This window comes from Acinetobacter sp. ANC 4973 (genome assembly GCF_002135275.1).
Lineage (GTDB): Bacteria > Pseudomonadota > Gammaproteobacteria > Pseudomonadales > Moraxellaceae > Acinetobacter > Acinetobacter kyonggiensis.
Window position 1 is genome coordinate 1 of record NZ_NEGM01000006.1, and the last position, 57,671, is coordinate 57,671.

At 37.4% G+C, this 57,671-nt stretch carries 51 protein-coding genes (1 of these 51 running past the window's edge); 24 read left to right on the forward strand and 27 right to left on the reverse strand.

Translation table 11 applies throughout. The features are described from left to right. Window positions 1-139: 139 nt before the first annotated feature. A complete protein-coding gene (locus B9T30_RS09230; protein ID WP_319830014.1) occupies window positions 140-1,006 on the reverse strand; it encodes a P-loop NTPase fold protein in 867 nt (288 codons plus the stop codon). Window positions 1,007-1,460: 454 nt separating this feature from the next. On the opposite strand from B9T30_RS09230, the gene B9T30_RS09235 reads away from it, so the two are divergent. Next, on the forward strand, window positions 1,461-1,904 hold the full coding sequence (locus B9T30_RS09235) for a universal stress protein (protein ID WP_074944131.1): 444 nt from the start codon (window positions 1,461-1,463) through the stop codon (window positions 1,902-1,904). A 73-nt stretch (window positions 1,905-1,977) separates the two neighbouring features. On the opposite strand, the gene B9T30_RS09240 is transcribed toward B9T30_RS09235, so the two are convergent. Then, the gene (locus B9T30_RS09240; protein WP_086184727.1) at window positions 1,978-2,313 is read right to left on the reverse strand and encodes an MGMT family protein; all 336 of its coding nucleotides are present in this window, start codon (window positions 2,311-2,313) and stop codon (window positions 1,978-1,980) included. A gap of 281 nt (window positions 2,314-2,594) precedes the next feature. On the opposite strand from B9T30_RS09240, the gene B9T30_RS09245 reads away from it, so the two are divergent. Beyond that, window positions 2,595-3,152, forward strand: a complete 558-nt coding sequence (locus B9T30_RS09245) for a hypothetical protein (protein ID WP_086184728.1) — start codon at window positions 2,595-2,597, stop codon at window positions 3,150-3,152. A gap of 41 nt (window positions 3,153-3,193) precedes the next feature. Here the strand turns inward: B9T30_RS09245 and B9T30_RS09250 are convergent, their stop codons facing one another. Both B9T30_RS09250 and B9T30_RS09255 read right to left on the reverse strand, forming a co-directional pair. After that, on the reverse strand, window positions 3,194-4,099 hold the full coding sequence (locus B9T30_RS09250) for a neutral zinc metallopeptidase (protein ID WP_086184729.1): 906 nt from the start codon (window positions 4,097-4,099) through the stop codon (window positions 3,194-3,196). Window positions 4,100-4,149: 50 nt separating this feature from the next. Then, entirely contained in the window at window positions 4,150-5,076 is a 927-nt protein-coding gene (locus B9T30_RS09255; protein WP_086184730.1) for a DUF808 domain-containing protein, read from the reverse strand. Between the two features lie 194 nt (window positions 5,077-5,270). Here B9T30_RS09255 and trpS point away from each other — a divergent pair, with 194 nt between their 5' ends. From trpS to B9T30_RS09270, 3 genes are all read left to right on the forward strand, one after another. Beyond that, window positions 5,271-6,284 carry a tryptophan--tRNA ligase gene (trpS, locus tag B9T30_RS09260; protein ID WP_074944120.1) on the forward strand — a complete coding sequence of 338 codons (1,014 nt, stop codon included), beginning with the start codon at window positions 5,271-5,273 and terminating at the stop codon, window positions 6,282-6,284. Window positions 6,285-6,720: 436 nt separating this feature from the next. Then, a complete protein-coding gene (locus B9T30_RS09265) occupies window positions 6,721-8,250 on the forward strand; it encodes a hypothetical protein (protein WP_086184731.1) in 1,530 nt (509 codons plus the stop codon). A 68-nt stretch (window positions 8,251-8,318) separates the two neighbouring features. Continuing rightward, on the forward strand, window positions 8,319-9,422 hold the full coding sequence (locus B9T30_RS09270) for a hypothetical protein (RefSeq protein WP_086184875.1): 1,104 nt from the start codon (window positions 8,319-8,321) through the stop codon (window positions 9,420-9,422). A 298-nt stretch (window positions 9,423-9,720) separates the two neighbouring features. Here the strand turns inward: B9T30_RS09270 and lysS are convergent, their stop codons facing one another. Beyond that, a complete protein-coding gene (lysS, locus tag B9T30_RS09275) occupies window positions 9,721-11,247 on the reverse strand; it encodes a lysine--tRNA ligase (protein ID WP_086184732.1) in 1,527 nt (508 codons plus the stop codon). A 247-nt stretch (window positions 11,248-11,494) separates the two neighbouring features. After that, window positions 11,495-11,812, reverse strand: a complete 318-nt coding sequence (locus tag B9T30_RS09280; RefSeq protein ID WP_413772566.1) for an SRPBCC domain-containing protein — start codon at window positions 11,810-11,812, stop codon at window positions 11,495-11,497. A gap of 300 nt (window positions 11,813-12,112) precedes the next feature. Here B9T30_RS09280 and B9T30_RS09285 point away from each other — a divergent pair, with 300 nt between their 5' ends. Then, complete coding sequence (locus tag B9T30_RS09285; protein ID WP_086184733.1) at window positions 12,113-12,616, forward strand: YqiA/YcfP family alpha/beta fold hydrolase; 504 nt, start codon at window positions 12,113-12,115, stop codon at window positions 12,614-12,616. 43 nt (window positions 12,617-12,659) lie between these two features. On the opposite strand, the gene B9T30_RS09290 is transcribed toward B9T30_RS09285, so the two are convergent. Beyond that, window positions 12,660-13,202, reverse strand: coding sequence for an adenine phosphoribosyltransferase (locus tag B9T30_RS09290; protein WP_086184734.1), 543 nt, complete (start codon window positions 13,200-13,202; stop codon window positions 12,660-12,662). Between the two features lie 532 nt (window positions 13,203-13,734). Here B9T30_RS09290 and rubA point away from each other — a divergent pair. From rubA to B9T30_RS09315, 5 genes are all read left to right on the forward strand, one after another. After that, the gene (gene rubA / locus B9T30_RS09295; protein ID WP_004648213.1) at window positions 13,735-13,899 is read left to right on the forward strand and encodes a rubredoxin RubA; all 165 of its coding nucleotides are present in this window, start codon (window positions 13,735-13,737) and stop codon (window positions 13,897-13,899) included. A 68-nt stretch (window positions 13,900-13,967) separates the two neighbouring features. Beyond that, the gene (locus B9T30_RS09300; RefSeq protein WP_086184735.1) at window positions 13,968-15,146 is read left to right on the forward strand and encodes an NAD(P)/FAD-dependent oxidoreductase; all 1,179 of its coding nucleotides are present in this window, start codon (window positions 13,968-13,970) and stop codon (window positions 15,144-15,146) included. A 58-nt stretch (window positions 15,147-15,204) separates the two neighbouring features. After that, window positions 15,205-16,149 (forward strand): esterase EstB, encoded by a 945-nt coding sequence (estB, locus tag B9T30_RS09305; RefSeq protein WP_086184736.1) that lies wholly within the window; start codon window positions 15,205-15,207, stop codon window positions 16,147-16,149. A gap of 6 nt (window positions 16,150-16,155) precedes the next feature. After that, a complete protein-coding gene (gene oxyR, locus B9T30_RS09310; RefSeq protein WP_086184737.1) occupies window positions 16,156-17,061 on the forward strand; it encodes a LysR family transcriptional regulator OxyR in 906 nt (301 codons plus the stop codon). Between the two features lie 516 nt (window positions 17,062-17,577). After that, window positions 17,578-18,201, forward strand: a complete 624-nt coding sequence (locus tag B9T30_RS09315) for a response regulator transcription factor (RefSeq protein WP_086184738.1) — start codon at window positions 17,578-17,580, stop codon at window positions 18,199-18,201. A 96-nt stretch (window positions 18,202-18,297) separates the two neighbouring features. Here the strand turns inward: B9T30_RS09315 and ppk1 are convergent, their stop codons facing one another. After that, entirely contained in the window at window positions 18,298-20,379 is a 2,082-nt protein-coding gene (ppk1, locus tag B9T30_RS09320; protein ID WP_086184739.1) for a polyphosphate kinase 1, read from the reverse strand. 518 nt (window positions 20,380-20,897) lie between these two features. Beyond that, window positions 20,898-21,572 (reverse strand): monofunctional biosynthetic peptidoglycan transglycosylase, encoded by a 675-nt coding sequence (mtgA, locus tag B9T30_RS09325; RefSeq protein ID WP_086184740.1) that lies wholly within the window; start codon window positions 21,570-21,572, stop codon window positions 20,898-20,900. A 79-nt stretch (window positions 21,573-21,651) separates the two neighbouring features. Here mtgA and B9T30_RS09330 point away from each other — a divergent pair, with 79 nt between their 5' ends. Then, entirely contained in the window at window positions 21,652-22,464 is an 813-nt protein-coding gene (locus tag B9T30_RS09330; RefSeq protein WP_086184741.1) for a rhomboid family intramembrane serine protease, read from the forward strand. Between the two features lie 24 nt (window positions 22,465-22,488). Here the strand turns inward: B9T30_RS09330 and B9T30_RS09335 are convergent, their stop codons facing one another. Both B9T30_RS09335 and B9T30_RS09340 read right to left on the reverse strand, forming a co-directional pair. Beyond that, window positions 22,489-24,948 carry an ABC transporter permease gene (locus tag B9T30_RS09335; RefSeq protein ID WP_086184742.1) on the reverse strand — a complete coding sequence of 820 codons (2,460 nt, stop codon included), beginning with the start codon at window positions 24,946-24,948 and terminating at the stop codon, window positions 22,489-22,491. 1 nt (window position 24,949) lies between these two features. Beyond that, complete coding sequence (locus B9T30_RS09340) at window positions 24,950-25,678, reverse strand: ABC transporter ATP-binding protein (RefSeq protein WP_086184743.1); 729 nt, start codon at window positions 25,676-25,678, stop codon at window positions 24,950-24,952. 56 nt (window positions 25,679-25,734) lie between these two features. On the opposite strand from B9T30_RS09340, the gene B9T30_RS09345 reads away from it, so the two are divergent. Further along, window positions 25,735-26,319, forward strand: a complete 585-nt coding sequence (locus B9T30_RS09345; protein ID WP_413772568.1) for an arylesterase — start codon at window positions 25,735-25,737, stop codon at window positions 26,317-26,319. A 353-nt stretch (window positions 26,320-26,672) separates the two neighbouring features. Here the strand turns inward: B9T30_RS09345 and B9T30_RS09350 are convergent, their stop codons facing one another. Continuing rightward, the gene (locus tag B9T30_RS09350; RefSeq protein ID WP_086184745.1) at window positions 26,673-27,287 is read right to left on the reverse strand and encodes a carbonic anhydrase; all 615 of its coding nucleotides are present in this window, start codon (window positions 27,285-27,287) and stop codon (window positions 26,673-26,675) included. Window positions 27,288-27,603: 316 nt separating this feature from the next. Between B9T30_RS09350 and B9T30_RS09355 the strand changes: the two genes are divergently transcribed. After that, a complete protein-coding gene (locus tag B9T30_RS09355) occupies window positions 27,604-28,632 on the forward strand; it encodes an alpha/beta fold hydrolase (protein WP_086184746.1) in 1,029 nt (342 codons plus the stop codon). 14 nt (window positions 28,633-28,646) lie between these two features. Next, window positions 28,647-29,654: a hypothetical protein gene (locus tag B9T30_RS09360; RefSeq protein WP_086184747.1), complete on the forward strand. Its 1,008-nt coding sequence runs from the start codon at window positions 28,647-28,649 to the stop codon at window positions 29,652-29,654. Window positions 29,655-30,135: 481 nt separating this feature from the next. Here the strand turns inward: B9T30_RS09360 and B9T30_RS09365 are convergent, their stop codons facing one another. Both B9T30_RS09365 and nfuA read right to left on the reverse strand, forming a co-directional pair. Continuing rightward, a complete protein-coding gene (locus B9T30_RS09365) occupies window positions 30,136-32,322 on the reverse strand; it encodes a FepA family TonB-dependent siderophore receptor (protein WP_086184748.1) in 2,187 nt (728 codons plus the stop codon). A 281-nt stretch (window positions 32,323-32,603) separates the two neighbouring features. Next, window positions 32,604-33,242, reverse strand: a complete 639-nt coding sequence (gene nfuA, locus B9T30_RS09370) for a Fe-S biogenesis protein NfuA (protein ID WP_086184749.1) — start codon at window positions 33,240-33,242, stop codon at window positions 32,604-32,606. A gap of 158 nt (window positions 33,243-33,400) precedes the next feature. On the opposite strand from nfuA, the gene B9T30_RS09375 reads away from it, so the two are divergent. Then, a complete protein-coding gene (locus B9T30_RS09375) occupies window positions 33,401-34,018 on the forward strand; it encodes a rhomboid family intramembrane serine protease (RefSeq protein WP_004648195.1) in 618 nt (205 codons plus the stop codon). A 330-nt stretch (window positions 34,019-34,348) separates the two neighbouring features. Further along, window positions 34,349-35,899 (forward strand): hypothetical protein, encoded by a 1,551-nt coding sequence (locus B9T30_RS09380; protein ID WP_086184750.1) that lies wholly within the window; start codon window positions 34,349-34,351, stop codon window positions 35,897-35,899. Between the two features lie 172 nt (window positions 35,900-36,071). On the opposite strand, the gene B9T30_RS09385 is transcribed toward B9T30_RS09380, so the two are convergent. Next, window positions 36,072-37,691, reverse strand: a complete 1,620-nt coding sequence (locus B9T30_RS09385; protein WP_086184751.1) for an inorganic phosphate transporter — start codon at window positions 37,689-37,691, stop codon at window positions 36,072-36,074. A gap of 435 nt (window positions 37,692-38,126) precedes the next feature. On the opposite strand from B9T30_RS09385, the gene metH reads away from it, so the two are divergent. After that, window positions 38,127-41,819 (forward strand): methionine synthase, encoded by a 3,693-nt coding sequence (metH, locus tag B9T30_RS09390; protein ID WP_086184752.1) that lies wholly within the window; start codon window positions 38,127-38,129, stop codon window positions 41,817-41,819. Between the two features lie 140 nt (window positions 41,820-41,959). Here the strand turns inward: metH and B9T30_RS16555 are convergent, their stop codons facing one another. Further along, on the reverse strand, window positions 41,960-42,247 hold the full coding sequence (locus B9T30_RS16555) for a transposase family protein (protein ID WP_227518965.1): 288 nt from the start codon (window positions 42,245-42,247) through the stop codon (window positions 41,960-41,962). A gap of 72 nt (window positions 42,248-42,319) precedes the next feature. Further along, window positions 42,320-42,526 carry a transposase gene (locus B9T30_RS16345; protein WP_143223203.1) on the reverse strand — a complete coding sequence of 69 codons (207 nt, stop codon included), beginning with the start codon at window positions 42,524-42,526 and terminating at the stop codon, window positions 42,320-42,322. Between the two features lie 364 nt (window positions 42,527-42,890). Here B9T30_RS16345 and B9T30_RS09405 point away from each other — a divergent pair, with 364 nt between their 5' ends. After that, window positions 42,891-43,244, forward strand: coding sequence for a lysozyme inhibitor LprI family protein (locus B9T30_RS09405; protein ID WP_086184753.1), 354 nt, complete (start codon window positions 42,891-42,893; stop codon window positions 43,242-43,244). A gap of 100 nt (window positions 43,245-43,344) precedes the next feature. On the opposite strand, the gene def is transcribed toward B9T30_RS09405, so the two are convergent. Further along, window positions 43,345-43,824 (reverse strand): peptide deformylase, encoded by a 480-nt coding sequence (gene def, locus B9T30_RS09410; protein ID WP_086184754.1) that lies wholly within the window; start codon window positions 43,822-43,824, stop codon window positions 43,345-43,347. A 218-nt stretch (window positions 43,825-44,042) separates the two neighbouring features. Here def and B9T30_RS09415 point away from each other — a divergent pair, with 218 nt between their 5' ends. Next, the gene (locus B9T30_RS09415) at window positions 44,043-44,246 is read left to right on the forward strand and encodes an amino acid transport protein (protein WP_086184755.1); all 204 of its coding nucleotides are present in this window, start codon (window positions 44,043-44,045) and stop codon (window positions 44,244-44,246) included. Between the two features lie 189 nt (window positions 44,247-44,435). Here the strand turns inward: B9T30_RS09415 and B9T30_RS09420 are convergent, their stop codons facing one another. The 4 genes from B9T30_RS09420 to pnuC form a co-directional block, all read right to left on the reverse strand. Further along, window positions 44,436-46,523 carry a DEAD/DEAH box helicase gene (locus B9T30_RS09420; protein WP_086184756.1) on the reverse strand — a complete coding sequence of 696 codons (2,088 nt, stop codon included), beginning with the start codon at window positions 46,521-46,523 and terminating at the stop codon, window positions 44,436-44,438. Window positions 46,524-46,769: 246 nt separating this feature from the next. Continuing rightward, window positions 46,770-47,267: a DUF2505 family protein gene (locus B9T30_RS09425; RefSeq protein ID WP_086184757.1), complete on the reverse strand. Its 498-nt coding sequence runs from the start codon at window positions 47,265-47,267 to the stop codon at window positions 46,770-46,772. Window positions 47,268-47,395: 128 nt separating this feature from the next. After that, window positions 47,396-47,671 (reverse strand): hypothetical protein, encoded by a 276-nt coding sequence (locus tag B9T30_RS09430; protein WP_086184758.1) that lies wholly within the window; start codon window positions 47,669-47,671, stop codon window positions 47,396-47,398. Between the two features lie 31 nt (window positions 47,672-47,702). Beyond that, window positions 47,703-48,287: a nicotinamide riboside transporter PnuC gene (gene pnuC / locus B9T30_RS09435; RefSeq protein WP_086184759.1), complete on the reverse strand. Its 585-nt coding sequence runs from the start codon at window positions 48,285-48,287 to the stop codon at window positions 47,703-47,705. A gap of 224 nt (window positions 48,288-48,511) precedes the next feature. On the opposite strand from pnuC, the gene B9T30_RS09440 reads away from it, so the two are divergent. From B9T30_RS09440 to B9T30_RS09450, 3 genes are read left to right on the forward strand one after another with little or no spacing between them, the layout of a single operon-like run. Next, a complete protein-coding gene (locus tag B9T30_RS09440; protein WP_086184760.1) occupies window positions 48,512-49,297 on the forward strand; it encodes a crotonase/enoyl-CoA hydratase family protein in 786 nt (261 codons plus the stop codon). Window positions 49,298-49,332: 35 nt separating this feature from the next. Further along, window positions 49,333-50,235, forward strand: a complete 903-nt coding sequence (locus tag B9T30_RS09445) for an alpha/beta fold hydrolase (RefSeq protein WP_086184761.1) — start codon at window positions 49,333-49,335, stop codon at window positions 50,233-50,235. Window positions 50,236-50,248: 13 nt separating this feature from the next. Beyond that, window positions 50,249-50,812, forward strand: coding sequence for a TetR/AcrR family transcriptional regulator (locus B9T30_RS09450; RefSeq protein ID WP_086184762.1), 564 nt, complete (start codon window positions 50,249-50,251; stop codon window positions 50,810-50,812). 59 nt (window positions 50,813-50,871) lie between these two features. Here B9T30_RS09450 and B9T30_RS09455 read toward each other — a convergent pair whose 3' ends face one another. Continuing rightward, a complete protein-coding gene (locus tag B9T30_RS09455; RefSeq protein ID WP_086184763.1) occupies window positions 50,872-51,357 on the reverse strand; it encodes a hypothetical protein in 486 nt (161 codons plus the stop codon). A 337-nt stretch (window positions 51,358-51,694) separates the two neighbouring features. Here B9T30_RS09455 and B9T30_RS09460 point away from each other — a divergent pair, with 337 nt between their 5' ends. After that, the gene (locus B9T30_RS09460) at window positions 51,695-52,648 is read left to right on the forward strand and encodes a DMT family transporter (protein WP_086184764.1); all 954 of its coding nucleotides are present in this window, start codon (window positions 51,695-51,697) and stop codon (window positions 52,646-52,648) included. A 103-nt stretch (window positions 52,649-52,751) separates the two neighbouring features. Here the strand turns inward: B9T30_RS09460 and pgaB are convergent, their stop codons facing one another. The 4 genes from pgaB to B9T30_RS09480 all read right to left on the reverse strand — a co-directional run. Next, a complete protein-coding gene (gene pgaB / locus B9T30_RS09465; RefSeq protein ID WP_086184765.1) occupies window positions 52,752-54,743 on the reverse strand; it encodes a poly-beta-1,6-N-acetyl-D-glucosamine N-deacetylase PgaB in 1,992 nt (663 codons plus the stop codon). 254 nt (window positions 54,744-54,997) lie between these two features. Then, window positions 54,998-56,824, reverse strand: coding sequence for a diguanylate cyclase (locus B9T30_RS09470; RefSeq protein ID WP_171264150.1), 1,827 nt, complete (start codon window positions 56,822-56,824; stop codon window positions 54,998-55,000). 207 nt (window positions 56,825-57,031) lie between these two features. After that, window positions 57,032-57,370, reverse strand: a complete 339-nt coding sequence (locus B9T30_RS09475) for an FKBP-type peptidyl-prolyl cis-trans isomerase (protein ID WP_074944032.1) — start codon at window positions 57,368-57,370, stop codon at window positions 57,032-57,034. Window positions 57,371-57,463: 93 nt separating this feature from the next. Then, window positions 57,464-57,671, reverse strand: partial view of an MgtC/SapB family protein gene (locus tag B9T30_RS09480; protein WP_086184767.1) — the 3' end only. The gene runs 416 nt beyond the window's last position; only the last 208 of its 624 coding nucleotides appear in the window; the start codon falls outside the window, past its right edge — the gene reads right to left on this strand; its stop codon occupies window positions 57,464-57,466.

Sequence of the window (57,671 nt, forward strand, 5' to 3'; positions counted from 1 at the left end):
AAATCGCTTAGGACGTTTTACACGAAAAACTTTGAGCTTTTCAAAGAAGAAAGAGAATCACGAGGCTGTCTTACATCTATTTTTGTTGAAATATAATCAGGATATGAAAAATAGGTGGATAACACGTTAAATTTAAACACTACCGATTAATTTTTCTTTTCAACTCCCTTGCAGTTATATTCTTTTCAAAATTCAAAAGAAAAACAAAGGCTATATCAAATGAATTCTCACCGATATCATTTAAAAACTTATTAATTAATTGTAAATTTCCTTGAGACTTAGTCATAATACCAATCCTATCTCTCAAGGGAATTTCAAAATCCACAAACTTATCCAAATACTCTTCACCTAAAGCCTCATCATATCCATAATTATGACAAACGACTTTTGAAAATTGCTCTTTATGCATGACCAAAACAAATACAATTTTAGGAATATCAAAAAAGTGCTTAATCCGTTCAATTAAACGAATCGCAAAGTCAGGGCGACAACGGTCTAGTTCATCAATAATAAAAACCAAAGGTTTATCAAATTCTTTTGCTAATTGAGTTAACTCTTGTTTGAATGCCAATAAAGTATTTTTATCAGCTTCATGTGATTCAATCTTAGCTTCAATACTTTCTTTAATTTTATCGCCAATTTCATCAGTTGCAGATTCAATCACTTTTTCACCAGATTCGTATACCTGTTGAGCTAAAGTACCCAAAACCCCACCACTAATTAAGTTCAGACCCAGTGTAAGTAAAACTTTAGGTAAAGTTGGCAATAACGCTTGGTATGCAGCCGCTGCCTTTTCTTTAAAAGTATTGATATGATCTGAATTAGCATCATCATCTTTTGACAAACAAGCGGTAATCTCAGAAGAAATCACCAAAAAAGGATCATCTAAATAATCATTCGCAAAGGCATCCAAATAAATCACGTTATGCTTTTCATCTTCTAAATGCTTTTGCCAATGCCTTACAAACCACGTTTTCCCCTCACCCCAACGTGCATCCAAAGCCAATACAGCACCACAATTTAAACGATCCACATAGTTGGTGAGTTGAATGCCTAAACGCTTACGCTCCCAAAGGTCGCCTTACCAAGCTTCTTCAATATTTTTAAAATTATCCCGTTGCCAATTTAATTGATTTTGTTCAGTCATTTCTATTTCATTATTAGTAAGTTACTACACTTATGATATGCCATTTTTCAAAGGCATATTTCACATCCTTTCAAATAAAAAATCTGCTTACAATTTCATCAGACTTTAGTTTTAAAGCCTCTATATTCCAAAGCAATACATGTTAGATTAAATTAGAAATAGTACTTTACGGTGACGAATTATCCCCATGAAATTACTAGGTTTTATTTTAGAAAAAATGTAGTTAGTATCAAAATGTAAGCTGCTTTAACAAACAACAATTTATAGTTCTATAACACATCTGTTTTAGTAACGATTATAAGGAGAAATTCACATGGCTTATCATAATATTTTAGTGCCAGTTGACGGTTCAGAAACATCACATGCAGCCGTTGAAAAAGCAGTTGAATTTGCTAAAGCATTTGGCAGTAAAATTACAGTGGTTCAGGCTTTAGTACTCGACCCATATATTGCAGCGGAATATATTTCTGCGAGTCAAACAAATGATTTAATAGAACGTGCTCGTACATCAATTGAGGAATCACTTGCTGCCGCTAAAGCAAAATTTAATGAACAAGGCATTGAAGTAGAAACCAAACTGCTTGAAGGACAAGTGATTCATCGTGAAATTATCCGCGCAGCAGAAGAACTGCATGCCGACCTGATTATCATTGGCTCACATGGTCGTACAGGTTTTAAAAAGCTATTCCTTGGCAGCGTTGCACAAAGCTTACTAGGCGAATCTCATGTTCCTGTCCTGATTGTTCGTCAACCATAATCCTTGTCTTTTTCCCATCTTTCTCTAAAGATGGGAAAACCCCTACCTTCATTCAATTTCAGTTATTTTCTGATCAATCATTCATCCATTGATATTGTTTTAAATTAATCTTATCTGCAATAACCATTACGCCCTCGTCTAATAATTTTAAGCGTTGAATATTGCCCCCGCAATGATCCAATTTACTTAGGCTAATTTTCCCTTGTGAATTAATGACTCGATGCCAAGGAATTTCAGCCGCTTGATCCAGATGTTTTAAAACATAACCAACTAAACGTGCATGTTTAGGCAAGCCTGCCAGCTTTGCAATTTGTCCATATGAAGCCACTTTTCCATAAGGAATTAAAGCAACCACCTGTAATATTTGCCGTGCTAATTCATCACTGGAAGTACTGGCATGTTGTGGCATATATGGTCCTTAAATCATCTCATTCGACCTTTAGAACAAATGATTTTACTTACTCGCACTTCTAGTCTAGAACAACATTCAATATAAAAACAACCTGAGTACAATTCATGAAAAAAACTTTAAAAAAAATTATAGCCAATGATCATTTTTAAGCTGCTAAATTATTTTTGCCTATCGTTAAGTTTTTTACATATTTTCAGTAATGAATTAACATAGAGCACCATCAAAGTGCTGAATGTATCAACGCTTTCTTCTGGCTCTCTATTAAGTTGAATTTATTCATGCATCAAACAATTAAAACGCTATTTCGACTTTTTTTTGCAGTTGTAATTTTTCTCATTACAATCGCTTTATTTTTCAGTATCTATTCAAAAAGCAAAGAAATTTTAAATGCAGATCAAGCTTTCCAGCAAGCACAACAGATTTCGCTCAAATCAACCACTCAAGAACAACTGGTTTTAGTTTCGAATAATAAACGACCCGATGAAGCGATTTATATTCTGATTGCGCATAATGGCTATGTTGCAAAAATAAACTGCGAACATTATTTACAAGATATTTGTACGGATGCCTATAATCAGTCGCATACTCGACAAATCAAACAGATTAATTTATTAAAAGTTGGTCAACAGTATTATATTAAAGACATTAATTATCAAGATAGTCTGACACAAAAACAGCAACAGTGGTCTTATTCTAAACAACAAATTCAGCAATTTTATCAAGCCGATATTTCAAGTTTAAAATATATTGTTTTTAGCATCAGCCTCTTTGCCTTAGCTGCACTTTACGTCTCTATTCGAATTATCCGTAACTTTAAAAAATTCTTAAATCGCTAAAAATTTAGAATAAAAGAGGACTCTTAATCCTCTTTTATTTTTTAAATCGCTTGATTAAAAGTGTCACAATCGTTGATCTTTCCTGATTTCAAACCAGTTTGAAACCATTTCATACGTTGTTCACTACTACCATGAGTAAAACTATCAGGCACAACCTGCCCTGTAGCGCGTTTTTGCAAGTAATCATCGCCAATTTTATGTGCTGCATCCATCGCTTCTTCAATATCACCTTGCTCTAAAAATTGGGTACGTTGTTGATTATGATGTGCCCAAATTCCTGCAAAGCAGTCTGCTTGCAATTCCTGACGCACAGAAAGTTGATTACCTTGTACCTCACTGGATTGAGCACGTGCTTTTTGCACTTGATCGGAAATACCCAACAAGGTTTGTAGATGGTGCCCGACTTCATGTGCGACCACATAGGCTTGGGCAAAATCTCCCGCTTGGTCTTGGCGAGATAACTCGGTCGAATTTTGCTCCCCCGAAATACCCATTTGCTGACGCATATCTTTAAAGAAAGTCGTATCAATATAGACTTTGCGATCGGCAGGACAATAAAACGGCCCCATTGCAGATTGCGCTGTACCACAGCCTGAATTCACCACACCATTAAACATCACCAATTTAGGTGCAACATACTGACTATTTAATTGCTGTTGAAAGACTTGCGTCCACGTATCTTCGGTATCCGCTAAGACTGTCCCAATAAAATCCATGGCTTCTTGCTGTTCTGCTGTGGGATGATCCAAGCCTTTCGTTTCAGCGGGTTGCGCTTGTGATGTGACTTGCTTCGTGGCTTGATAGGCTTGTTGCGGGTCAACCCCAAAAAACTTCCACGCCACAAAGGCAACCACAAGACCTAAAATACTAATACCACCCGCCTTAACACCGCCACCACCACGACGGTCTTCAACATTGCTACTTACACGACGTCCTTTCCAGCGCATAGTGATATTCCTTTAGCTTGTATTTATTTGATTTTACCGCGCATTGATGCTCATGCTTGTTTGGATTTAGGCCAAAACTTTTGAATGAAATTCACTATTACGAGAACCAATAATCCCGCAACAAAACCAATGGCAAAATTAATTAAGGTGGGGGTAATTGCACCCACAATATTGCCAACTGTAGGAATATGTTCAATATAATCGACTGAATCTTCGCTCCAATGATGAATCAAAGGCACAGCATGATTAATAATTCCGCCACCGACCAAGAACATTGCAATGGTTCCCACAAAGGTCAAGGTTTTCATTAATTTTGGTGCAAATGCCAACAATCCACGCCCAATACTTTGCTTAAGACTCGATGCTTGCTCGGTTAAATATAAACCTAAATCATCAATTTTCACAATCATGGCAACAAAACCGTAAACACCCACAGTCATTAAAATAGCAATCACTGAAAGCACGAGGACTTTAGTACCAAATGCAGCTGTGGCAACCGTACCCAATGAAATCACCACAATTTCAGCAGATAAAATAAAGTCCGTTCGAATAGCTCCTTTAACTTTATCTTTTTCAAAAGTGACTAAATCTGTTTCTATTTCGATCAATTCTGCTTGCGCAGCTTCTTCTGTTTGGGCTTTTTTATGATGCAAACTATGCAGAACTTTTTCTACGCCTTCATAGCACAAAAATAAACCACCAATCATCAATAAAGGATTAATCAGCCACGGTGCAACGACACTAATCAGTAAAGCTAAAGGTACAAGAATTAACTTATTAATGAATGAACCTTTAGCAACGCTCCAAACCACAGGCAATTCGCGTTCAGAACGAACACCACTGACTTGTTGTGCATTCAGCGCCAAATCATCACCCAATACCCCAGCCGTTTTTTTTGCCGCCATTTTACTCATTACAGCAACGTCATCTAATACGGTGGCAATATCGTCTAATAATATTAATAAGCTACTCGCCATTCTTTTTATCCTTGAGGTATCTAGAGGGTATTTTAAATACAAATATAAGAAAACTGTATCAACTTCATTAAATTCTTTTTATTTTTTCAATGTTCTGTTTTTATAGTGCCTGACATTAAAAAACATTATGCCGTACAATATAGCAATTCATCAGCAGATACATGTTGTGTTAACAACTTTGGAATAGAGAGATAATGAGTAATCAAGACAATCGTCCTGTTATTTTGACTGGCGACCGCCCAACTGGACAACTTCATTTAGGTCATTTTGTAGGTTCTTTACGTTCGCGTGTAGGATTACAAGATTCTCATCATCAACATCTCCTCCTTGCTGATGCTCAAGCCTTAACAGATAATGCAGATAACTTTGAAAAAGTACGCCGCAATATTATTGAAGTGGCAACAGATTATCTTGCTGTCGGCATTGATCCAACCAAAACAACCATTTGTGTTCAGTCATGCTTACCAGCATTAAATGAATTGACCATGTTGTACCTCAATTTTGTGACTGTGTCGCGTTTAGAACGCAACCCAACCATTAAAGCAGAGATTCAACTCCGTGGTTTTGAACGTGATATTCCTGCTGGCTTCTTATGCTACCCAGTTGCACAAGCAGCAGATATTACTGCTTTTAAAGCATCCGTCGTTCCTGTTGGTGATGACCAAATTCCAATGATTGAACAGACCAATGAAATTATACGTCGTTTAAATCGTCAAATTGGTCATGATGTGCTACCCGAATGTAAAGCTCTGCTTTCAAACATGAGTCGTTTACCCGGTTTTGATGGCAAAGCCAAAATGTCTAAATCATTAGGCAATACCATTGTGCTAGATGCTTCTGACAAAGACATTAAAAAAGCAGTCAATGCCATGTATACCGACCCGAATCATTTAAGAATTGAAGATCCAGGTCAAGTCGAAGGCAATATTGTATTTACTTATTTAGATGCTTTTGACCCAAACAAAGAAGAAGTTGAAGAGTTAAAAGCACATTATCGTCGTGGTGGTTTAGGCGACGGCACTGTGAAAAAACGTCTTGAAGGTGTGCTGAAAGAACTGATTACACCGATTCGTGAACGTCGTCTCGAACTGGCTAAAGATCCTGATTACATCATGGATATTTTAAAAACTGGCACAGATAAATGTCGCGATATTACCCAGCAGACACTTGATGAAATTAAATCGGGTTTAGGCATGTTTCACTTCTAAACACGTTTAAGCACAAAAAAGTCTTTCTTTATCGAGAAAGGCTTTTTTATGCCCAGAAAACGAGAAACAAATCACACTCACCAATAGTTATTAACTTTAATTAACACAACTTAACTGAAAGCATCATGAAATGACTGATCATTCATTTTATGATGTTTTTAGTGTTTAAAGCTCTATCGAGTTTTAACATTCTCCTTAACCGAAACTGTGAAAACAGCTTCGTTGTTATACGCAATGATCACCCCAATCGTTGCGTATTTTTTTGTTTACACAATTATAATAATTACCATGTACAAACGACTTTAAAACTAAACATTTTTATTTAATGTTTAGAAATTTTTTGTATATAAAATAAACTTTATTTTGTTCTTCTTTTTAAATTCTTAATTTGTTATAAATAACGAGAACTGATTATAATTCATACGGGGTTTAAAATATGTTACTTAACAAATATATAAAATATACTTTTCTTGCAACAACGATAACAACATTACTTACTGCATGTGCCGGTAGCGATGGTAGCAATAATAATTCAACAACACCCTTTGCATCAAAATCAATTTCGGGGACTGCGGTCGATTTCTATTTAGCCAATGCTACTGTAAAATTTGATGACTGTAATGGCTTAACAACCACAACAGATGCACAAGGTAAGTTCTCTTTTAAGACCACTGCCAACTGTAATAACTCAGCAATTACCATTACTGGGGGTACAGATATAGGAACAGGACTTCCATTTACTGGCACACTCAAAATCAAAAAAACAGATTTACAAAATATTTCAAATAATGATTTCGTTGCGAGTCCACTTACATCACTTGAATATTATCTTGGCTCTGGCGACCTTCAGGTCGTTTTAAATAATCTCGGTCTGACCACGGTAACAGCAGCAAATATTAAGTCATACAACCCTGTCAAGGATGGTAGCGCAAAAGAAATGGCGGTCATTTTCACGCTACAACAACTTGCAACTCAAATTGAAGATAACTTCCAAGCCATCAACAAAAGTGATGGCTCTGTCGCATTGACACAAGAACAGGCTACACAAATTGCTTTTTCGACTATCGCAAGTGCGTTAAAGACTCAAGGGAAAAACCTATTTGATGGTAGTGGTAACCTTCAAGCAACTGCTTTAGATGAGATTCTTACTGCTGCTGTAACCACAGCTGGGACGACCATCAATGATCCTAGCACACCAATAGACCCTAATATTAAAGGTAATATCAACGGTAATATTACCACCGTATCAACAGAGATCAATAAGATTGCACAGTCAGGTGGAGATGGTGCGACTTTACAAGCAGCTTTAAACGTAGCGTTACAAGACCCTAACAGTCCAGCACAGGCAATTAAAGACAGCTTAAAAACGCCAATTTATGCTGATTTTACTTTAGCAGGTTATTCATTGGCAGAACTTAAAGCATCTACTACTGCACCATTAGCGTTAAGTCATGCAAACCTAGCTACGGCCTTGACTGTCAACTTTAAACTCAATAATACCAAGTCTGAATTAACCGATACGATTAAATTAGGTTTTAAACTCGATGGTAGCCGTGGCGCAGCAAAAGAAAATTTGGATGTCATCATTCATAATATTCAAGTGACCTTTAAAACAGATGGCACAATATTAAGTGCTAAAATTCCGTCGAATACCAAGGTTAATATTGCTTCATCTCTTAAAGATGTAACTCAATTAGAGTTTATTACCCAGAATGATATCATTATTAATGTCAGCAACGGTTCAATTCCGCTAGCAAGTGTTGTAAGTAGCAGTGCAAAACTACAGGAGTATTATAACCAATATATTGGCAAGCTTGCAGTGAATGATTTAGTAAAAGCATCAGCTTATGTATTACCTATAACCTATACAGTAGATCCAGCTCTTGGACTACAAAATGATACGATCAATGTGAATGGAATTCAATTCCAAGGATCAAGCTTAGTCGCTCACTTTAAACTGAATTAATCCATTCAATGCCAGCCTTCAAGCTGGCATTTTTATCTTCAGCATTTAAATATTTGTCTTTGGATTATATGAAATATCATAATTTAATTATATATATGGCATGTATATGCCCAACTGGTTTATATGCTGCACCTGAAGATCTTTTTTTACAGGCACAGAGCTTAGCAAAAGAAACCAAATCATCTTTAAAATTTACAACAGAACTAAATGCAGTGAATGACCGCATCGACTTTCTGGATATAAGACAAAGTGAAGGCGTACAGAATAGCAACGCTGGCGACTACATGGGTGCACATTTTGCTATGGAATACCAGTTTCATCCACAGTGGATTGTTGATGGATCATATTGGTACAGAGAAATTGATTATGCTCAAGACACCAATACCATTCACTCTGGCTCACTGGGGATCCGCTATTTCCCTGAGTTAAATTTAAACAAAAAAGATCGTTTTTTCATTGCTGCAACGCTATGGGGAAATCAGGCCAATGAGCTAAATAAATCTACAGCAACCATCGTTAATCAACAAAGGCTTGAACAACTTCAGGTCAATCAACCGCAAGACTTACAATTTCAACTGAATGGTGTATTTTCTCGAAAACTTGATCCCATGAATCAAATTAATTTATTTGCTGGAGTCGGTTATAGCCAAGTCAAAGTAGATAGCTTAGATATTCAAGCCAAATATAACGGTTGTTTGATGGATATCAATATTAATTCCAGTAATCAATATTCAGGAAAATTAAACAAACCCTGTTCTATCGATAATCTATTGATCAACCAACTGAATATTTCAGGTAATGCCAGTGATTATGGCATTGAGATTCAAAATGACCTGAACTATAACGCTTATTTTACCAGCTTAGGCGGTTCATGGAACTGGAGATATCGTCAATTTGAAAGTCAGATTGCCTACCAGTATCAGCATTTATGGCGAGACAACATTGATGATCGCGTTCGTAATTTTGGTAATACGCCAGTTAACAATAATCATAGTCTTGGTCTTAAACTCAGCTACGATGTTACCCCAAAAATATCGACCTTTATGAAAGGGGAATTTTACCAACACAATTTCATCGGCAATATTCCATTCTTGTATAATGGGGTGACTGCATCGCGTCTGGATCGTCGATATGGGCTTGCGACTTTGGGGCTAACCTTTCAAGGTTTTTAACAATAGCAAAGATTAAGAATTATTTAAGATAAGATTGAGTCATACACCATTACATCAATGGTGAAAATATAGCAAAAACAAATAATTATATTTTTAATGTACTGACTACTCTACTCTTTGGAGCTTAATCTAACAAAGATATTGAAGAATATTTAAACAGAAAATAAGATTACTGTTAGCTCAAGATATTTTTCTTATACAAGCATTGAACACTATTTGTAACTCTTAAGCTGCTTTAAATAGTCGAGGAAAATACCAGTCAAGTTCAAGTGACTGGTATTCACTCTCATTTTAAGACTTAGTTTTTATGACGCATGTGAGGGAATAAAATCACATCACGGATACTTGCTGCATCAGCAAATAACATCACCAAACGGTCAATACCAATACCCTGACCCGCTGTTGGAGGAAGACCATATTCAAGTGCTTCAATGAAGTCAGCATCGTAATGCATAGCTTCATCATCACCTGCGTCTTTCTCTTCAACTTGCGCTTGGAAACGTTCCGCTTGGTCAATTGGGTCATTTAATTCTGAGAAACCATTCGCCAATTCACGACCACCAATAAAGAACTCAAAACGATCTGTAATGTGTGCATTATGATCATTACGACGCGCCAATGGTGAAGTTTCCGCTGGATATTCGGTAATGAATGTTGGTTGGCGAAGTTTAGTTTCCACCGTTTCTTCAAATACGATGGTTTGTAATCGACCTAGACCAAAACTCGGTTTTACTTTTTCTTTCAATTCTTCTTGAATAAATTTAGCCAAAAATTCACGGTCAGCCACATTTTCTGGCGTGAGATTTGAATTATGTTCAAGAATGGCATCAAACATCGAAATTTTCTTAAATGGACCTTTGAAGCTAAACACTTCACCTTGATAAGGCACATCGGTAGAACCCAAGATATCGAGCGCTAATTTTTCCAACATATTTTCAGTCAAAGCCATCAAATCTTTGTAATCTGCATATGCTTGGTAGAATTCGATCATGGTGAATTCTGGGTTATGGCGAGTCGAAACACCTTCATTACGGAAGTTACGGTTAATTTCGAATACGCGTTCAAAACCACCAACCACTAAGCGTTTTAAGTAAAGCTCAGGAGCAATACGTAAATACAATGGCATATCAAGTGCATTGTGGTGTGTTTCAAATGGACGCGCAGATGCACCACCTGGAATCACATGCATCATTGGCGTTTCAACTTCCATGAAACGTTGTTCAGTTAAAAATGCACGCATACCCGCAACGACTTTGGCACGGATTTCAAAAGTTTTACGTGTTTCGTCGTTCACCATCAAATCAAGATAACGTTTACGATACTTCATTTCGGTATCGTTTAAACCATGGAATTTATCTGGAAGTGGACGCAGTGATTTGGTTAAAAGTTCAAAGTGTTCAATATGAACATAAAGATCGCCTTTACCAGAACGACCGATATAACCTTCAACAGCAATAATATCACCAAGGTCTAAACCTTTAATGGTTGCAAGTACTTCTGGATCTAATTCTTTACGCGCAACATAAAGTTGAATACGACCAGTCATGTCTTGAATCACGATGAATGAACCACGGTTCAACATCACACGACCTGCAACTTTTACATAAACTTTTTCACCAGCTTCAATTTCTTCTTTAGACTGATCTGCGAATTGATCTTGTAAATCTTGAGCATAGTGTTCACGTTTAAAGGTGTTCGGCCAAGGGCTAGTGCCCTTTTCCTTAGCATGTTGTTCAATATGCTTTAACTTGGCATGACGCTGTGCAATTAAATCGTTTTCGGAAATTTGTTGTTCAGAAGTCGATTGAGCGTTAGGTTGCGTCATCTCTGCCTCGTATATGTGTAAAAAACGGAAGTTGCATAGCATAGCAGATTCAGTAAAAGTTTCGTATGACTTATTGCCAAACAAAAGTATTGATTTACTCAAAACAACTTCCTTTAATTCATCTTTTTAACCTTCAGCCAATTGTTTGACCTACTCAAAACCCTTTTTAAATGCAACATCCATCATTTCTAAATATTCTTGGGCGGTTTCTAACTCGACTTTCAATTTTGTTGTTCCATTTAAATCTTCAAGCCAATACTTTTCCAATGCTCCCCCTCCATTTCTTAACTTCGTCACTGTCTAAATCTTCAATACCACCTTGAACTAGACCTAAATGTTTAAAAACCACCAGTTTAAATTTTTCTAGTTGACTCATTGTAGAAACCATACCCGCACCACTGGCATAGAGAAAAACAGTTTTGCCATGGACTGTCCAATCTGAATGCATCGTTGAACCCAGTGAAAAATATTGTGTCCATTGCATATACGTTTCAGGGTTCCATAATACCTGCCAAACTTTTTGTGGCGTTGCAGCAATCAAAATTTCATATTTTAGAATTTCCATAGCCGTGACACATCAAAATGATCGTATACATTTAAAATTATCCATGTTTATTTTTACCATATATTTATATTTTGTTATTTAAAAAATCATTAGCTAAAAAACACAAATAAATACATGTTTTTATTCAAATATCTATTTTTAAAATTATTTTATTTCACATCTTATAATTGGTTTCTTAGACCAAAAGCTAACTTCTTTGTTCACCAGAGTCCCTTACAATGTTTTAAGCAAAATAGTTGAAAAGGAAACTATTCAACTCTTTCTATCTTTGTAAATAAAGACAGAGTGAACGATAAAATAATGAGTACATATACTTCAAAAATCTTATTTTTACATGGACTAGATTCTTCTCGTGAATCGACCAAATTCCATGCCATTGATGCCAACCATAAGTATTGCATTGATATCGATTATCGCAATCTTACTTTTCAGACTGTCGCCAATTTTTATCACGACATTATTACTAAAATTAAACCTGAAATATTAGTGGGACACAGCTTAGGTGCTTATTGGGCACTCAAAATGTCAGCCTTGCATAAAATTCCAGCAATTATTGCCAATCCAAGTCTCAACCCAAATTTTCGGGAAGACTATCCACCTATTACTGAAGATGATCTGGAACATGAAATTGCTCAAATTGCTTATTTAGAGCTAGGGGATGAAGTACTAGATATGCATGCAGTGAAAGAACAACTTGAACCATATATGCTTGTTCAAGCTGTTGAAGGTGGACATCACCGTTTAGCCAGCCCTGAAAACTTGAATGACTTAATTCAACATTTGCAAATACATTTTTTGAAGTAAAAAAGCCTTGGATTAACCAAGGCTTTTTATCATTTATGATTGTTTATGCAACAGCTTTTTCTGGCTGAGTTTTATCATCCAATACTGACCAAACCGTTAAACCCAAATCAGTATGTAGGTCAGGTAAATCTAGGAAAATACTAGCACCCAAAAGTTCATGGTTGCATTTATCCACCAATTGTTTCACTGCTTTTAAAGTACCGCCTGTTGCCAAAACATCATCCACAATAATAATTTTTTGCGGCTCAATTTCAGCAGACATTTCTAAACGATCCATACCATATTCTAAGCTGTAGCCGACTCCAACTACGGGTGGCGGTAACTTACCCGCTTTACGAACCAGTAATAGACCTTTGCCTAAACGCTGTGCCAACAAGCTTGCAAGAACAAAACCACGTGCTTCAACAGCAACAAAACTATCGACTTCTTGCAACTTTTCAGCAGGAATACTTGCGATTAACGCATCTGTTAATAGCTCAATATTGCCCATAAATAATGGTGTTAAATCAAAGAAACAAATCCCAGGTTTAGGGAAATTTTGGACAGTACGAATTTTAGACCACAAAGTTGTAGACAGATTGCTCATGGGGAGAAAATTAATTAAAAAGAGAATATGTCAATTTTAGCGCTTTATACACTAAATGACCAGTAAACAACCATCAGCAAAATACAATCAAACACCAAACCAAAATACAAGTATATGATTTTATTATGTTAATTTTTAAATAAATAATAGATATAAATTTACCCAATGATAAAATAACAAATCGGATACTCTTTTTCTCCTCGACCTTAGTCTAGAGACTGACTTTTAAACTTAAAAAAGTGATCTAAACCTTTTATATAGACCTTTCATTCATCACCATTTAAAGGTTTATATTTAGTTCATATTGTTAAACAAAAATGATATTTCAGCCTTTTTATGACAAGTTTTGTCCTCATCTGCAATTCTGGTTTCAAATTCACTCACTAAACTCAGATATTTGCTTTACATTAACGCTAGAACTGCGTAAAAATTTGCTTGAATATGTACATTGAAAGTCATATCACTAGAGTCAAGCTGTATATGGATTTTTACTGACTTCACTTTTTAAAAAGTCAGTGCTTTGGAGAGTCAAATGAAAAAGTATCAATGCATCGTTTGTGGATGGATTTATAACGAAGCTGAAGGTTGGCCACAAGATGGTATTGTCGCAGGCACGAAATGGGAAGATATCCCAGATGATTGGACATGTCCGGATTGTGGTGTATCAAAAGTTGATTTTGAAATGATTGAAATCTAATCATTGATACAAAAGACCATAGCGCATGGTCTTTTTTACATCTTTTAGAAAACCGTTTGGAGAAAACTATGCACCCTATCGTCATCATTGGTTCAGGTATGGCCGGTTATACCGCAGCACGTGAGTTTCGTAAGCTAAATCCCGAGCATGAACTGGTCATGATTTGTGCAGATGATGCGGTAAACTATGCTAAACCCACGCTGTCAAATGCTTTGGTTGGTAACAAAGCACCAGAACAAATTGCTTTGGGTGATGCCATTAAAATGAGTGCTCAATTACAGATGCGTATTGAAGCACATACTTGGGTCAAAGAAATTCAGTCCGAACAACATCAACTCATTTTAGAAAAAGAGGGGCAACAAAGTACTCAGCCCTACTCAAAATTGGTTCTCGCTGTTGGCGCAAATCCAGTTCGCTTAGCCATTGCAGGCGATGGTAGTGATGACATTCATGTGGTTAACAATTTGAATGACTACAAAAGCTTCCGTAAAAATCTGGCTATACGTCAAGACAAACGTGTCGTGATTCTTGGCGCAGGTCTGATTGGCTGTGAATTTGCCAATGACTTACAAAACACTGAACATCAAGTCACTGTAATTGATTTAGCAGCTCGACCTTTAGGACGTCTCATTCCTGAATATGTTGCATCTTCGTTCCAAGAAAAATTAGAAGAGATTGGCATTCACTTTGTATTGGCTACAACAGTTGAAAAAGTCACCAAAGTTGAAAATGGCGACTATCAAATTACCCTAGCCAATGGTCAGTCTGTGATTGCAGACATTGTGCTTTCTGCAATTGGCTTACAACCCAACGTAGAGTTAGCAAAAGCGACAAAGATTACATGTAGCCGTGGAATCTTGACCAATGGCCTTTTAGAAACCAATCAAGCCGATATTTATGCGATTGGTGACTGTGCAGAAGTCAATGGTCTATTGCTACCTTACGTGATGCCAATCATGCAACAAGCCCGCGCTTTAGCAAAAACCTTAAATGGTGACAACACTCATGTTCACTATCCTGCAATGCCTGTTGCCGTTAAAACGCCTACTGCACCACTGACTGTACTTCCAGCACCAATTGACGTCGATGTTACGTGGGAGACAGAAGAACTAGAAGATGGCATGATTGCAAAAGCTTTCGATAGTCAAAATACCTTACGTGGTTTTGTACTCTTGGGCGCAACTGCGGCAAAACAACGTTTAAGCCTAACTAAATTAGTACCTGACTTGATTCCTGTAGCAGTTTAAGGTTTTAATATAAAGGATGTTTTTTCAAAAAAAAATGTCCTTTTTTAGGAAAATAACAATGAATAGCGCACTCACATTCACGGGCTCTCCATATACTTCGTTTATGCATGAAACCAAAGTCACTTTAAGCAATGGTATTGAGCTGCATGTCGAAATAGGTGGAAAGCCTGAACATCCTGCAATCATGCTGATTATGGGTTTAGGTGCGCAATTGTTATTCTGGCCTGATTTTTTCTGTAAATCACTTATAGACCAAGGTTATCGAGTCATTCGTTTTGACAACCGAGATATTGGGTTGTCTTCAAAAATTCGTCATTCAGGTCCACGACTCAATACATTAAAACTTATGGGTCGCTTTGCTTTAGGTTTAGAAAACCAAGGCGCACCCTATAATTTATATGATATGGCAGAAGATGCTGCATTGTTAATTGATCATTTAGAACTTGATAACGTCTCGGTGCTCGGAGCTTCAATGGGGGGAATGATTGCGCAAATTCTGGCAGCAAAACACCCTCAAAAAGTAAGCAATCTGGGGCTAATGTTTACCAGTAACAATCAACCCTTACTACCACCACCCTTTCCGAAACAACTTTTTAGTCTGATTGGTAAACCTGAATCTACCGACGAAGATGGTATTGTGAATCATAGTGTGAAAGTATTTAATATTATTGGTTCACCCGGATATATCAATCAAATTGAGATTATTCAGACCGCACGCAAGTTATATCAACGAAGTTATTATCCAGCGGGTGTACTTCAACAATTTTTAGCAATATTATGTACTGGTTCTTTGCTACAATTAAGTAAGCAAATTCAGCAACCGACCCTCGTGGTACATGGCTCTCGGGATCGTTTAATTCCACCGAGTCATGGCAAAGCCGTTGCAAAGGCAATTACAGATGCTAAGTTTGAATTAATTGATGGAATGGGGCATGATATGCCTCCGCATTTTATTCCATATCTTAGCGGATTATTTGCTGATCACTTTAAATCAAAACATTAGGACACTATGGCTGCATTACCATCTTTAAGACAGCTGTCATATCTCGTTACACTGTCTGAAACGCTGCATTTTACTGAAGCTGCGCGTCGTTCATTTGTGACCCAATCGACTTTGTCAGGCGGGATCATGGAGTTAGAGCGCTTGTTAGGTGGAGTACTCGTTGAACGCGACCGCCAAAATGTACGTTTAACTCCACTAGGCGAGCAGGTTGTTGCCCGAGCCCGTGTTCTATTGGCAGATGCACAAGACTTGATGCGTTTAAGTCGTGAGATGAGCGAGCCTTTAACTGGTGATTTACATTTGGGGATCATCCCAACCATTGCACCTTTTATTTTATCGAAACTTTTAGACGAAGTTCATAAACAACTTCCTAAAATTCAATTGCATTTGCACGAAGCACAAAGTGAAAAAATCGTCGAAAAACTAGAACATGGCAATCTCGACATGATTGTTTTGGCTCTACCTTTTGATACGCGTGGCTTGAAAGTTGCTGAAATCGCAAAAGAAAACCTTTATTTGGTCTGTAATAAATCAGACCAAAATGCGAATAATGCAAACTCTTTAGATGACTTAGATCTATCGCGTTTAGTCTTGCTTGAAGAAGGTCATTGTCTACGTAATCATGCTTTGAGTGCTTGTCCAATTGGCGAACGTAAAAATGATCATCGCTTAAAAGCAAGTTCATTGCCAACATTAGTCGAAATGGTTTCTTCAGATTTAGGTTTTACCTTACTTCCTGAAATTGCAATTCATACCAATATGATTAAAGCAAATCCAGATTTAGTGGTCAAAGTGATTGAGGCAGCACCAAGTCGTACCCTTGCATTGGTTACGCGTAAAAGCACCCCATTGCAAAGTGAATTTGATGTGCTGTTGCAAATTTTTCAAAAAATCACCAAAAATCTTCACTAAACAACCATCTATATATGAAAAGGAGCAATCGCTCCTTTTTTTATGTTTAATTTTTTATACTCCATGTTCACCTAACGCAAATCAATCCACGGGATGCAAACTCAAAACATTCTTCATGTTTTTTTAGATAAAAAAATAGCTTATCTATACAGATAAGCTATTCAAGATAAAAATAGATTATGACTCAATAGAGCAATAAAATATTAGATTCCCGATAAGTTGAAGTACTACTAATTAGCCAGACTAATAAGAAGTGCTGTCATAGTAGAAGGTTAAATGTGTTTTTTATATCCCTATAAATAGGGATTTCCTCATTACCCAAAACCACTCTGCTGCAAAGCAAAAAAAGCTTAAAATAAGAACACAATAAATATACATTTTTTAAATATATATTATTCAACAAATACTTAAATTTACCTCAAACCTTATAAATTACCAATTTCTTGGGATAGCACTTTCATTCACTTTATAGCAAAGTGACTCAATAAAATAGAAAACCATTGTGAGAAATGCCTAGTGGGTGAACTAACTTTACCTGTTCCTATTCTAATGATAAAAGATCAACCAACTTTTAATCATCTATCCGAAAATATTCTCATGCGATTAGGTTATCCAGCTGAATTAATGATTCATACTGATAATCTGATTGAAGCTGAACAATTATTGCAACAACATTTACCCAATTTAATCTTGATTGATTTGTACCTTAATCAATCAGAAAAAATTTCATTTATAAGAAGAATAAAAAAGATTCATCCAGATGCATATATTATTGTGGTCTTAGCCCAGCACGAGACCTGTTTGCTGTTTGCTGCAATTCAAGCGGGTGTACAAGGCTATATTTTTCATGAGCATACTGAAGCAGAAATTTTCAGCCATATTAAAACTATTTTGCGTGGCGGTGCGCCCATTCATTACGCTTTAGCGCAGTATATTTTGTCACATCAACCCAACATTAATAAAACCCAAGCAACAACTAAAATACCCCTACCCATACACCTAACAGCGATTGAAAATGACATTTTAAATTTAATATCAGAGGGGCTAAGCCCACAACACATTGCACAACAGATTACTGTGCCCTTATATCAGATTGAAGGTCATATTAAACATATTTATCAAAAAATTACCTGTTTATAGCATGAAATATCCCAAATTCCCTTTTATCTCAAAAGCAGTATCGAGATAAAATAAAAGAGTCCGAAGACTCTTTTATTTTATGCACTTACGAGTAAATTATTTAATTAAGCCTAGTAATATTCTTTGTGCATTATGTGGCTGTTGACCTGACGCAACATGAGCACGTACCCACGTTCCATCTCCTTGCAACAACCATGCTTGTTGGTTATCTTGTAAATAAGTCAATAAACCTTGCTGATAAATACGTTTTTTCAGCGCGGGATCTTCAATTGGGAAACATGCCTCAACACGATTAAATAAATTACGATCCATCCAATCGGCACTTGAGCAGTAAATTCGAGCATTGCCATTATTACCAAAGTAATAAACACGAGTATGCTCTAAGAAACGTCCGACAATTGAACGCACACGAATATTTTCTGAAAGCCCCGGCAAACCCGGACGTAAACAGCAAATAGAGCGAATAATTAAATCAATTTGTACGCCTGCTTGAGATGCTTCATACAACTTGTTAATCAACTGCATTTCAGTTAAAGCATTCACTTTGACAATAATTTGTGCAGGCTTACCTGCTTTAGCATTGGCAATCTCTTCATCAATATAATTCACAAGTTGCGCATGTAAGGTAAATGGTGCATGTAGAAGTTTCTTTAACTTCGCCATTTTCCCCATGCCTGTCAATTCTTGAAAAATACGATGTACATCTTCACATAGCTCTTTATCTGTGGTGAGCAATCCATAGTCGGTATAAATACGCGCATTACCTGCATGATAATTACCTGTACCTAGATGTACATAACGCACAAGCTTGTTATTTTCACGGCGTACCACCAAAATCATTTTGGCATGGGTTTTATAACCCACAATGCCATATACCACCACAGCACCCGCTTCTTGCAGTACATTTGCCACTTCAATATTCGACTCTTCATCGAAACGTGCACGTAATTCAATGACTGCGGTGACTTCTTTACCATTGCGTGCAGCTTCTGCCAACACTTGTACAATTTCAGAATCGGGGCCACTACGATATAAGGTTTGCTTAATCGCAAGCACTTGCGGATCACGTGCAGCTTCACGCAATAAATTAATCACAGGTGCAAATGATTCAAATGGGTGATGTAATAGAATGTCTTGTTTCTGCATAGCAGAAAAAATATTTTCAGATTTTTTCAGAACTTTTGGAATAATGGGCGTATGTGAATCATAACGTAAATGTGGACGTTTAAAATTCGAGAGTAATCGTGCAAGATTAACTGGCCCATCCACTTTATAAAGTTGCTCTTTTTCAAGATCAAATTCATTGAGTAAATACTCATAAATATGTTCAGGACAATTGTGGGTCACTTCTAAACGTACCGCACGACCAAAACGGCGTGAATTCAATTCGCCTTTCAATGCTTTGGCTAAGTCTTCAACATCTTCATTCAATGCCAAATCTGCATTACGTGTTACGCGAAATTGATAGCAACCTGTCGCAGTCATACCAGGGAATAAGTCGGACACATGTTCATGAATGATGGCAGACAACATAACATGATGTTCTTTGCCATCGGTCAGCTCATCAGGTAAACGTACCACACGAGGTAATGAACGTGGTGCAGGAACAACAGCTAAATCAATTTGACGACCAAAGGCATCCTTTCCTTCTAAAGTCACAATAAAGTTTAGACTTTTATTCACCAAACGCGGAAATGGATGAGCTGGATCAAGGCTAATTGGGGTCAGAACAGGAGCAACTTGTTCTTGGAAATACTTTTTAATCCAAGCAGACTGAGCAGGTGTCAGCTCACCACGACGTAAAAAACAAATGTCTTCTTCACGTAATTTAGGCAAAATTGCTTCATTTAAAATACGGTATTGGCGTTCAATTGCTGCGTGTGCTGTTTTAGAAATAGTATCTAGCACTTGTTTTGGGGTTAAACCATCAGGGCTACGACTTTCATTGCCTAAATCAAGTTGCTCCATCAAACCAGCAAAACGAATTTCAAAAAATTCATCTAGATTACGGGAAAAAATAAGCAAAAAATTCATGCGATCAAGCAAAGGATGCAGAGGATCAACCGCCTGTTCTAATACACGAAGATGAAAATCTAGAATAGAAAGTTCACGGTTAATATAGCGATCATTATATGTATATTCTATTTGTGTAGGAGATGGGTCTGCTGCAGTATTCATACCTAACCTATGCATATTTTAAAGTAATTCGTATTCACTTAAGTATGCTTCAAAATTGTGACAATTTCATAAAAAAAAGCTCAATAATTTATAATGCTGAATCAGTTAAGGGATTTTACAATGAACGCCTTAACTTTTTTAGTTATTCACGACGGAGTCTTATCGCTTTAAATCAAATTTTTGGAGCTCGTTTGTTCTTTTGTTTAGCCAAAATGAGAATCCTCAAAATATATTTTGAGTTCGTAAGAAAAGCATATTGCGAATAGTTTTAAATAATTTATTTAAAACTATTCTCACCGCAAAACTCGTCAAATACCTTTTATTGATCAATTCATCGCAGAAACCTTACTTTTCAAAGTAGTCTTGCCTTGCGCTGCAAAATAAAGCCGTGCTTTATTTATTGCTCAAGTTGCGGATGACGTTTACGTGTATCGAATAACATCATGAATTTAAAAAAATGCCAATCAATCTCTTAACTAACTGACATTACAATAATTTGGGCTTTTTACAATCATGAATTAAGGAATATGGCTATAACGCATATATTTTTGAATCATACGTTTACGATACTTTAATTTCCGATCTTCACGATGGTCTTGATAATATTTTGGATTCGGTAAAATTGCGGCTAAGAAAGCGGCCTGTTCACGCGATAAATTTTTCGAACTTTTACCAAAATAATGCTGTGTTGCGGCTTCCACACCATAAATATTTTCACCAAACTCAACTGAGTTTAAATATACTTCTAAAATCCGTTCTTTTGACCAGACCCGCTCCATCATCCACGTGGCAACTGCTTCTTGACCTTTACGCAGAAATGAACGCTTATTATATAAAAATAGATTTTTTGCCAATTGCTGTGAAATCGTTGAACCACCTGCAACCACTTTACCTTTATCTTTATTACGTTCTAAGGCAAATTGCATGCCGGCCCAATCGAAACCATTGTGTTGTAAAAATTTACCATCTTCGGCTGCAACCACCGCATGTTTCAAATAGTCACTGATTTGATCATAATCACGCCATTCATGTTTGATTGGCTTAGACGGTTCAGACCAATAATCTATCCGCATCATCATGGTGGTTTCTACAGGATGGCTGCGCCACCAAACCAGACTTGCAAAAATCCAAAGTTGTACTAAAAGTACCAAACTGACAAGTATTAACAAACTACGAACAATAAAAGCTTTCATGTCAGTGAGTTACTCCAAAATATCTATTTTTTCATGCTAAGCTTGAAGCTGAATATAGCAAAGATTATAAAAGAATAGCATGGCTGAACTTTCACCTCCCTCAATTCGAAGTAAACCCGAGGTTCACCTTTGGTGGCTGACTGCACTTTTTATTGCCATTAATGTCAGTTTATTTCTCTGGCAAATGCTCACAGGGGTAAATATTAGCAGTCCCAGTCTTGTCGATGCTATTCATTGGGGCGCTGATTATGCACCTTTAACCTTTTTAGAGGAACCCACCCGCCTGTTTACCAGCATGTTTTTTCATTTTGGCTTAATTCATCTCATGTTAAACATGTGGGCACTCTATATTTTTGGCAGTGTCGCTGAGCAACTTTTTGGTCGATCCTATTATTTAGGTTTATATATTTTTGCAGGTCTTATGGGCAGCTTGCTTAGCGGTTTCATCGACATTCAAAATACCTTCGAACTGCTTCAAACCCAAAATCCTGAACTTTTTCCAACCGTCAGTGCGGGTGCTTCTGGTGCAGTTATGGGCATTGGTGGCGCATTGACGGTTTTATCTTTATTTCCTGTTTTACCCAAGCAACGCTTTATTTTAGATAAAAAAACTTTGATCATGGTCATGGGGATTAACTTATTGATTGGCTTCACCATGCCCGGAATTAATAATGCAGCCCATATTGGCGGTATGCTGATGGGCGCTGTATTGGCAATTATTTGGTATATGGGACAACGGATACATAAACCGAATTTGGGTGTTTATATCGGCTTAGCTGTGGGCGCAGTGACCTGTTATTTATTTTATGATTACTGCATGCAACAAGTTCAAATCCTTGAACCCATTTGGCGCCAAATTCTTGCTGCTATGCGCGCACAACTTCATTTCTAAGCGGCATAAATCAGATAAGAGAGATCACTGATTGATCTCTCTTAAACTTTGTAAAGGTGGAATATCACACAGGTAACTTAAGCGATAACGTCCAATCAAGGCACACAGTAAGGTCATAAGAATTGGTAAAATCAGCCAAATTTCCCAATGTGCCTGAATCGCCAAATTCATTTTATAGCTCGCAATTGCACTAATCACTTCTGCAAACAGACAAGAAACCACACCAGCCACAAATCCAATAAAACCAATCTCCAAGCTCATCATTTGTTTTAACTTTTGTTTAGAACTACCAAACGAACGTAACAAAGCCACTTCACGTTTACGTTCATCCATCAATAAATTCAAGCAGGCAACAAGCACCAAAATACCTGACACACTCACCAATAACGCCAGAATGGTAATAATTTGTACCAACACATTCACCAAGCGTTTAACTTCATCCAAAATCAGACTGACATCAATAAAAACAGTATTGGAAAATTGCTGAATCACAGGAACCAATTGCTTTTTATCCTGTTCTGGCACATAAAAACTGCCTAAATAGCTGCCTGCATTTTCATCCATGGTTTTGGGTGCAAAAATAAAGAAAAAATTGGGGCTAAAACTTTCCCATTCAACACTACGCAAATTAATGACTTTGGCATGAACCAAACCTTCGGGCAAGCTAAAGGTCAGCCGATCTCCGATCTTAATTCCCAATTCTTCCGCAGTTTTGACTTCAACAGACACATCACCGACCTGTTTTAATGCTGCGCTGCCCTGTACAATTTTATTGTCAGTCGGATATTCTGCGGTTTGGGTTAGGTTTAATTCACGACGCAAAGAATTATTGCTTTTCAGCAATTGCTCTGCAAAGGGCTGATCATTTTTCGCCACCAATCGCCCACGGATATTGGGATATAATGGTGTACTCTGCCAACCCTGTTGTTCAAGCTGGGCTTTGAATACAGGCATATCAAATGGTGGTAAACCATAAACAAATTGATTGGGCGTGCCTTCAGGTAATTGTTGCTGCCAACGCTCCAGCAAATCCGTTCGCAGCACCGCCAATACGGTAATTAGACTTAGGCCCAGTGCCAAAGCGGTAATTTGAAATGCTGTTTGATAAGGCGCACGTACATAAGCTGAAATGGATATTTTTAAGCTTTTGATTAATTTCAGCCAGCCCCAAATGAGCATATACAGCACAGTACACAGCAAAATAATCGCCCCCATCACCCAAGTGGTGAGCACAATATTTTCAGTCAGTACAATACTAAACAACACCAAACTTGCCGTGCCCATCAGTAGCATCCACAGCATCGACTGCACCGTTTTTTCTTGCTGACGAATCACACGAATAGGCGGTGTATTCAACAGTTGCCATAAACTTGGCACAATAAATCCAAGCAATACTACGGCGCTGGTGAGCATTGCAATAGGCAATGGCCCAAGCAACAAATCCAACACAGAAAATTGAATCTGCAGATGTGGAATCAACTGTAGCATCAGTTGCAATAAGCCATAGCCGAGTGAAACTCCCGCCAAACTCCCAATCGCCATTGCAACCATTAACACCACGCTCAATAAAGCCAAATATGCATTAAAAATCTGAGCCTTCGTTGCGCCAATACAGCGCATAAGCGCAATATAGTCCTGATTTTGTTGTACATATCGCTGACTGGTTAGGGCAATGGCAATACCACACAACAAAATAGTCAAAATATTGGTCAGTTGTAAGAAGGTATCTAAATTAGCAATCGGCTTCATTAAACGAGTATTGCCTTCGCTGGCATTTCGTAACCTCAGGCTGGTTTGTTCATTTGCACTTGGTGTTTGAGCACCTTGCTGCAATTTGAAATTTTGTTCAAATTTCTTGGTTTGCTCTGCCGTACCTGCCATCAATAAACGATATTCAACCCGACTCCCCACTTGAATGGCATGGGTTCGAGCAACATCAGCTTGGGAAATAATCACGGTAGGGGAAAAACCTGAAAAACCCAATTCTTGATTGGAATCATGGGCAATTTGAGCAGTGACTTTAAAGCTTGCATCGGCAATATTGACCGTATCCCCCACATTGACATGCAATAAATCCAGAGCACGAGCGCTGAGCCAAACCTGCCCTGCCTGAATTTTTTCTGCTGTTGGCACAACACGAATGTCTCCACGTAACGGAAAGGCATCATCAATGGCTTTCACATTCACCATCACAAATTGCTCATGGGTATGTGCCATCGAACTAAATGTGGTGACTTTAGATTGTTGTAGTGCGAATTGGTTGGCTTGATCTTGCCACTTTTTTTCCAGTGGTTGATTATCTGTCAGAACCAAATCCCCTGCTAACATTTCTGCGGCTTGTAATGCCACGGCATTTTGAATTTGTTCATTGCTAAATTTTAGTGCTGTGGTCGCACTAATCGCCAAAACCAGCGCAATAATCAGTAAGTAAACACCGCTACTTTTAAAACTTTGTTTGAGTAACGGTTGAAATAGAGGATTCATTTCAGTCCTCACCGTTACGATGTTCAATTATATGCCCATCTAACAATTCAAAATGACGCTGGCATTGTTCGGCCAGTTTTGGATCATGCGTCACCAAAACCAAGGTTGTACCCAATTCACGATTCAGTTGAAATAACAATTGCTCAATATCTTCGGCTGTTTGTGTGTCTAAATTACCTGTGGGTTCATCGGCAAAAATAATTTGTGGATTACTAATCAAAGCTCGTGCAATCGCAACTCGTTGCTGTTCACCACCTGAAAGGACTTTTGGCGTTTGTGTCGCTTGTCGTTCTAAACCCACTTTTTTAAGCAATGCCAAAGCTTTTTTTTCAGCTGCTGCAAAATTGAAATTCTTTTGTAAGCGCAGTGGCAACATCACATTTTCAACTGCTGTTAAATGTGGTAACAACTGAAAAGACTGAAAAACAAATCCAATATGTTTTAAACGCACCAAAGCACGTTGTTCTTCGTTTAATTCAGCAATCAATTCTCCACAAACCAGCAACTCCCCCGAACTGGCTTGATCTAACGTGGCTAAAATTCCAAGTAAGGTCGATTTTCCTGAACCCGAACGCCCCGTAATTGCCACTTGCTCACCCGCATAAATTTCAAAATTTAAATTTTCAAAAATGCATAACTCTTTTTGGGCAATTTTTATCTTTTGTGTCAGTTGCTGGGCAGAAATAATCACTTGTGGCATGATGGAATGATCGTAAGTAACTTGGGTCATAATATCTCTATATGCAAAATCGCAATTTAAAAATTCGTGGAATTTCTTATTTGACGATGTTCAGCCTGTGTCTTATTCCAGCCGTGGTTTCTGCTAAAACCATTATGATTGTTGGGGACAGTATTAGCGCAGCATATGGCATGCAAGCAGAACAAGGTTGGAGCTATTTATTACAAAAACGTTTAGACCAACAGTATCCGAAAAAACATAAAGTGGTCAATGCCAGTGTAAGTGGTGAAACCACCAGTGGTGCTGTAGCGCGTTTGCCTAAATTATTACACACCTATAAACCACATATTGTGGTGCTTGAATTGGGTGGAAATGATGGTTTACGTGGTCAATCGCCACTTTTGATTCAAAAGAACCTCGCCAATTTAATTCAACAAAGTCAGCAAGCCAAAGCGACTGTGATTATTTTAGGCATGAAAATTCCACCCAATTACGGCACAGCGTACAGTCAAGCTTTTGAAAAAAATTATAGTATGGTCAGCCAACAATACAAAGTGAAATTGATGCCCTTCTTTTTAACAGGAATTGCTGGCAATAAAAACCTGATGCAATCCGATTTGGTTCACCCGAATGCAAAAGCGCAAAGCATTTTACTGAACAATGCTTATCCCTATATAAAAGGCGCTTTATAAACTAATGCTAGTCAGTTAATAGATTTTACAACTAACTCCTTAGCTTTTTAGTTATTCATGACGGAGTCTTATATTGGTTAAATCAAATACTTGGAGCTCATTTATTACTTTGGATAAGCCCAAAGTAACCAAAGGCATTTGTCATCAGCAAAACTCGTCAAATACCTTTTATTGATCAATTAATCGCAGAAACCTTACTTTTTCAAAGTAGTCTTGCCTCGAACAGTTGCAGATGACGTTTCCGCGTATCAAATAACATCATGAATTTAAAATAAAAAAGCCGGTCAATTTCTTAACCGGCTGACATTAGGTTTATAAACACTTTCTTATGAATCATTGAAATTTATTTGATTTTAAAAATCAAAGAACAAAACTTCACCTGTTTCTAAAGAATACTCTGCACCAACGACTTTTAACTTACCTTTAGCAATCAGGCTTTCCAGTACAGCAGAACCATGACGCAACTGATTCACAGATGCAAAAACATTGGATCGTACCGCATGTTTGGATAGTTTAGCCAAATCATCCTTCAATTCTGTCTGCAACAAAGTTTCAACCGATGGGCGCACACGGTTTACAATTGACATTAAGTTTTGTGATGGTGGACTGGCAGGATTCATCAATGTATCAATCGTGGCTTGAATAGCACCGCAATGACTGTGACCTAAAACCACGACGACTGCACAATCATAACGTTCAGCAGCAAATTCAACACTCCCCACCTGAGAAGGTGCAACCACATTGCCTGCGACACGAATCACAAATAACTCCCCAAGCCCCTGATCAAAAACCATTTCAGCAGGCACACGAGAGTCTGAGCAGCCTAAAACAATAGCAAACGGGTTTTGGTCTCCCGCCATTTCTGCACGTTCCTGATGGCTCAGTTGTTTATGATGGGTCGTCTCGCCAGATACAAAACGTTGGTTACCAATTTTAAGACGTTCTAAAGCTTCTTGAGCTGTTAGCATTTCTTTCCCACCAGAATATTTTGAAGTTGGAACATTTTAATCGCTGTAAAAATGAAAGTCACTTGCAAAAACGAATAGCTATCGAGTTTATAATGACGTTACAAAAAAATTTATTTCACATAAAAAATGAATCTAGTTCACACTTCTAAGCTTTCGAGCTACCCAATTCAACAAACAATACAGTGACATTTTCTTAATAATACTTACAATAAGCTATAGACATTTCTAGAAAAATAAAATGCAGTCTAAATTTAGATTATTTTTATCATATCCTCTATAAATATTATCGTCATGAACACATTAAGGATAATGATCAATGATACAGCCACACTCGATTTTATCTCGCATCTTAAGCACGATGTGTTTAGCACTTGCAATCAGTGTGCCTCATTTTTCATATGCAGCAACCAATAAAGTGACCGATGCACCGCTTTCTTTACAGAATTATTTCGCCAAAGAGCGTCATGCAGCAGGCTTACGCAGTAAAACTATAAAAATTGATGACATTACTTGGAGCTATAGTGAAGGTGGTTCCAGCAATAAACCTGCTGTATTACTCATTCATGGCTTGGCAGGAAATCGTGACAATTGGAATGGCGTAGCACATTTTTTAACGCCTTATTATCATGTGATTATTCCAGACCTTCCCAGCAATGGCGAAACCAAAGTTGCAGATAATTTTGATCTCTCTGTGCCCAATGTCACTGAACGCTTACGTCGTTTTGTTGAAGCAATTAATATCGAAACTAAACTGAATATTGCAGGACACTCACTGGGCGGATCAATTGCAACCATCTATGCCTCACAGTATCCCTTCGATACTCAAAGTTTGTTTTTACTCAATAGCGCAGGAATTTATAAACAAGCCAATACAGCCTATACCAAAGATCCTTATTTTTTAAAAAATTTGATTGTTTCTAAACCAGGTGATTTAGAAGATGTACTCAGTCAAGTCATGCAAACACCACCAGAACTACCACTTTACTTTAAAAAAGCACAAGAAAAAATGTTGATTTCACAATCTGCACAAACCCGTAAAATGATTGATCAAATCGTGACACTCAATCGTATTTACACCCCTGAGTCCTTTGCCCGTCTGACACGTACCATTGAAGCACCGACACTAATTCTCTGGGGCAAGCAAGATAAAATTATTAATGTTGAAGCAGCAAGTGAATTACAATCTTTATTGAAGCGTGCAGAAACGCCTGTGATTTTAAACAATGTCGGTCATATGCCGATTTTAGAAGCAGAACAACAAGTGGCTTTACACTATTTACCCTTTCTAGCAAAAACCCAAAAGCTAAAAAACCCACTTGCTGATAAACTCATTCCTTTAAATTAGCTTCCAGAGACAGTATGCAGAAACACCCGATGATTGAGCAATTAATAGATGCTCATCTTGACTTTTTAGCGCAAGAGTTTTCGCATGCTGCCACCATTCAAAGCGAATTTCTAAATTTTTATCATTGGTTTAGAAAACAAACCTTACAGAACATTTGGTCATTTGAACACATCAATGCCCTGTTACAAAAGCAAATTTTAGCCACGCCTGCCAGTCCTGTTCTCATTGAGCAAATTGCTGAACACCTTCGTTTTGCTTTAATTCATCCTGCCAATGAAAACACGCTAATTGCCGATGTAATTCCCGTGCTCACCGTCGATAAAATTGCCCAATATGTGGCAAGTAAAAGTGCTCATCGTCAGCGTTTAATTAAAACTGTGGTGAATAGCCCTGCCTTTTCAGCCATGATTACCCAATTAATTCAGCACTCTATTCAAGATTATTTAGATAATTCTGTCATGGCTAAACGCATGCCGGGTATGTCCAGTTTTATGAAAATGGGCAAATCTGTTTTAGAAACGGTCACAGATTCCAATTTAAATGACACCATCGGACATTATTTACAAAAAAATATTTTGAAACTGAGCCAAATGAGTGAGCATGTGCTCAATCAACATTTTGATGATGACAAGCTGTATCACTTTCAGGCCAATCTTTGGCATAAAATTAAAGATATGCCTTTAAGCGTCTTGAAGAACTATATTGAAATTCAAGACCTTCCCAATACTGTCAATTTAGGGCATGAAATTTGGGATCATATCCGTCAAACAGAATATTTAAAACAACAGGTTCATGATGGCGTTTATGCTTGGTATGTACGTAATCAAGAACATAGTTTTGACTTATTACTTCGTGATTTAAATATTGATGAAGCGCTGATTCAACAAGAATTACAGCATTTATTAGCCCCTGTGATGCAAAATTTGGTTTCCTCTGAATATTTACGTGAACGTGCCAGAGTGTATTTAGAGAAATTTTATTATGCTGAAACAGCGCAGAAAATTTTAAATATTCAGGCATAAAAAAAGCCGCTTATAACCACCAACTCTTCACAATTTATAACAAGAGGAACCTCAATTGAGGTCACTCTTGTTTTGACTAAAATAAGACTTAAATAACTTTTTCTCAAACAAATTAATGTATGCAAGACATAATCATTTTTGGATTGTTTAACTGAATGATTCTATCTTTTTACAGCAACAACTTTCATGCTGACAAGCCACTTCGGGGCTTAAATGAATCGCAAATCAAATTTTTAAGCTATGAAATTTGCATGCGATTAATCCATTCACACAACGTGTAGCAAAAGCTATATACTTTACCTCAAAAAATTAAACGGAATTTATAAATCCCCCCTATTCTAGATCATGTTTAAAATATTTTTATATAATTGATTAAATAAAATATTTTAATATAAAAAACCTAACTCATTATAGTTAAAGGATTGGCTCACCCTTACATTTTAACGATTTAGAATCAGGTTTTTATTTATTAAATTAACAATTAGAAAGAAGTTTTAATTGAAGCATAATAAGCTCGACCAGGTTCATTATACGTCTGACTATCTGAATTACTATTACGTAAAATTTGTTTATCAAACAAATTACTCACACCTATAGTAAGTTTTAAATGATCATTGTGTTTATAACCCATATTAATTCCTGTAATACTATAATTTTTTACAGATTCAGGATTTATACCATTATTCTGCTCAGTATTACTTTTCGCAAACTGACGTGGTTTTTGACGACCATATTGTGTAAATACAAAATTGGTATCAAATTGATCATTAATTTCATAATTAAAAATAGAATTAATGGTATAGTTCGGAATAATTGATAAAGGATTACCTGTTTTTTTATCCTTCGAATCCATCATATAAGTAAAGTTATTGGTCCAGTTAATACGATCAAAGTTAAGGCTAAGACTTCCTTCTAAACCTTGAACAAGTGCTTTCGGTGTATTTTCCCATTGTAAAATATTATAAATACCAATCGTATTTAAAACTGTAGTGCCTGAAGTTATTTTATCTTTATAGTCATTTCGGAACCACGCTAAACTTGCATTCACATTATCTTTATCGAACTGGATACCTACTTCTTTATTAACAGATGTTTCAGGTTTTAAATTTGGATTTCCTAATAAATAACAATTTGATAGTGCAACACCATTTGATTGAATTGGGCAACCATTTCCTCGAGTAGAAAGTAAATAGCCCTCGGCATTTTGATACATATTTGGTGCTTTATAGGCTTTTGCAATACCGCCTTTTAATGTGAAATAATCACCAAGTTTTTGCGTAATATTTAGACCAGGACTCCAATTATCACCTGATTTATTGTGATCATCAAAACGTACTGTCCATGCTAAATCAGTACTATCTGTTAAATGCATATTATCTTCAATATATACAGAATATATATTAGAAGACATTTTTGAACGATTACCCGAAACTAATTGCCCAGTTGCATCTGCCTGCCTTGTTGATGAAGAATCTTTAAATTTATCTTCAACCAATTCTGTACCCAAAGTTAATACTTGCGGCACATACAAATCGAATGGAATATTCACTTCACCAGATAATCTTAATGTATTTAATAAAGATGTTTGTTTATCAGTAAGTGTATTAATACTTCCTTCTGTACTACCAGCCAGACCTTCTAAATAACGTTTATTTCTAGTTTTGTCATATTGTGCAATAAACTTACTATTCCCCCAATCCCACTCTCCTTCATGAGTCAAAGCATAACCATCTTTATACATTGTATTCGTTTCAGTGCCGAGTAATTCTTTTAATATATTATTTGCATCTGCATCTGAACTGTACTGTGAATCACCTGCAAAAATATTACCTTGACGGCTTGCAGTAATATCCAAAGTTAACGCCTGATTATCTGTAACTTGCCAACCTAAACGAGCACCAATATCTTTATTTTTGACACCCTCTCGTCCAGCAGCTGTACTACCAATAGAATTATTTATATTCCAGTCATCACTCTCTGTTTTATTAAAATTACCATATAAACGATAAGATAAAATATCTTTGATAATTGGACCACTTACATTAAAGCCAACTCGATTAGATTCGCCTTCTTTAGAATCCTCAGGTTGATTGGTATATAGATCAACAGAACCATGTAATTCATTCGTAATTTTTTTTGTTTTAATATTTACCACACCACCAGCAGCACCTGATCCATATCTGGCAGCGGCAGGTCCTCGAATAACTTCTATAGATTCTATTGCATCAGCTGGAACCCAGTTTGAATCCCCTCTTGTATCTCGCTCACCACCCCACCCATATCGAACTGAATTCCGTGAGTTAATTGGTTTTCCATCAATCAGAATTAAGGTATTTTCTGGTCCCATACCACGAATATCAATTTGACGATTGTTTCCTCGTACACCACTTGAACTATTCCCTGTTAAGTTAACACCTGGCATACGTCGAACATATTCAGAAATATCATTGATGACAGGCAGTCTATCTAAATCTTCTTCTGTAATAACAGAAGCACCCAATGATTGTTTCAACTGTTCTTCAGCCGTTACGACTATAGTTTGTAACTTTATTGGTTCTTGAATTTGATTTTCACTTGAAGTCTCTTGTGAATCAGCAGCATGCGTAGCACCTATCATAAAGGAGAATATTGTCAGAGATAATGCAGATCGAATAATACGCTTGGTCATTCAAGGCCCCCAAGTGGCAAATAGTGGATAAGTATTGCAATTTTCGTTGCACAGTGTAACAAAAAGCAATCACATTGCAATCAATATTGATAATAATTATCATTATTCTTTAGTTTTATTTTTTGGATTTTAAACAAAATTAGCGATTTTCATCATAAATTTAAGTCTGACCTATATGTTCTCTGCACAATCTAAAACTGAGTTCAGCTCAAAAATTTATGCTTATTTTCTGCATAAAAAAACCTCCATAATTGGAGGTTTTCATAAACTTATTTCAAAAATTATTTAAAATAAGCACCCTCTGCCTGAGTATGATCCGTTTGGTCAACCACACGAGATAATTCAGGAATATGCTGTTTCAAGGTCGTTTCAACACCTTGTTTTAGTGTGACATCAATGGCTGAACAACCTTGGCAACCACCACCAAATTTCAATACAGCCGTTAAACCATGTTCTTCATCTTCAACAATTTCAACTAAAGCACAATTACCACCATGTCCAGCAAGACCGGGGTTAATTTCGGCTTGTAATACATAGCTAATACGCTCTTCCATTGAAGCATCTGCGCCCACACGTGGCACTTTTGAATTTGGCGCACGGAACGTCAATTGCCCACCAAAACGGTCTTTATTGTAATCAATCACAGCATCTAGCAAATATGGGATAGATGGCGCGTCAATATAAGCCGCAAAATTTGGATAATCTTGTTTATAGTCTGTAGGAATAATTTCTTCAGGCGCACTATATGCCATACAACATTCAGCACGTGGCGTACCAGGATTTTCCACAAAAACACGTACAGCAATACCTGGTGTATTTTGTTTTTCAAGTAAATCAAACAAATACTCTTGTGCTGTTGGCGTAATCAATAAATTTGGAATTTCTTCTGCAACTGCAGCGCTGATGTTCTCAGTCGACATAATAATATTTCCTCAAGCTGAAGTGGCTATTTTAACTGAAGATGCGGGGTAATAAAAAAAAATCAACTAAAATTGTCGGAATTATTATAAAATTTCATCTTAGCCCTTCATTTAATGGCATTATTAAAACAAATATCTAAAAGCTGAACCTTCACTTTATGCTAGATTTACCTTTTAACCATACTGTTAGCTTGATCCTCATTACAGTGGTTGTTTCACTGATTGCATTTTCAAATCAGAAAGTCATGAGCCGCCTTATTTTTTGGCCACCTGCAATGCAACGTGGGCAATATGATCGCTTTGTGACCCATGGTTTTGTACATGCAGATGGCGCACATCTAATCTTCAATATGATTACGCTGTTCTTTTTTGGCAGTGTAATTGAAAGTTTTTATCGACAGTATTTTTTTGATCTTGGCTTTGTTTTATTCTATTTAGGCGGTCTAATTGTCGCAATTATTCCCAGTTATTTAAAACATAAAAATGACCATCGCTGGGCCAGTCTAGGTGCCTCTGGCGCAGTTTCAGCAGTCTTGTTTGCGTATATTTTATTTGAACCGTGGAAACTGATTTTTGTTTTCTTTATTCCAGTGCCTGCGATTATTTTTGCCATTTTATATATCGGCTATAGCATTTGGTCTGGCAAACGTGGCAATTCGAACATCAATCATAGTGCCCATTTATGGGGAGCAGCTTACGGTGTGATCATGACCATCATTATAGAACCACGTGTGATTCCACACTTTTTAAATAAGCTGATGCAACTTCCTTTCTAAAATTTATGCTTCATTTATCAATACTCAAGGACGTTAAAATTCAGCGTCCTTTTTAGAGTAAAATCAAATTCTGATTATGTCATTAAATTTGATCACGGCATGCTTAAAAAGCTCTGAACGTCGTGCCAAATACACTGAGCTTTTAAGATGGTGGATTTAAAGCTTAAAGCGCTGTTGCCCTTCTTTCTCAAGACGCTAAAATCATTGTAAAAAAAATTATTTTAAAAAAGATTTACACAATTTTGTCATTAAATGCTACCCCATAAATCAATTTGGCATAGATAATGTAGACATCTGTATATTAACAATCAAAAAAACGAGATATTTTGCATGTCTACTTCATTAGATGGTCTTCAATTTCCAATCAATCCAGCCAGCAATAAAGCCAGCACATCCCAGACAGGTAAAGAAATTATTGCTGAAGCCCTTTCTATTGTTGACAATAAATCATCAATGGATGCACTCACAGAAAAAAATTGGCGTAAAAATTATCCTATCTATTTTAAAGCTTTGGTTGAACACGGTATTCGTAGCACCAAAAATCCGATTACCATCGCAAAACAAGGCTTACACAAGGCCCAACATAGCTTTGATTTTTATCGCAATGGTCAACGCTATTTACTCAAAGACATCATGAATGATGTCGATACAGCAAATTTGCATACCGTTCAGCTTAAAGGTGAAAGTCATGCTGCACCTGAATGGTATGTACCTTATAAAGGACAAAAATTGCAAGGTCAGGCCTTATTAGACCAAATTCAAACATGGCAAGATGCAGGAATTATTGAGCTTAGCCATGCAGATGCTTTACGTGCAGCACAGGCCCATCCTGAATGGTTCAATCTTTCTGACCGTACCATGGTCTTATTTGGTGCAGGCTCTGAAGCAGGCCCCCTTACGTGGTTATCTAAATGGAAAGCCAACATCGTGGCTGTCGATTTACCCAATAGCCGTGTTTGGGACAAAATTTTAAAGACGATTCAACAAGGCAATGCAACACTATATGCACCCTGCGCAGAAAAGCTAGATGAAAACACCCCAACTGCTACGCTGAAAAAAAAATTAGGGGCTGATTTACTGACTCAAACACCAGAAATTGCACACTGGCTGACTCAAAGTGAACATCAGCTTGATCTAGCAGCGATTGCTTATTTAGATGGTGAAAAACATGTTCGTGTCTCTATGGCCATGGACAGTATTATGCAGTACGTGAGTGAGCGAAAGGCTGACACCAGTTTAATGTTTATGTGTACGCCAACCGATGTCTATGCCGTTCCTAAAGAGGTGGTAGAGGCGTCACATGAGAAGTTCCAACAACGTTCTAAAACCCAGCAAATTATTAGCAAAAGTATTTCCACTGTTTCGGGTCAGCATTTCTTCAAAGAAAATCTAAAAACATTAATTTCTTCTGATAATGGCAAGGAATATGGTATTGCCGATTGTTTGGTGGTAGAACAAGGCCCCAACTATGCTTTGGCAAAACGCATTCAACAGTGGCGTGCAACTTTAGCTCGTCACTCTGGACAACGTGTCAGTATTAATATTGCACCCTCGACCACAACCCATTCGGTGACTAAAAATCCGTTATTAAAAGCTGCATTTAATGGTGCCAGTCTGTTTGATGTTGAATCATTTAGTCCAGAAACCACCAATGCGCTTATGGCAGCATTATGGGTTCATGACTTACGCAATCCTGACTCGGTTGCCAATCCAGAAACCCCTTTGGCCCATCCTTTAGAATTAATGATGAAAGGTGCAAACCATGGTGGTTTATGGCGTGTGGCTTATTTAGCACGTACCGCTCTGCCTTTTGCAGCAATCTATGGCTTTGCCAATGATAAATTACCGATGAAGAAAATATACGGATTATTTAAGAAGTAATTTTTATCTTTAACCGATTAAAGCTGAAACTCAGTTTTGGCTTTAATACAAGATGACTATTCACCATAGGTAGTTTATCTACTCTCTTCTAAGCGTCTGTAAAAGTCAGACCATATCAAAAAACCAATAAAAAACGCTGCAATTGCAGCGTTTTTTATTTCATATAGCTTGTTTAAACAAACTGTAAGAACAACCAATACAAACCACCAGATAAACAAATCGTTGCTGGTAAAGTAAAGACCCATGCAGAAAGAATGGTTTTCACTGTTGCAAAGTTTAAGCCTGATTTATTGGCAACCATAGTACCCGCAACCGCACTGTTCAAAACGTGTGTGGTTGAAACTGGCATACCAAAACCATCTGCCGCTGCAATGGTGGTCATTGCCACAAGTTCAGCCGACATGCCCTGACCATAAGTCATATGGTTTTTACCAATACGCTCACCCACTGTCACCACAATACGCTTCCAGCCCACCATGGTGCCTAAACCAAGTGCCAGTGCAACTGCAACTTTCACCCAAGTCGGAATATATTGTAAGAACGAGTCTAAGTTAGAGCGGTACTCTTTAACCACTTTGCTTTGTGCTTCCGACATTGCAGGTAACTGTTTATTTTTATCTAAACGCTTAAATGCAGTGCTACTTAAATACATGTCATTGCGAATAATAGATGTATCTGCTTCAGGAATATCTTTTAAATCACGATACTGAGCTACACGATCACCCAAATGATCCGTTAAGCTTGCTAGAGCAGGAATGACGTCTTTATTCATTTCTTTGGTTTGAATGTATGACGTCAAGACTTCACGTGCTTGAGTATCCGAAATATTGCTATGATTGGCGTACATAACAGTCGCAGTTTGATTTGATAATTGATCAAATGACTGAATATGTTGAGTATCTAAGTTTTTATTCAACGAATACGCTAGCGGTACAACACCAATCAGAATGAGCATAATTAAGCCCATACCTTTTTGACCATCGTTTGAACCATGTGCAAAACTGACACCGGTACAGGTAAAAATTAAGATGGCACGAATTAAAGGCGGTGGTGGCTTATTACCTTCAGGCGGTTGAAAAAGTTCGACTTGTTTTTTGAAAACTTTTTTCACTAACAAGAATACGACCGCAGCAAAAGCAAAACCAATTAAAGGTGAAAACAGCAAGGCTTTGCCGACTTTCATCACTTGGTCCATATCTACACCGCTGGCACCACTACCGGCATGCAAGATGTAGTTCATAATTCCCACACCTAAAATCGAACCGATTAAGGTATGTGAACTTGACGCTGGAATACCCAAGAACCAAGTCCCTAAGTTCCAAAGAATAGCGGCGATGAGCATGGCAAAAACCATGGCAAAACCTGCCCCAGAGCTGACATTCATAATCAACTCGACAGGCAATAAAGCAATGATGCCGTAAGCAACAGCACCACTTGCAACCATTACACCAAGAAAATTACAAAAGCCTGCCCACATCACAGCAACAGGTGCAGATAAAGCATTGGTATAAATGACTGTAGCAACCGCATTGGCAGTGTCATGAAAACCATTAACAAATTCAAAGCCTAAGGCAATCAAAAGTGCAGTGGCTAAAAGAATAACGGAATATAAACTTAAAGTTGGAACATGTGACAAATCAGCTGCAAGTTGAAAGCCGATGTACACCAAAGTAGAAATAATAACCGTTAAAAACACCGGCATAAAAAATTTCGGTGTGGCAACATGCACATTCGTCGATTTCTGTGGCACGGATTGCACCTGATCTTGGACGGGAGGAATATTAGAATTCATGCAGACGGTTCAAGGGGATAATAAAATCCCCTTATTGTTCAATTTAATTGTGACAATTATATGACAAAGAGGTGCCATATAAAGCCAAATTTTAACAATTGAGCTAATTTAAATCACTCCCGCTTTATTTTAGGGAGCTAAATTCTTTTAAATCCATCATTTTGCAATCTTTGAAGCTCAAAATAAATTGCGCCGCAATATTTCAAAATATTTGGATCACTGCATAAAAAATCTTTCTAATTCCGTTCATCACTCAATTTTTTTCTTATCTGGACTCAGATCATAGCTGAGCCATATTTCAATTCGATGAAAAATTCAGCACAAATAGGGTTATTTAAAAACTGTGTCTTACTAAGTCGGCTGAATATTCCTCAAATGTAGTGTAATTCTGCTAAAATCATGCCCATTTTGTATTCCATCGGATTGGGGTTATTTATGTCCACGCTTGCCACCCTAAAAGAGCTTCTCACCAAACGCATCCTGATTATTGATGGTGCTATGGGCACCATGATTCAACGCCATCAATTAGAAGAAGCAGATTATAGGGGTGAGCGTTTTGCTGACTGGGCCTCTGACTTAAAAGGCAATAACGACCTTTTAGTGCTGACGCAACCGCATATTATTCAAGGTATTCACGAAGACTATCTAGATGCAGGTGCAGACATTATTGAAACCAACAGTTTCAATGGTACGCGTGTTTCCATGTCGGATTACCACATGGAAGATTTGGTTCATGAGATTAACTTTGAAGCGGCACGTATTGCCAAAGAAGCCTGTAAAAAATATTCAACCCCTGATAAACCTCGTTTTGTCGCAGGTGTACTTGGACCAACATCACGTACCTGTTCAATTTCACCCAATGTAAATGACCCTGCTTTTCGTAATGTCACTTTTGATGAACTCAAAGAAAATTATATTCAAGCCACACATGCCTTAATTGAGGGTGGCTCTGACATCATTCTGATTGAAACTGTTTTCGATACACTTAACTGTAAAGCTGCAATTTTTGCCGTGAAAGAAGTCTTCAATCAAATTGGTCGTGAATTACCCCTGATGATTTCAGGCACCATTACCGATGCTTCAGGTCGTACCTTAACGGGCCAAACTGCTGAAGCATTCTGGAACTCGGTACGTCATGGCGATTTACTTTCGATAGGTTTTAACTGTGCGCTGGGTGCAGATGCCATGCGCCCGCATGTAAAAACTGTAGCGGATATTGCAGATACTTTCGTTTCAGCCCATCCCAATGCAGGCTTACCCAATGCTTTTGGTGGTTATGACGAAACACCAGAAGAAACCGCAGCATTTTTAAAAGAATTTGCGATGAGTGGTTTGATTAATATTACTGGCGGCTGCTGTGGTACTACGCCTGACCATATTCGTGCTATTTACAATGCAGTTAAAGATATTAAGCCACGTCAAATCCCAGAGATTAAACCTGCCTGTCGTTTAAGTGGTTTAGAAGCTTTTAATATTTATGATGATTCACTGTTTGTAAATGTCGGTGAACGAACCAACGTTACAGGTTCAAAAAAATTCTTACGTTTAATTCGTGAAGAAAATTTTGCTGAAGCACTTGATGTTGCACTACAACAAGTGGTTTCAGGCGCACAAGTCATCGACATTAACATGGATGAAGGCATGCTCGATTCGCAAGGTGCGATGGTGCATTTCCTAAATTTAGTCGCGTCCGAGCCTGAAATTTCCAAAGTACCGATCATGATTGACTCATCAAAATGGGAAATCATTGAAGCCGGCTTAAAATGCGTACAAGGCAAACCGATTGTTAACTCGATTTCCTTAAAAGAAGGTTATGACGAGTTTGTACATAAAGCACGTTTATGCCGTCAATACGGTGCTGCTATTATTGTCATGGCCTTCGATGAGGCCGGACAAGCTGATACTGCGGCACGTAAGCGTGAAATCTGTAAACGCTCGTATGATGTATTGGTTAATGATGTGGGCTTCCCTGCTGAAGACATCATTTTTGACCCGAACGTGTTTGCTGTGGCAACGGGTATTGAAGAACACAATAACTACGCGGTTGATTTCATTGAAGCGACAGGTTGGATTAAACAAAATCTTCCCCATGCCATGATTTCAGGTGGTGTTTCGAACGTATCATTCTCATTCCGTGGCAATGAACCTGTACGTGAGGCGATTCACTCGGTGTTCTTGTATTATGCCATTAAACAAGGCATGACCATGGGCATTGTAAATGCAGGCCAAATGGCAATTTACGATGATATTCCCAAAGAACTCAAAGATGCAGTTGAAGATGTTGTTCGCAACCTGAATCAAGGTGAAAGCGGTCAGGATGCAACTGAAAAACTACTTGAAGTTGCAGAACAGTACCGTGGTCAAAGTGCTGCACAAAAACAAGTTGAAAACTTAGAATGGCGTGATCAACCTGTAGAAAAACGTCTTGAACATGCGCTGGTTAAAGGTATTACTGCATTTATTGATGTCGATACCGAAGAAGCCCGTTTAAAATCTACTCGACCTTTAGATGTAATTGAAGGCCCGCTCATGGATGGCATGAACGTGGTTGGTGACTTATTTGGTTCGGGTAAAATGTTTTTACCGCAAGTGGTAAAATCGGCTCGTGTGATGAAGCAAGCCGTAGCATGGTTAAACCCATACATCGAAGCTGAAAAATCAGGTAGCCACTCGAAAGGTAAAATCCTAATGGCCACCGTAAAAGGTGACGTTCATGACATTGGTAAAAACATTGTAGGTGTTGTACTGGGTTGTAATGGCTATGACATTGTTGACCTTGGCGTGATGGTGCCTGCGGAAAAAATCTTACAAACGGCCATTGATGAAAAATGTGACATCATTGGTCTGTCAGGTTTGATCACACCATCGTTGGATGAAATGGTTTTTGTTGCCAAAGAAATGCAGCGTAAAGGCTTTAATATTCCACTATTGATTGGTGGTGCAACAACATCTAAAGCGCATACTGCGGTAAAAATTGATCCGCAATATTCTAATGATGCGGTGATTTATGTCGCCGATGCTTCACGTGCGGTAGGCGTTGCAACAACATTGCTATCGAAAGAAATGAAACCTGCTTTTGTTGCAGAGCATCGTGCTGAATATGAAAAAGTTCGTGAACGTATTGCCAACAAACAGCCTAAAGCTGCAAAATTATCTTATGCAGAATCAATTAAAAATGGTTTAAGCGTTGACTGGGACAACTATGTTCCACCTAAACCAAATTTTATCGGCAGCCAAGTCCTGAAGAATTATCCACTTGAAACCTTAGTGCCCTATTTTGACTGGACACCATTCTTTATTTCTTGGAGTTTGGCTGGCAAGTTCCCTGCTATCTTGACTGATGAAATTGTCGGTGAAGCGGCAACAGATTTGTATGAACAAGCCCAACTGATGTTAAAAGATATTGTAGAGAATAAGCGTTTTGATGCTCGTGCCGTCTTTAATATCGCTTCGGCTAAACGCACAGGTGCAGACACGGTTTCCATTTATGATGAAAATCAAACGGCAACGCATCAGTTTGAACATACTCGTCAGCAGTCAGATAAGGTCTCTAAGAAACCAAACTTATCATTGGCGGACTTTATTGCGCCTGAAGAGACAAACATTGAAGATTACCTCGGTGGTTTCACTGTATCAATTTTTGGTGCAGAAGAAATGGCCCATGAATACAAAGCCAAAGGCGATGACTATTCTGCTATTTTGGCGCAATCTTTAGGTGACCGTTTTGCCGAAGCCTTTGCTGAGCATTTACATGAGCGTATTCGTAAAGAGTTCTGGGGCTACCAAGCCTCTGAGCAACTGTCAAATGAAGACTTGATTAAAGAAAAGTATGTCGGGATTCGACCTGCACCGGGTTACCCTGCTTGTCCTGAACATTCTGAAAAAGCAGTTTTGTTTGACTGGTTGGGTTCTACCGATAAGATTGGCACCCAATTAACCACTAGTTTTGCGATGTGGCCTCCTTCAAGCGTAAGTGGTTTCTATTACAGCAACCCACAATCTGAATACTTTAATGTCGGTAAGATTGCACAGGATCAGTTAGATAGTTATGCAGAGCGTAAAGGCTGGTCTATGGATGAAGCGAAGCGTTGGTTGATGCCAAACTTGGATGATTCGATTGATATTTAAGTAAATCCCCTGACCCTTCTTTATAAAAAAGGGGAACTTTTGCGTATCCAACGAATTACGTGACAGCTCCTCCCTTTTTCAAAGGGAGGTTGGGAGGGATTAATTTACTCATTTTTGTATTAATAGACCGCTTTCATAAATCATTTTTTACTCAACTTCAAGTTGCAGATTCCAGCGATTAAATTGAATCTCAAACTGAGTCTTTTACCTCTATTTAGATAATGCTCAGCAAGGGTTTTGAAGGTTTTCAGACTGCCAAATACATGCTCAATACCTATTCTTCTTTTATTGATTTCTTGATTATAGATGTTGAGCTCAGTATCCAATTTACAGTGTCTTTTGGATTTTAACGGCAATAAGCTATTCGGATACACAGCATACATTCCCTGATGACCTTTATCTGTAAGGACAAAAGCCCCGAAAGGGATCTGATTTAAATTTCATTTGAATAGCCCGAAATCATGCACAGCACCTCGACCGGTACATAAACTCAGAATTTTCTAAGTTTTGTAGTGAACGATAACCTGTACTTTAAAGGTATGTGTCTTTTTCTTGCAGCTAGCTTTTTTCTGTTTTTTAGGACTTTGAATTGGAATTTCTGTTGCATCCACGATCACAATATTCCAGTCAATACCTTTACCTTTAGGTAAATTCTTCGGTAAATTAAACAGATTAGACTGAATCGGGCAGTCTTCGACATGACGCACAATTCTTGAAACTATCGGCTCTGAAACATCGTAACTCGTAGCGACAGAAACAAAGTTCGATATTCTCTCAAATAACTCAAACAGAGAAAAATTTGATCCTCCAAGCTTAACTTAGATGCTCTGCCTTTCTCTGGAACATGTTGTTTTATGCTGCTCAACCATTAATACTGTGTGTCAAAAATCTTTTTTAAGCCGATATATTTCATACCTGAATGCTGCGAATTTTACGGTACAGATAATCAACAAAAAGAGGTTTATGTTTTGATTTATGAAAGAGATCTATTAAATGTAGGGCTTTAACATTACGAAATACTAATTTTTTTAGTAAAATCTTGAATACAATATTTAATGGTTAAAACTAATAATGAATAAAAGTGTTTCTTTTCTTATTTTAATTTTATATTCAAACTTTACCTTTGCAGAATGTAAAAATGCGAATGTTTATGAGAGCATTGATTGCTATGAGCAACAGCTCAAGATAGACAAAACTAAACTGAACAAAAGTTATCAAAAACTTTATAAGTCTTTAGATACCACGGGTCAAAAGGCTTTAGAAAATTCACAAAAATCATGGCTAAACTATAAAAACACACACTGTGATGAACTCGTCGCTTACTTTGCCACACAAGCTCAAGGCGCAGGTTCAAAACTTATTACACTTTCATGTAATGCTGATTTAACACAAGAACGTATTAAACAATTAAAGGATCTAGAATAAAATCTGAGTTCATAATGATTTAGTATGAACTATCTTCTCTAACCCTATTTTGAAAAAATAGGGTTCTAAAATTTCCCCTAATATTCTAAAAAAATAATTTTTAAACTTTCTCCACAAACAACACCCCATTCAAATGATCAACTTCATGCTGAACAATCCGTGCAGGAAAACCATGAAATACGGCTTCAACTGACTCACCTTGTAACGTCAAATATCTCAGCTTAATCATTTCCGACCGAGCCACTTGCCCACGCTCATTAGGCACACTTAAACAGCCTTCTTCACCTAAAATGGTACTTTCAGACTGTTCTAAAATTTCAGGATTGACCATCACCACAGCATCCATTTCGGGTGCATCGGGATAACGTAAATTTGGCCGTGAAGCCACGATAATAATGCGTTTAGATACATACACTTGTGGCGCTGCAATACCGACACCATTACGTTCAAGCATGGTGGCTTGCATGGCTGTGGCTAGTTCATTTAACCATGAACTATTCAATTCCGACTCTACAACTGATGCAGCTTTTAAAGTTAAAATAACTTCGCCACGCTGTGCTACAGCTAAAATTGCACTCATGTTTTCTTTCCTCTATTTCAATTTAACCATGTCAAATTTTAATAAGACAAACGTTCCTTCAATATTAAGCATATCTTTTTTATATTATTTTGAGGCGATCATATTCAAAATGAATCAACAGTTATTGATTTTATATTTACCCTAAAAAGCATCATCATTTAAGCTAAATTTAATCTTCTACTTTATAATAAGCCCAATTCCACATAAGCATAATAAAGATGAACACTACTCAACTTTTGCTCGGCGTTCTTTTTAGTTCTATAGGTTTGGGCTATTTTATTTATGGTAAAAAACAAAAAGTGACTGTGCCTTTGGTCTGTGGTTTAGTGCTGATGATCTTTCCCTACTTCATTGAAAATACAGCAATGTTGACATCTATAGGTATACTGCTCTCAATCTTGCCTTATTTTATTCGACTTTAAACCGCGACAGAAACATGCCATGTATTGTATATAGATACTATGTCTCATCTCATTCTTTACTGCCATGATGCATAACAACAAGTTTGAATCAGACTCATGTATTCTAAAAAAAGTACCTCCCTCTTTGGGATACAATAAAATCTGTGCTTATCTTAAAGATGTTTAATTTACATCTTGAACTTAAACAAGTTAGTCGATTAAACGTAGCTTTTTCAAACGTGAACGAATACCGCCTTCTTTACGCTGATGTAGCTGTGCTATTGCTTTAATTGATAGTTTTTCAATCATAAACGCATCAATCATTTTAACTTCTTCATCTTCTGTCCATACTTTTCCAATCATAGAACTATCTTCTAAATCCTCAGTCAAAGGTACTTGCTCAGGTTCTAATAATTTTTTTGCTTCTGCATGCAACTGCTTTACTTCAGCTAAAAAGCCCTTATCTTCACGTCCTAAAATAAACAATTGCAATTGTGCACGCGTCATCCCAACAAATGCTAACTTTTTCTCAGAATCTAAATCACGGCTATCACTTTCTAAACGTGGCATATGATCTAAACCAATAAAAAACACATATGGAAACTCCAAGCCTTTCGATGATTCCACATTTAAAATTTTAATTGTATTTCGAGTAATATCTAATTTTTTCTTTTCTTGGCTGCTAAATACCATATCCACTTCTAATTGTGGACTGTAATGTAAAATTTTATTTTTAAGCTGCTCAGCCAAAATATCGTATGCTTCTGATTTGGCTTGTAATACAGCAATATCACGAGCTTCAATATTTTGTCCAACCAAAAAGCGGATTTTACGTGCAATTAAATCTGCTAAATGTTCAACATCATCCTGATGATAAATACTTGGAAATTCACCTTGACGGCATTCTCCCGTATCTGGATCTAATACTCGGTCAAACTCATCTTGGCTCTTTAAACTTTCAAGTAATTTTGGGTTTAAAAAACTACGTGCAATATCTAAAATTTCTTTGGTATTTCGATAACATTTACTTAATTCAGTGGGTCTTTTACCTTGAACTTGTAAACCTATAGATTTCCAACTTGGTTTTGCACGGTTAAAAATATTTTGTGCTGGATCATAACAAAATAAAATATTATCCGAGTCATCTTTCACTAAACGCGTTAAACCTAAAATCCATTCTTGGGCAAAATCTTGCCCTTCATCAATTAAAATAGCATCATAGAATTGCTGTTCTAACATTTTTTGCTGATCAACATAATCGAGTAATATTTGTCCTACTCGACCATTATAATCATTCTGTTTTTCAAAAGGCTTAAACTGTAAATTTGCTTGGGTAATATGTTTAACTACGGCATGAAAATTACGTACTTCAATTTTATCTTGATATTCCTCACCCAACATACTTTTCAGGTGATTACATAAAGAGTTGTTATAACAAACAACTAAAATTTTCCAATCTGGATAAATGGTTTTTAAGTATTTCGCACGACAAGCTAAAACCAGCGTTTTACCACTTCCCGCGACTCCTTTTAAAATACGATGTCCATCATCAATATTTTTTGCAACTAATTCCTGAGCAATATCTAATGCTTTAATTGCCTGAGGTTCAGCATAAAATAGATCATCTTGTTCAAAATTATTGACCCGAATTTCGGGGAAAATCATATAGCGTAATGCCTTTTCTTCAGCATAGCTTAATGGCGGAAATGAAAATTTAATACCATTAAAGGCACGAAATAATTGAGATTTAAAATGCTGCTGATCCTCAATTATATTGGTTTTTCTTACTTTTAAATCATCTTTAAATAAAACTTTATGTTCTGTTGTAATTGCAGGTAATAATAATTCAATTTCTTCAGCTTCAAGTCGTTTTAACTCTGTATAAACTACACAAAAACTAACAGGAAATTTTAAATGCCCTTTATAACGTCCAGCAGTATGGGTAAATAATGCCGATTTTTTACATTGATTCAATACATTAAGCATGTACTTTCGGACTTGTTGCTCAGGATTTTGTACAGAAACTACTGCATTATTTTTATCATAAAAAGTACCCATAAAATTTTCTGGGTTAAGACTTATAAATCTATCTTTAGACCAGTCTTTAACTTCGATCACCAATAAACCATGTTCAGGTAACCAGACAATAAAATCCGTATAACGTCCTAAAGCCTTCGGTTCATACCAGATAATCGCAGCATCATCTTGAAAAGCATCTGCAAGCAACTGATAAACTTTTCTCTCTCCAGACGTTGCCGATTTTAAATGCCGTACACTTGAAGGTATTAACTCTGCCACGTGATCACTTTTTTATCTAAAGAGTAGAAACATTATGGACAAAATGTGAATTTTATCAATAATTTTCATTTAATTTTATTCAAATTATTCTCCGTGTATTACTTATAACTTTTTAAATAAATAAACCTATTCAGTAGAAATGAGCATTATTTTCTATAAAAAAATCGCCCTTATTTTACAAAAATAAGAGCGATTCGATTAGTTAAGCAAGAGAAAGAACGAGCTTAAATAACTTAGTCTTTTAAATTAAACTATTAAATTTTTCTTTAATTCATCTTCAACAATTTGGATTTCCAAATCACTAAATTTACGAATTTCACCTTCAGCATGTTTTTCTAGCAAGCCACCAATCAATGGCACTTTAATTTTAATGGTCCAATCTAATTGAATATTCACTTGCTGCGCATTCCCTGTAACAGAGCGCTCACCTTGTGCTTCTAAAGGTAAATTTGCGCCCAATTCAACGGTCGAAGTCAAAGCATCTAGATTGGTAATATCTGTACGTTTTAAGCGAAATGCATCTTTCAGCAGCTTTTTAGCAATATCTGGAATATTGACATCCAAATTATAAGCACGCTTTAAAGTGTAAATATCACCCACAATTTGCGATTCTAAAATTTCTAATTTTTCTCCCGGAATACGTTTACAAACAGCCTCATGCATCTCTGGGTCTGCTGCTAAACGACGAAACTCATCCAAAGAAACACCATGAATGGTGGCATTGACGGTAAAACGATGTGCCATGTTACTATCCTTTATTTTTTAATTATTTAAATATCTTAAAACCATTAGATCAGCACTGATCTAGCATATTTTAGCGCGGTTTATTTAATTGAATTTTAGTCATGCTGTCATTGACCGAGTATACAAAACTATTCTGGATGAATGCCACAGCGTATTTCAATTTTCTCGGTGCAGGAAATACTCACAAAATGCTTCCGATACTCAATGATTGCATAAAATTGTTCAGCGCCATCATCTAGACCTGTGGCTGACCATGTGGTTCCTCTTGGAAAATCATTTAGCCATTTGGCTTTATAAAAATCTGAGACCGAATCAAAATTGATATATTTTTCAGGTGCAGCCTGAATCCGTGCTGCCATTTCATCAAATTGTGTCAATTGAGATTGTATGAAATCAATCAGCATTTTTATTCATCCAAGTGCAGCCTAAAATAGGTTATACCCCCTTAAAATGGCTGTGCGCCTGTTTCTTTTTCACTTGTTCCCACTGCCACCAACCAAAAGCTGCCAAACCAACAAAAGCCGCATATAAACCCGCAGTCAGGAATAAATCTTTATAAATAAACATGCCCACATAAACAATATCGACAAAAACCCAAAGTACCCAAGTGGCAATATGTTTACGACTGGTCCAATAGGTTGCCAGCAAACTAAAAGCAGCTAATTGTGAATCAAGCATTGGTACAGCAGCATCGGTAAAATGTTTTAAAGTTAAACCGAAAATTAAACCACCTAACGCTGCCAACAACATTTGGAAAATGACTGTTTTCTTAGCAATCGGTTCAATGCGAATTTCATGATCTTGCTGTTTACCTTTGAACCAATGATAGAAACCATAAAAGTTCACCACTATAAAAAAGAACTGCAAGATGGTTTCGCCATACAACTTAAATTCATAAAATAAATAAGCATATAAAACAAATGCCGCAAAGTTAAACCACCAACACCACATATTTCGTTTAACCGTTAATGTCACACCAATAACACTAATAATGACCGCAATAATTTCTAAAGGTGACATAGCAATAAACAAAAGTATAAATAGTGCCGCTATTATGAAAAAAATGGCGCTGAACGCAAGATAAATTATGCCGATTCGTCTGTTAACTCGCTGTGCATCACGATCCCCTTCTCCCATAACACTTTGTAAATACAAATATCACTCAAAAATTTGACTGCACAGATTTGACAGTTTTCTAACGATCGTTTAAAAATATAAAAAATGATCAATCTGGAAGAATAAAAATGTCACAACAACAAGGTAAAGTCAGTCGTGAAATTCGTGGGTCTGTATTTTTAATAGGACTCGACCGTGCGACAAAAAGAAATGCCTTTGATAGTCATCTTATTCATGACTTATCACTGGCCTTAACGGAATATGAAGACCATTCTGAATTACGCTGTGCCATCATTTTTGCGCACGGCGATCACTTTACCGCAGGCCTAGATTTGGTCGAATTACAGCCCAAGCTCAGTAGCGGTATCTTCAATTATGATGAACATCATATCAATCCATGGGGAACCAGCGGACGCAAACGTAAAAAACCGGTGATTGTTGCAGTACAAGGCTTTTGCTATACCGCAGGAATAGAACTGATGTTAAATGCGGATATTGTCATCGCACAAGACAATACTCAATTTGCCCAAATGGAAGTGCAACGTGGCATTTTACCTTTTGGCGGTGCAACAGCCCGTTTTGTACAGGCTGCGGGTTGGTCAAAAGCCATGCGCTACTTGCTTACGGGCGATGCTTTTGATGCAGCAACAGCACTCAATTTAAATCTGATCAATGAAATGACCCCTGAAGCACCGCTCAATCGTGCCATTGAATTGGCTGAACGCATTGCTCAAGCTGCACCGCTTGCAGTACAAGCAACCCTTGCCTCTGCCAAAGAAGCCGCTGAATATGGTACAGAAGTCGCATTTTCTCATTTACAACAACACCTCACCCCCTTGTTAATAACCCAAGATGTACAAGAAGGTGTAATGGCCATGCTGCAACGACGTGCACCACAATTTAAAGGTCAATAATTTGAGTCTAAATCTACATAAAAAATGAGTTCGTTATGCCCAATTTAAATCAAAACCGACAAAAACAGCAGTTTAGCGTTGCCACACAACCTTTTAGCACAAGCGATGGTTATGCGCTTATTGGCACACTTTACACACCAGAACATGGCATAAAAGCCAATATCGTGTTGTCTAGCGCCACAGGTGTTCCACAAGCGTTTTATCGTCGCTTTGCTGAATATGCCACACAGTTTGGCTATCAAGTGCTGACCTTTGATTATCGTGGTGTGGCACTTTCTGCTCCGAAGCAGCTCAAAGGCTTTAAAATGTCTTACCTTGATTGGGGGGCTTTAGACCTTGCTGCGGCGATTGATTTTCTGGCACAGGATCAGATTCCGTTATTTATGGTGGGACATTCTTATGGTGGACAAGCACTGGGTTTAGCGCCCAACCATACTAAAGTGACTGCAATGTATTGCTTTGGTACGGGCGCAGGCTGGCATGGTTATATGCCTTTTAAAGAAAAAATGAAAGTTCAGGTGATCTGGAATATTATTTTCCCACCTATGGTTGCAGTCACAGGCTATTTACCGTGGAGCAAACTGAATATGGGGGCAGATTTACCGATTGGGGTCTATCAGCAATGGCGAAAATGGTGTAAAAATCCAACTTATTTCTTTGCTGACCCTGAACAACATGCCTTAATTGCACAATATGCTCAGGTGAAAACCCCTATTTATGCAGTATCTGCATTGGATGATGATTGGGCTTTACCCAATTCACGCCATGCTTTTATGCAACATTACAGCAATGCACCCATGCAATTTATTAATATTTCAGCTTCAGACTATGGCTTAAAAGAAATTGGGCATATGGGTTATTTCCGTAAAGGCTCAGAAAAAATCTGGGATGAAATTTTACATTCCTTTCATGACCTCATTGCCACAACAAATGGATAGAGACTTCAAATAAATGCGTCCACAGAAACTTAGCCGAGAGCAAATTCTCAATAGATGCGCCTTACAATTTAAGACGTATGGATATGCAGCGACCAGTATGGGCATGCTCGCCAAAGCCTGTGGACTGACCAAAGCGTCTTTTTACTATTACTATGCCAGTAAAGAAGCTTTACTTATAGATGTACTCGAACTCACCCAGCAATATTTAAAGACGCATTTATTTAAACTCAGTGAAAATAAAGCACTTTCTACTGTTGAGCATTTTGAACAGATACATGAACGTGCGGTAGAATTTTTTAGTTATGGGGTTAAAGGCTGTTTGGTGGGGATTCTTTCTATCGAAGCACTGTATCAATCTGTCGATATTTTAGAAAAAATTCGCAGCATTTTTCAGGATTGGGAAATGGCATTTTACCAATTCTTTAAAGTTCAACTAAGCGATCATGACGCCAAAATCTTAGCCAAACAAAGCGTAGCCGATTATGAAGGTGCGATTTTAATGTACCGCCTAAATGACGACAGCTTTTATCTTGATCAGGTCAAGCTCAGAATTTTAAAACAGTTATCAACCATATGAAGATGTAGAGCATTTCATCCTTTAGCTAAAAGTATTGGTACTCAAGCGAGTCGGTTTTATTAAACGTGGCTATGTTCATCTTTCATTTCAAATTTATGCTCATCTCCAAAACGGTCAACATGTGTATAAAATATCCCATAACCCCCCACATAGTATTCCAAAGACTGATCGTGAAAAGTCCAATAAATAGACCATTCACTTAAATCAAGTTTACGAATTTGGTTCTGAGTTTTTGCAGGCATTTTTCTCAGTACACCTTCTTGAACGGACATTGCTTGACTCAAATTTCGTTCAGTCCGTTTTTGGTCAAAAAAGATTTCGCAGACATCATCAAAAAGCTGCTGTTCATATTCTTCCACTGCTTCTATAGCTGCTTCAACGACAAGGGGTATTTCGCCAATAGAAGTGGCTCTAGGTTTATTTAAATCTTCTTGTTGCTGCTTTCGGTATTGCTGAAAATGTCGATGTATATGAATTTTAAACAATACTTTCCAAAATCCAATCAACACAATGAAAAAACACAACCATATGAGTACTTTCAGCATGGCGTCACTCTCACGAGTAAATAGTTGTTATTTTTATAGTATATAAAACAATTTGAATAAAATTTATACAATTTTTAAAATATTATGCTATAAAAAATATTCATTTCTCGATTTTTTCTACATGTTCACTATTCCATACCCTCAAGAGCCGCTTGTGAATTGTTTTGCTTTGGACATTCAAGTCAACAAGGCCCATTCACGACGTGTGGACTTTTTACACGAGGTGCCTTGGAATTTGTACCGTGATCATTGTTTAGAATAATCATCACCGCATAAAATCACTTCAGGTCGCCTCAATAGCGGCCTTTTTTATTGCCAAAAAATAAGGACATAACCAATGAGTAATCCATTCAATTCAAAAGACTTATCCTCGCCACTGTGCGATCCGGTTGCAGCGTCTTTAAATCGAAACTCACGCCTCGCTACAACCGGTCAATTTATTACTGTTGTGCTGATTTGGTCGCTGACACCACTTGCAGCCGTCTGGACAGTGAATGAAATTCATTGGGCGTGGGGTTTATTTATTCGATTTAGCTTGGCTATTGCAATCGCCTTCATCTGTCAGGCTTACTTTAAAATCAAAATACCCGTTCATCCGCAAGCATTACTCAGCTATGCCGCAGGTGCAATTGGCTTATTTGCCTCCATGGCTTTTTGCTATATGGGCGCATCCAAAGTGCCTTCAGCCATTATTTCAATGATCTATGGTATTGCCCCATTGCTTTCAGGCTTAATGACCATTTATATTTTTAAAAGTGCAACCTTTAGTGCCTATCAATGGATGGGTTTAATGCTCGGCATATTTGGACTATTTTTCGCACTCGGATTCGGTTCTCAAAACTTTACACTGAACTATTTGGGCGTGGGTTTAGAACTGATTGCAATGCTGCTTTATGTCCTTTCTGCTTTTGCAGTTCGATCTGTCAATGCGAGCATCCATCCAATCAGCCAAATGACAGGTGCAACCCTAGTATCATGGATTGGCTATTGTTGTTTGTTGCCTTTTTTCTGGTCGGATATGCCTGTTCAGTTACCCTCCTTACAAAGCAGTATTGCTCTCATCTATAGTGCTTTATTTTCATCTGTGCTGGCGATGATTTTTTATTATGCCTTACTCAACACAGTCAGTCCGACCACACTGATGCTCATTACCATCATGACACCCGTGCTTGCGACTGTTTGGGGCAGTTGGCTAAATCAGGAGCAATTAAGTCCAGATTTAATTTTAGGGCTGCTTTTACTCTGTTTGGGTTTAGCCCTCTATTCGTTTCAAGTCCGTAGTAAAGCCTAAAAAATCCCGAGTTTGATCTAAACTCGGGATCATTGATAATTTTGGGTTAAAGGCAATCTCGCAGAATGCCAAAAATGCAGCAGCATTGACCGATAAAATTGCTTTAAGGAACAAGATCTTCTGATTTCAGTTCAAAGACTTGACGTAACTCTTCGGTATCTGGATGATCTTGAATAGGATCATCTGGATAATAAGCCACATGCATTACCCCTTGTCTATATAAAGACTGAATGGTGGTCACCATTTCCTCTGATGGAATTTTTTCATTGGTGCGCCAATTGACCGTTTGTAATTCAAATACCGTTTTCTTCATCCCGTTCGGGAAGCGCTTCACATGTTTCACAATATCCCGATAAAACCGATCATGATTCGGTGCTTGTTCCATATAAGGCATTGCCATAATGGCAGTAAAATCATAACGCTTTAAAGACTGTTCCAATGACTGCGAATACCAATTTTCTGCATAAGGTTCCAATGCAACTTGTGCATATAAATTTCGTGCCGTCAGTAAAAAGGGCTGATACTGACGTACCTCACTGGCAAGCTGCATCGCAAAGTCATCGAGGTACTTGGTTTTATAGGCTGTCCATTTTTGTAAGTCTGCATCATTACTACGAATTTTAGCTAAATCATTCGGTAAGCCAATGGAAGCATAAGCCCGCATCGCGTCAGGACTGGCATCTTCATAATCCGACAACGTCGCGTCATCGTGAAATAAAATGCCGTTAAATGGCACAGATTTGGCTAAATCGGTATAAATACCTGCTATGGTTTTTCGTGCATCGGCTGAAAATGGACTGAGGCGATGATAGCCCATATCTAAATGTTTAGCGTCCTGTGTTGCTTGAGTTTGTACCATATCCTGTGCAGCAGGATTATTTTTTGGTAATTCCCATGCCAACAATGGCATCCAAGCATAGATACGGCTGACTTGGGTACGGCTCTGAATTTGCCATGCGACTCGGTTAAATAAATCTGCACGCATGGGTAAATAACGATTCGGGAAATACACCATATCCGCAGAACCATTGGCATCGGGGTCGGAAAAGGCTTGTAAATACACGGTATTTCCGTCCACCTCTACAATACGATCCAGTAAATGATCAAGGTTACGTTCTTGTTGCGCAGGATCTTGATCGTAAATATAGTCTAAATCGATATGCATAATTTTTTGTGGGCGATTATTATCGCCTAAATTCTGCTGACGATCTTTAATTTCCTGCGCCAAATCGGTGAGACTCATATCACCTTCAATCAAAATACGGTTCAGTTGCCCCAATGAACTTTTAGCCGAATCTGCACCATCATTCAAACTGATGGTAATCGGCATACCCAGCTGTTTCGCAATGTTCACGGTTTGCATATTATAGTGACCATAAGGCCACACCATGACCCGTGGTGCTTTCAAACCATGCGCTGTCAATAACTGGTTATTTCGTTTTAAATCATCAAAAATCCGTTGTTGATAGTGCTGATCATCTTCATAACGTGCGGTTTGAGGATTATATAAACGGGTGACTGCCGCAGATTCAAGATTGCCTTGTGGATTGCCTAAAATCCCACGGTGTAAGTTATAACTATGATTGGCGATTTCGACCAAACCACTGTCTTGCATCTCTTTCAATTCTGACCAAGACAGCATTTCATTACGCTGAATCTGTTTGCCTGAAAAATCAATGTTTTGCCCTTCTTTCGGTTCTAACCATGAACCGACCACTGCCAATACAACAGGAATGTTATTGGCTTTAATAATCGGATAGGCATTTTGATAAAAAGACGCATAACCATCATCTACGGTCAATAAAACAGGTTTCGCGGGTAACGGGGCTTGACCTTGATTCGCTTGAATCAGCTGATCGACACTAATAAAGTGAAAACCATTATTTTTGAGCCACGCGATATGTTGTTTAAAGTGTGTCGTGCTTACGGCATATTCAGGAATCAGTGCATTTTTACGATTGGTAATTTCATGATAGCCAATGACGGTCAGTGTCGGATTATGCGCTAAGGTTTCACTCCAAGCCAAATGAGGAAGCTGCCATAAAACAGCAGAAAGTGAGATTGAAAGCAAAGTGGAAAGCAAGCGAGTCTTCATTTTATGGTACTCAAAAATTATTTATTCTCTGAACAACACTCATCGTCCATCAATAACATGTTGAGCTTTCCCTTGCATGATGTATGGTCTCTCGTTATTGCAACATCACTTTTATCAAGCCAAACTGAAATAAATATTAAAGGACTATTTTTATAAGAAACAAACATGTTAAAAAACAACAATAGCTTATTTTATAAGTGATTTGCCAATCTTCATTTGTGTATTTTTAATCATCCGCAGCGCGAAAGGCATCTTTAAATTTGTTTGGCACATCTCGCTTTATTTATCTCATTATGCGCTTGATATTGATCTCGCCCAGCATGCTTCGCAGCATAGAGTTGCATATCCGCAGCTTTCATTAATTCATGAATATCTACATATTGATGCTCTCGATCTATCCACGCAATGCCCATACTTAAAGTCACATATTGCTTTTTATCGGGTCGATTTAAATGTTCAAAGTGGTTTTTTCTGACCGCATTGAGCACCTGCTGTAAAACATTTAGCACCACGGCATGTGGCACATCATGCAAAATAATCGCAAACTCTTCGCCACCATAACGTGCCACATAGGCCGATTCGGGTAAAGCCTGTTGTATCACCGTAACCAAATCTTTCAGAATGGCATCACCCTTTAAATGCCCATAGTAATCATTATAATTTTTAAAATAATCTACATCCAACATGGCAAAGGTCAACGTACTGTTGGTGTGATTTTGAGTCAGCATAAATAAACGCTGAATTTCATTATTCAAAGCACGACGGTTAAATGCCCCTGTTAATGCATCAATTTGAATTTGCCGTGCTAATTTTTCATTTAACTGATGCAATTGTGAAGTACGTTGTTGTACTTTGTGATCTAAAGAACTGTTCAGCTCTACTAAATTATCATTCAATTGCTCAATATAAGACGTATGATGGGCATAATTTTTTGCCTGTTGGAACATAATCAGCAGCGCATAAAAACTGGTGGAAATAAATGAAAGATTAAAAGAATCAATTAAATTAAGCGTCAATAAAAAGTCATGTAAAAAAGTGACACACAACAAAATGACCGCCCATAAATTGACTGTAGAATATGGTTCTTTATGTTTTAGAATTAAATAAAAACCATAGGCAAAATTTAAAATCACCACAAGGCTAAACATGAAACTATAAAATGCGAAATGCTGAAATACTTCTGGTACGGTTAAACTTGTGATTACAATATCAATCGTCAGCAAAACCATAGCAGCAAAATACACAATCGGGTGCAAATAGCGCTGATTGAGTAAAAACATATAACTCAGAAAAAATACCACTGCTAAATAAGTAAACAGATATTCTAATCGTGCCCCCCACAGCCAACTAATGTCTGTAAATGCAGTGTAAGCATACGGTGCTGAAAATAAATTATGTAAGGCTAAAAATAGGATAAAAATACCAAAGATAAATACTCTAATGTTACTGCGCCCAATGACACCTTGAAAAATTGAAAACATTAAGGTGAATATCCCAATCCCCAATACTGCACCGCAAACCAAGCCTATACTCATCATCAACTGTTGGAATTGCCGACTGACTGTTATAGAGGTGCCAATTCGCATGGGGTTTTCTAAACCACCATGCAACTGATTAAAATTTGAGGCTTGCATGGTAATGGTGAAATATTCTTTATCCACGACAAAAAAAGCAATTCTAGGTGCATTTTCTGTTTGATGGCTCTTTGCATTCCGACCGACTTCACCTAAACGGAGTAGAAAATCTCCATTTAAGTACATACGATAAGCACCATATTGATTTGGAATAAAAATTGCGATACGCCGCCCAAGATATTGTTTCGGCATTTTAAAATGCCCAATAAATGTGCCATACGTTTGATTGGTTCCAGTCAGTGCTTTAAAAGAAATCGGTAACTGTACTGTTTCTGATTTTAAGACTGAACTGGGTTTAATGATCAATTGTTCAGGATAATACTGCCACAGCCCATTCAATGGACTGGTGGTCTTGTCGGTAAAATCGACCTGATTAATTAATTTTTGATGTAAGTAATAAGACTCAGACGCAGCTTCATATTGTGCACATGCGTATTTTTGCCACATGAATAAGCATAAACATGCCAAAAGAAAAAACTTAAAAAAATGTATTAAATATTTTATTTTAAACAAAAAGCGAATCATCCTTAAATTACGCTTAGCTATACTTTAATGTAACGATAAAAAAATAAAACTCAACTAACTTTTTTCATTATCTACAAGATTCATCCTTGTTTCTTGTAGAATATTTTTTAATCAAAGCATGCAATGCTCTTAATCACGTGTTTTTACATCAAACAACTCAATTTCAAAAATAAGGTTTGAGTTGGCAGGAATCACTTTACCCATTTTGCGTTCACCATAAGCCAAATGTGCAGGAACCAGTAATTTACGTTTCCCACCCACTTTCATCCCCATAATGCCTTGATCCCAACCTTTAATCACACGACCTGTGCCAATCACTGTTTCAAAGTAATTACCACGGTCAATAGATGAGTCAAACTTGGTTCCATCTTCTAACCAACCTGTGTAATGGGTGGTAATCAGTGCACCTTTGACCGCTTCTTTGCCTTCACCTACTTTTAAATCAATAATTTCTAATTCATTCGACATCGTCATTTACCCAACCTACAGCTATGTTTTCAATCTATAGTATAAACTGGATTAGGGTCTGTTGAATTCCTTCGCATTTGAATGTTGCAATATTTAAAAACTCAGTTCTTCAATATTGGCATCATTGAGTAAATAAGCCGTCAATTTTTTATGATTTTCAGCTGAACCAATTAAAATCCACCGACCTCTAATTCTATGTGCTGTTTTATGTTGTGCGCTGCGTACAACCTTCATGTTATAAGTTTTAAATAAGTCTTCGTACTGATCTAATGTTTTTTGTTGAAATTCACAAACAATCCGA

What these genes read in the sequence shown, in the direction of transcription:
- B9T30_RS09235 (WP_074944131.1), top strand. Translation starts at nt 1,461, where the DNA reads ATGGCTTATCATAATATTTTAGTGCCAGTTGACGGTTCAGAAACATCA.
- B9T30_RS09240 (WP_086184727.1), bottom strand. Translation starts at nt 2,313, where the DNA reads ATGCCACAACATGCCAGTACTTCCAGTGATGAATTAGCACGGCAAATA.
- B9T30_RS09245 (WP_086184728.1), top strand. Translation starts at nt 2,595, where the DNA reads ATGCATCAAACAATTAAAACGCTATTTCGACTTTTTTTTGCAGTTGTA.
- B9T30_RS09250 (WP_086184729.1), bottom strand. Translation starts at nt 4,099, where the DNA reads ATGCGCTGGAAAGGACGTCGTGTAAGTAGCAATGTTGAAGACCGTCGT.
- B9T30_RS09255 (WP_086184730.1), bottom strand. Translation starts at nt 5,076, where the DNA reads ATGGCGAGTAGCTTATTAATATTATTAGACGATATTGCCACCGTATTA.
- trpS (WP_074944120.1), top strand. Translation starts at nt 5,271, where the DNA reads ATGAGTAATCAAGACAATCGTCCTGTTATTTTGACTGGCGACCGCCCA.
- B9T30_RS09265 (WP_086184731.1), top strand. Translation starts at nt 6,721, where the DNA reads ATGTTACTTAACAAATATATAAAATATACTTTTCTTGCAACAACGATA.
- B9T30_RS09270 (WP_086184875.1), top strand. Translation starts at nt 8,319, where the DNA reads ATGAAATATCATAATTTAATTATATATATGGCATGTATATGCCCAACT.
- lysS (WP_086184732.1), bottom strand. Translation starts at nt 11,247, where the DNA reads ATGACGCAACCTAACGCTCAATCGACTTCTGAACAACAAATTTCCGAA.
- B9T30_RS09280 (WP_413772566.1), bottom strand. Translation starts at nt 11,812, where the DNA reads ATGGAAATTCTAAAATATGAAATTTTGATTGCTGCAACGCCACAAAAA.
- B9T30_RS09285 (WP_086184733.1), top strand. Translation starts at nt 12,113, where the DNA reads ATGAGTACATATACTTCAAAAATCTTATTTTTACATGGACTAGATTCT.
- B9T30_RS09290 (WP_086184734.1), bottom strand. Translation starts at nt 13,202, where the DNA reads ATGAGCAATCTGTCTACAACTTTGTGGTCTAAAATTCGTACTGTCCAA.
- rubA (WP_004648213.1), top strand. Translation starts at nt 13,735, where the DNA reads ATGAAAAAGTATCAATGCATCGTTTGTGGATGGATTTATAACGAAGCT.
- B9T30_RS09300 (WP_086184735.1), top strand. Translation starts at nt 13,968, where the DNA reads ATGCACCCTATCGTCATCATTGGTTCAGGTATGGCCGGTTATACCGCA.
- estB (WP_086184736.1), top strand. Translation starts at nt 15,205, where the DNA reads ATGAATAGCGCACTCACATTCACGGGCTCTCCATATACTTCGTTTATG.
- oxyR (WP_086184737.1), top strand. Translation starts at nt 16,156, where the DNA reads ATGGCTGCATTACCATCTTTAAGACAGCTGTCATATCTCGTTACACTG.
- ppk1 (WP_086184739.1), bottom strand. Translation starts at nt 20,379, where the DNA reads ATGAATACTGCAGCAGACCCATCTCCTACACAAATAGAATATACATAT.
- mtgA (WP_086184740.1), bottom strand. Translation starts at nt 21,572, where the DNA reads ATGAAAGCTTTTATTGTTCGTAGTTTGTTAATACTTGTCAGTTTGGTA.
- B9T30_RS09330 (WP_086184741.1), top strand. Translation starts at nt 21,652, where the DNA reads ATGGCTGAACTTTCACCTCCCTCAATTCGAAGTAAACCCGAGGTTCAC.
- B9T30_RS09335 (WP_086184742.1), bottom strand. Translation starts at nt 24,948, where the DNA reads ATGAATCCTCTATTTCAACCGTTACTCAAACAAAGTTTTAAAAGTAGC.
- B9T30_RS09340 (WP_086184743.1), bottom strand. Translation starts at nt 25,678, where the DNA reads ATGACCCAAGTTACTTACGATCATTCCATCATGCCACAAGTGATTATT.
- B9T30_RS09345 (WP_413772568.1), top strand. Translation starts at nt 25,735, where the DNA reads ATGTTCAGCCTGTGTCTTATTCCAGCCGTGGTTTCTGCTAAAACCATT.
- B9T30_RS09350 (WP_086184745.1), bottom strand. Translation starts at nt 27,287, where the DNA reads ATGCTAACAGCTCAAGAAGCTTTAGAACGTCTTAAAATTGGTAACCAA.
- B9T30_RS09355 (WP_086184746.1), top strand. Translation starts at nt 27,604, where the DNA reads ATGATACAGCCACACTCGATTTTATCTCGCATCTTAAGCACGATGTGT.
- B9T30_RS09360 (WP_086184747.1), top strand. Translation starts at nt 28,647, where the DNA reads ATGCAGAAACACCCGATGATTGAGCAATTAATAGATGCTCATCTTGAC.
- B9T30_RS09365 (WP_086184748.1), bottom strand. Translation starts at nt 32,322, where the DNA reads ATGACCAAGCGTATTATTCGATCTGCATTATCTCTGACAATATTCTCC.
- nfuA (WP_086184749.1), bottom strand. Translation starts at nt 33,242, where the DNA reads ATGTCGACTGAGAACATCAGCGCTGCAGTTGCAGAAGAAATTCCAAAT.
- B9T30_RS09375 (WP_004648195.1), top strand. Translation starts at nt 33,401, where the DNA reads ATGCTAGATTTACCTTTTAACCATACTGTTAGCTTGATCCTCATTACA.
- B9T30_RS09380 (WP_086184750.1), top strand. Translation starts at nt 34,349, where the DNA reads ATGTCTACTTCATTAGATGGTCTTCAATTTCCAATCAATCCAGCCAGC.
- B9T30_RS09385 (WP_086184751.1), bottom strand. Translation starts at nt 37,691, where the DNA reads ATGAATTCTAATATTCCTCCCGTCCAAGATCAGGTGCAATCCGTGCCA.
- metH (WP_086184752.1), top strand. Translation starts at nt 38,127, where the DNA reads ATGTCCACGCTTGCCACCCTAAAAGAGCTTCTCACCAAACGCATCCTG.
- B9T30_RS09405 (WP_086184753.1), top strand. Translation starts at nt 42,891, where the DNA reads ATGAATAAAAGTGTTTCTTTTCTTATTTTAATTTTATATTCAAACTTT.
- def (WP_086184754.1), bottom strand. Translation starts at nt 43,824, where the DNA reads ATGAGTGCAATTTTAGCTGTAGCACAGCGTGGCGAAGTTATTTTAACT.
- B9T30_RS09415 (WP_086184755.1), top strand. Translation starts at nt 44,043, where the DNA reads ATGAACACTACTCAACTTTTGCTCGGCGTTCTTTTTAGTTCTATAGGT.
- B9T30_RS09425 (WP_086184757.1), bottom strand. Translation starts at nt 47,267, where the DNA reads ATGGCACATCGTTTTACCGTCAATGCCACCATTCATGGTGTTTCTTTG.
- B9T30_RS09430 (WP_086184758.1), bottom strand. Translation starts at nt 47,671, where the DNA reads ATGCTGATTGATTTCATACAATCTCAATTGACACAATTTGATGAAATG.
- pnuC (WP_086184759.1), bottom strand. Translation starts at nt 48,287, where the DNA reads ATGTCACCTTTAGAAATTATTGCGGTCATTATTAGTGTTATTGGTGTG.
- B9T30_RS09440 (WP_086184760.1), top strand. Translation starts at nt 48,512, where the DNA reads ATGTCACAACAACAAGGTAAAGTCAGTCGTGAAATTCGTGGGTCTGTA.
- B9T30_RS09445 (WP_086184761.1), top strand. Translation starts at nt 49,333, where the DNA reads ATGCCCAATTTAAATCAAAACCGACAAAAACAGCAGTTTAGCGTTGCC.
- B9T30_RS09450 (WP_086184762.1), top strand. Translation starts at nt 50,249, where the DNA reads ATGCGTCCACAGAAACTTAGCCGAGAGCAAATTCTCAATAGATGCGCC.
- B9T30_RS09455 (WP_086184763.1), bottom strand. Translation starts at nt 51,357, where the DNA reads ATGCTGAAAGTACTCATATGGTTGTGTTTTTTCATTGTGTTGATTGGA.
- B9T30_RS09460 (WP_086184764.1), top strand. Translation starts at nt 51,695, where the DNA reads ATGAGTAATCCATTCAATTCAAAAGACTTATCCTCGCCACTGTGCGAT.
- pgaB (WP_086184765.1), bottom strand. Translation starts at nt 54,743, where the DNA reads ATGAAGACTCGCTTGCTTTCCACTTTGCTTTCAATCTCACTTTCTGCT.
- B9T30_RS09470 (WP_171264150.1), bottom strand. Translation starts at nt 56,824, where the DNA reads ATGTGGCAAAAATACGCATGTGCACAATATGAAGCTGCGTCTGAGTCT.
- B9T30_RS09475 (WP_074944032.1), bottom strand. Translation starts at nt 57,370, where the DNA reads ATGTCGAATGAATTAGAAATTATTGATTTAAAAGTAGGTGAAGGCAAA.